Origin of the sequence: Hoyosella sp. YIM 151337 (assembly GCF_026041215.1) — a bacterium.
Lineage (GTDB): Bacteria > Actinomycetota > Actinomycetes > Mycobacteriales > Mycobacteriaceae > Hoyosella.
The window spans coordinates 169297-225529 of record NZ_JAPEIQ010000011.1; the positions used below are offsets into that span (position 1 = coordinate 169297).

Annotated in this window: 61 protein-coding genes and 1 riboswitch (2 of these 62 running past the window's edge); of the genes, 43 read left to right on the forward strand and 18 right to left on the reverse strand. The window is 63.2% G+C overall.

All coding sequences use genetic code 11. The annotated features are described in order from the left end of the window. Positions 1-284: the final stretch of a DUF6779 domain-containing protein gene (locus ONR57_RS05555; protein ID WP_265122020.1), read on the forward strand. Its footprint begins 376 nt before the window's first position; only the last 284 of its 660 coding nucleotides appear in the window; the start codon falls outside the window, past its left edge; its stop codon occupies positions 282-284. Here ONR57_RS05555 and ONR57_RS05560 read toward each other — a convergent pair. Next, positions 281-2278 carry a hypothetical protein gene (locus tag ONR57_RS05560; RefSeq protein ID WP_265122021.1) on the reverse strand — a complete coding sequence of 666 codons (1998 nt, stop codon included), beginning with the start codon at positions 2276-2278 and terminating at the stop codon, positions 281-283. The two genes, ONR57_RS05555 and ONR57_RS05560, sit on opposite strands and share 4 nt — an antisense overlap. A 22-nt stretch (positions 2279-2300) precedes the next feature. Then, a complete protein-coding gene (locus ONR57_RS05565; protein WP_265122022.1) occupies positions 2301-3524 on the reverse strand; it encodes an acetyl-CoA carboxylase biotin carboxylase subunit family protein in 1224 nt (407 codons plus the stop codon). 317 nt (positions 3525-3841) lie between these two features. On the opposite strand from ONR57_RS05565, the gene ONR57_RS05570 reads away from it, so the two are divergent. From ONR57_RS05570 to ONR57_RS05590, 5 genes are all read left to right on the forward strand, one after another. Beyond that, positions 3842-4741 carry a Rossmann-like and DUF2520 domain-containing protein gene (locus ONR57_RS05570; protein ID WP_265122171.1) on the forward strand — a complete coding sequence of 300 codons (900 nt, stop codon included), beginning with the start codon at positions 3842-3844 and terminating at the stop codon, positions 4739-4741. Beyond that, complete coding sequence (gene panC / locus ONR57_RS05575; protein WP_265122023.1) at positions 4741-5682, forward strand: pantoate--beta-alanine ligase; 942 nt, start codon at positions 4741-4743, stop codon at positions 5680-5682. The genes ONR57_RS05570 and panC overlap by 1 nt, the downstream gene beginning before the upstream one ends. Before the next feature lie 43 nt (positions 5683-5725). Beyond that, positions 5726-6163 (forward strand): aspartate 1-decarboxylase, encoded by a 438-nt coding sequence (gene panD / locus ONR57_RS05580; RefSeq protein WP_265122024.1) that lies wholly within the window; start codon positions 5726-5728, stop codon positions 6161-6163. Positions 6164-6167: 4 nt separating this feature from the next. Then, positions 6168-7031 carry a type III pantothenate kinase gene (locus ONR57_RS05585; RefSeq protein WP_265122026.1) on the forward strand — a complete coding sequence of 288 codons (864 nt, stop codon included), beginning with the start codon at positions 6168-6170 and terminating at the stop codon, positions 7029-7031. 352 nt (positions 7032-7383) lie between these two features. Then, positions 7384-8115 (forward strand): rhodanese-like domain-containing protein, encoded by a 732-nt coding sequence (locus ONR57_RS05590; protein ID WP_265122027.1) that lies wholly within the window; start codon positions 7384-7386, stop codon positions 8113-8115. Here ONR57_RS05590 and ONR57_RS05595 read toward each other — a convergent pair. From ONR57_RS05595 to aztB, 4 genes are all read right to left on the reverse strand, one after another. Continuing rightward, positions 8112-8633: a hypothetical protein gene (locus ONR57_RS05595; protein WP_265122028.1), complete on the reverse strand. Its 522-nt coding sequence runs from the start codon at positions 8631-8633 to the stop codon at positions 8112-8114. The two genes, ONR57_RS05590 and ONR57_RS05595, sit on opposite strands and share 4 nt — an antisense overlap. Next, the gene (locus ONR57_RS05600) at positions 8624-9235 is read right to left on the reverse strand and encodes an RNA polymerase sigma factor (protein WP_265122029.1); all 612 of its coding nucleotides are present in this window, start codon (positions 9233-9235) and stop codon (positions 8624-8626) included. Before ONR57_RS05600 ends, ONR57_RS05595 begins: the two co-directional genes overlap by 10 nt. Positions 9236-9375: 140 nt before the next feature. Beyond that, on the reverse strand, positions 9376-10212 hold the full coding sequence (locus ONR57_RS05605) for a siderophore-interacting protein (protein ID WP_265122031.1): 837 nt from the start codon (positions 10210-10212) through the stop codon (positions 9376-9378). 100 nt (positions 10213-10312) lie between these two features. After that, on the reverse strand, positions 10313-11179 hold the full coding sequence (gene aztB, locus ONR57_RS05610) for a zinc ABC transporter permease AztB (protein WP_265122033.1): 867 nt from the start codon (positions 11177-11179) through the stop codon (positions 10313-10315). Positions 11180-11234: 55 nt separating this feature from the next. Between aztB and aztA the strand changes: the two genes are divergently transcribed. The 14 genes from aztA to ONR57_RS05680 all read left to right on the forward strand — a co-directional run bounded on the left by aztA (position 11235) and on the right by ONR57_RS05680 (position 23648). Continuing rightward, a complete protein-coding gene (gene aztA / locus ONR57_RS05615; protein WP_265122034.1) occupies positions 11235-11945 on the forward strand; it encodes a zinc ABC transporter ATP-binding protein AztA in 711 nt (236 codons plus the stop codon). Further along, positions 11942-13222, forward strand: a complete 1281-nt coding sequence (locus tag ONR57_RS05620) for an ABC transporter (RefSeq protein ID WP_265122035.1) — start codon at positions 11942-11944, stop codon at positions 13220-13222. The genes aztA and ONR57_RS05620 overlap by 4 nt, the downstream gene beginning before the upstream one ends. Further along, positions 13219-14130 carry a zinc ABC transporter substrate-binding protein AztC gene (aztC, locus tag ONR57_RS05625; protein ID WP_265122036.1) on the forward strand — a complete coding sequence of 304 codons (912 nt, stop codon included), beginning with the start codon at positions 13219-13221 and terminating at the stop codon, positions 14128-14130. The genes ONR57_RS05620 and aztC overlap by 4 nt, the downstream gene beginning before the upstream one ends. A 20-nt stretch (positions 14131-14150) precedes the next feature. Next, positions 14151-15374, forward strand: coding sequence for a zinc metallochaperone AztD (gene aztD, locus ONR57_RS05630; protein ID WP_265122038.1), 1224 nt, complete (start codon positions 14151-14153; stop codon positions 15372-15374). Positions 15375-15580: 206 nt separating this feature from the next. Further along, entirely contained in the window at positions 15581-16066 is a 486-nt protein-coding gene (locus ONR57_RS05635) for an Asp23/Gls24 family envelope stress response protein (protein ID WP_265122040.1), read from the forward strand. Further along, positions 16063-16338, forward strand: coding sequence for an Asp23/Gls24 family envelope stress response protein (locus ONR57_RS05640; RefSeq protein WP_265122041.1), 276 nt, complete (start codon positions 16063-16065; stop codon positions 16336-16338). Before ONR57_RS05635 ends, ONR57_RS05640 begins: the two co-directional genes overlap by 4 nt. Positions 16339-16379: 41 nt before the next feature. After that, positions 16380-16559: a DUF2273 domain-containing protein gene (locus tag ONR57_RS05645; RefSeq protein ID WP_265122042.1), complete on the forward strand. Its 180-nt coding sequence runs from the start codon at positions 16380-16382 to the stop codon at positions 16557-16559. Beyond that, complete coding sequence (locus ONR57_RS05650) at positions 16552-16911, forward strand: Asp23/Gls24 family envelope stress response protein (protein ID WP_265122043.1); 360 nt, start codon at positions 16552-16554, stop codon at positions 16909-16911. The genes ONR57_RS05645 and ONR57_RS05650 overlap by 8 nt, the downstream gene beginning before the upstream one ends. Beyond that, positions 16904-17470 carry a DUF6286 domain-containing protein gene (locus ONR57_RS23275; protein ID WP_265122045.1) on the forward strand — a complete coding sequence of 189 codons (567 nt, stop codon included), beginning with the start codon at positions 16904-16906 and terminating at the stop codon, positions 17468-17470. Before ONR57_RS05650 ends, ONR57_RS23275 begins: the two co-directional genes overlap by 8 nt. Then, positions 17467-18033, forward strand: a complete 567-nt coding sequence (locus ONR57_RS05660) for a hypothetical protein (protein ID WP_265122046.1) — start codon at positions 17467-17469, stop codon at positions 18031-18033. The genes ONR57_RS23275 and ONR57_RS05660 overlap by 4 nt, the downstream gene beginning before the upstream one ends. Before the next feature lie 149 nt (positions 18034-18182). Continuing rightward, a complete protein-coding gene (locus ONR57_RS05665) occupies positions 18183-18380 on the forward strand; it encodes a CsbD family protein (protein WP_265122047.1) in 198 nt (65 codons plus the stop codon). Between the two features lie 311 nt (positions 18381-18691). Further along, the gene (gene lysS / locus ONR57_RS05670; protein WP_265122173.1) at positions 18692-20200 is read left to right on the forward strand and encodes a lysine--tRNA ligase; all 1509 of its coding nucleotides are present in this window, start codon (positions 18692-18694) and stop codon (positions 20198-20200) included. Positions 20201-20319: 119 nt separating this feature from the next. Next, entirely contained in the window at positions 20320-20664 is a 345-nt protein-coding gene (locus ONR57_RS05675; RefSeq protein ID WP_265122048.1) for an Lsr2 family protein, read from the forward strand. A 410-nt stretch (positions 20665-21074) separates the two neighbouring features. Continuing rightward, positions 21075-23648, forward strand: a complete 2574-nt coding sequence (locus ONR57_RS05680) for an ATP-dependent Clp protease ATP-binding subunit (RefSeq protein ID WP_265122050.1) — start codon at positions 21075-21077, stop codon at positions 23646-23648. Between the two features lie 82 nt (positions 23649-23730). Here the strand turns inward: ONR57_RS05680 and ONR57_RS05685 are convergent, their stop codons facing one another. Beyond that, positions 23731-24675, reverse strand: a complete 945-nt coding sequence (locus ONR57_RS05685; RefSeq protein ID WP_265122051.1) for a DUF5995 family protein — start codon at positions 24673-24675, stop codon at positions 23731-23733. Positions 24676-24847: 172 nt separating this feature from the next. Between ONR57_RS05685 and ONR57_RS05690 the strand changes: the two genes are divergently transcribed. After that, positions 24848-25285 (forward strand): OsmC family peroxiredoxin, encoded by a 438-nt coding sequence (locus tag ONR57_RS05690; protein ID WP_265122052.1) that lies wholly within the window; start codon positions 24848-24850, stop codon positions 25283-25285. Positions 25286-25350: 65 nt separating this feature from the next. Here ONR57_RS05690 and ONR57_RS05695 read toward each other — a convergent pair whose 3' ends face one another. From ONR57_RS05695 to ONR57_RS05710, 4 genes are all read right to left on the reverse strand, one after another. Further along, positions 25351-26163 (reverse strand): CbtA family protein, encoded by an 813-nt coding sequence (locus ONR57_RS05695; protein ID WP_308198652.1) that lies wholly within the window; start codon positions 26161-26163, stop codon positions 25351-25353. Further along, positions 26154-26348 carry a CbtB-domain containing protein gene (locus ONR57_RS05700; RefSeq protein ID WP_265122053.1) on the reverse strand — a complete coding sequence of 65 codons (195 nt, stop codon included), beginning with the start codon at positions 26346-26348 and terminating at the stop codon, positions 26154-26156. The genes ONR57_RS05695 and ONR57_RS05700 overlap by 10 nt, the downstream gene beginning before the upstream one ends. A 54-nt stretch (positions 26349-26402) precedes the next feature. Beyond that, a riboswitch (cobalamin riboswitch) is annotated at positions 26403-26467 on the reverse strand. 57 nt (positions 26468-26524) lie between these two features. Continuing rightward, positions 26525-27937 carry a serine hydrolase gene (locus ONR57_RS05705; protein WP_265122054.1) on the reverse strand — a complete coding sequence of 471 codons (1413 nt, stop codon included), beginning with the start codon at positions 27935-27937 and terminating at the stop codon, positions 26525-26527. A gap of 157 nt (positions 27938-28094) precedes the next feature. After that, complete coding sequence (locus ONR57_RS05710) at positions 28095-28424, reverse strand: antibiotic biosynthesis monooxygenase (RefSeq protein WP_265122055.1); 330 nt, start codon at positions 28422-28424, stop codon at positions 28095-28097. Positions 28425-28457: 33 nt separating this feature from the next. On the opposite strand from ONR57_RS05710, the gene ONR57_RS05715 reads away from it, so the two are divergent. Next, positions 28458-29249, forward strand: a complete 792-nt coding sequence (locus ONR57_RS05715; protein ID WP_265122056.1) for an alpha/beta fold hydrolase — start codon at positions 28458-28460, stop codon at positions 29247-29249. Positions 29250-29294: 45 nt separating this feature from the next. On the opposite strand, the gene ONR57_RS05720 is transcribed toward ONR57_RS05715, so the two are convergent. Beyond that, positions 29295-30167 carry an A/G-specific adenine glycosylase gene (locus ONR57_RS05720; RefSeq protein ID WP_265122057.1) on the reverse strand — a complete coding sequence of 291 codons (873 nt, stop codon included), beginning with the start codon at positions 30165-30167 and terminating at the stop codon, positions 29295-29297. A 146-nt stretch (positions 30168-30313) separates the two neighbouring features. Between ONR57_RS05720 and ONR57_RS05725 the strand changes: the two genes are divergently transcribed. Continuing rightward, positions 30314-30949: a carbonic anhydrase gene (locus ONR57_RS05725; RefSeq protein WP_265122059.1), complete on the forward strand. Its 636-nt coding sequence runs from the start codon at positions 30314-30316 to the stop codon at positions 30947-30949. Positions 30950-31038: 89 nt separating this feature from the next. Continuing rightward, positions 31039-31824 carry a DUF4232 domain-containing protein gene (locus ONR57_RS05730; RefSeq protein WP_265122060.1) on the forward strand — a complete coding sequence of 262 codons (786 nt, stop codon included), beginning with the start codon at positions 31039-31041 and terminating at the stop codon, positions 31822-31824. Position 31825: 1 nt separating this feature from the next. Here ONR57_RS05730 and disA read toward each other — a convergent pair whose 3' ends face one another. The 3 genes from disA to ONR57_RS05745 all read right to left on the reverse strand — a co-directional run bounded on the left by disA (position 31826) and on the right by ONR57_RS05745 (position 35145). Further along, complete coding sequence (disA, locus tag ONR57_RS05735) at positions 31826-32905, reverse strand: DNA integrity scanning diadenylate cyclase DisA (protein ID WP_265122062.1); 1080 nt, start codon at positions 32903-32905, stop codon at positions 31826-31828. A 90-nt stretch (positions 32906-32995) separates the two neighbouring features. Beyond that, entirely contained in the window at positions 32996-34447 is a 1452-nt protein-coding gene (gene radA / locus ONR57_RS05740) for a DNA repair protein RadA (RefSeq protein WP_265122063.1), read from the reverse strand. Between the two features lie 62 nt (positions 34448-34509). After that, the gene (locus tag ONR57_RS05745) at positions 34510-35145 is read right to left on the reverse strand and encodes a hypothetical protein (protein WP_265122064.1); all 636 of its coding nucleotides are present in this window, start codon (positions 35143-35145) and stop codon (positions 34510-34512) included. Between the two features lie 434 nt (positions 35146-35579). Here ONR57_RS05745 and ONR57_RS05750 point away from each other — a divergent pair, with 434 nt between their 5' ends. The 5 genes from ONR57_RS05750 to rlmB are packed head-to-tail and all read left to right on the forward strand — an operon-like array spanning position 35580 to position 39730. Then, positions 35580-36065 carry a CarD family transcriptional regulator gene (locus tag ONR57_RS05750; RefSeq protein ID WP_265122065.1) on the forward strand — a complete coding sequence of 162 codons (486 nt, stop codon included), beginning with the start codon at positions 35580-35582 and terminating at the stop codon, positions 36063-36065. A gap of 24 nt (positions 36066-36089) precedes the next feature. After that, a complete protein-coding gene (gene ispD / locus ONR57_RS05755) occupies positions 36090-36788 on the forward strand; it encodes a 2-C-methyl-D-erythritol 4-phosphate cytidylyltransferase (protein WP_265122066.1) in 699 nt (232 codons plus the stop codon). 37 nt (positions 36789-36825) lie between these two features. Beyond that, the gene (ispF, locus tag ONR57_RS05760; RefSeq protein WP_265122068.1) at positions 36826-37317 is read left to right on the forward strand and encodes a 2-C-methyl-D-erythritol 2,4-cyclodiphosphate synthase; all 492 of its coding nucleotides are present in this window, start codon (positions 36826-36828) and stop codon (positions 37315-37317) included. An 11-nt stretch (positions 37318-37328) separates the two neighbouring features. After that, positions 37329-38735: a cysteine--tRNA ligase gene (gene cysS, locus ONR57_RS05765; protein ID WP_265122070.1), complete on the forward strand. Its 1407-nt coding sequence runs from the start codon at positions 37329-37331 to the stop codon at positions 38733-38735. A gap of 23 nt (positions 38736-38758) precedes the next feature. Beyond that, positions 38759-39730, forward strand: coding sequence for a 23S rRNA (guanosine(2251)-2'-O)-methyltransferase RlmB (gene rlmB / locus ONR57_RS05770; RefSeq protein WP_265122071.1), 972 nt, complete (start codon positions 38759-38761; stop codon positions 39728-39730). A gap of 58 nt (positions 39731-39788) precedes the next feature. Here the strand turns inward: rlmB and ONR57_RS05775 are convergent, their stop codons facing one another. Further along, positions 39789-41717 (reverse strand): acyl-CoA dehydrogenase, encoded by a 1929-nt coding sequence (locus tag ONR57_RS05775; RefSeq protein WP_265122072.1) that lies wholly within the window; start codon positions 41715-41717, stop codon positions 39789-39791. 64 nt (positions 41718-41781) lie between these two features. On the opposite strand from ONR57_RS05775, the gene ONR57_RS05780 reads away from it, so the two are divergent. From ONR57_RS05780 to ONR57_RS05815, 8 genes are all read left to right on the forward strand, one after another. Next, a complete protein-coding gene (locus tag ONR57_RS05780) occupies positions 41782-42027 on the forward strand; it encodes a hypothetical protein (RefSeq protein WP_265122073.1) in 246 nt (81 codons plus the stop codon). 59 nt (positions 42028-42086) lie between these two features. Next, positions 42087-43421, forward strand: a complete 1335-nt coding sequence (gene hemL / locus ONR57_RS05785) for a glutamate-1-semialdehyde 2,1-aminomutase (protein ID WP_265122074.1) — start codon at positions 42087-42089, stop codon at positions 43419-43421. 42 nt (positions 43422-43463) lie between these two features. Beyond that, positions 43464-44135: a histidine phosphatase family protein gene (locus ONR57_RS05790; protein ID WP_265122075.1), complete on the forward strand. Its 672-nt coding sequence runs from the start codon at positions 43464-43466 to the stop codon at positions 44133-44135. A gap of 14 nt (positions 44136-44149) precedes the next feature. After that, entirely contained in the window at positions 44150-44737 is a 588-nt protein-coding gene (locus tag ONR57_RS05795) for a TlpA disulfide reductase family protein (RefSeq protein WP_265122177.1), read from the forward strand. A 2-nt stretch (positions 44738-44739) separates the two neighbouring features. Continuing rightward, entirely contained in the window at positions 44740-45594 is an 855-nt protein-coding gene (locus ONR57_RS05800; protein ID WP_265122076.1) for a cytochrome c biogenesis CcdA family protein, read from the forward strand. Then, on the forward strand, positions 45591-47228 hold the full coding sequence (locus ONR57_RS05805; RefSeq protein WP_265122077.1) for a cytochrome c biogenesis protein ResB: 1638 nt from the start codon (positions 45591-45593) through the stop codon (positions 47226-47228). The genes ONR57_RS05800 and ONR57_RS05805 overlap by 4 nt, the downstream gene beginning before the upstream one ends. 27 nt (positions 47229-47255) lie before the next feature. Then, positions 47256-48233 (forward strand): c-type cytochrome biogenesis protein CcsB, encoded by a 978-nt coding sequence (gene ccsB / locus ONR57_RS05810; protein WP_265122078.1) that lies wholly within the window; start codon positions 47256-47258, stop codon positions 48231-48233. A 675-nt stretch (positions 48234-48908) separates the two neighbouring features. Continuing rightward, positions 48909-50030, forward strand: a complete 1122-nt coding sequence (locus ONR57_RS05815) for a MinD/ParA family protein (RefSeq protein ID WP_265122079.1) — start codon at positions 48909-48911, stop codon at positions 50028-50030. Positions 50031-50157: 127 nt separating this feature from the next. On the opposite strand, the gene ONR57_RS05820 is transcribed toward ONR57_RS05815, so the two are convergent. Together ONR57_RS05820 and ONR57_RS05825 are read right to left on the reverse strand one after the other, a co-directional pair. Next, positions 50158-50373: a hypothetical protein gene (locus ONR57_RS05820; protein WP_265122080.1), complete on the reverse strand. Its 216-nt coding sequence runs from the start codon at positions 50371-50373 to the stop codon at positions 50158-50160. A 102-nt stretch (positions 50374-50475) separates the two neighbouring features. Next, the gene (locus ONR57_RS05825) at positions 50476-50682 is read right to left on the reverse strand and encodes a BldC family transcriptional regulator (RefSeq protein ID WP_265122081.1); all 207 of its coding nucleotides are present in this window, start codon (positions 50680-50682) and stop codon (positions 50476-50478) included. Between the two features lie 156 nt (positions 50683-50838). On the opposite strand from ONR57_RS05825, the gene ONR57_RS05830 reads away from it, so the two are divergent. The 6 genes from ONR57_RS05830 to ONR57_RS05855 form a co-directional block, all read left to right on the forward strand. Beyond that, positions 50839-51213: a DUF4229 domain-containing protein gene (locus tag ONR57_RS05830; RefSeq protein WP_265122082.1), complete on the forward strand. Its 375-nt coding sequence runs from the start codon at positions 50839-50841 to the stop codon at positions 51211-51213. Positions 51214-51289: 76 nt separating this feature from the next. Beyond that, entirely contained in the window at positions 51290-52372 is a 1083-nt protein-coding gene (locus ONR57_RS05835) for a PLP-dependent cysteine synthase family protein (RefSeq protein WP_265122179.1), read from the forward strand. Then, entirely contained in the window at positions 52365-53063 is a 699-nt protein-coding gene (locus ONR57_RS05840; RefSeq protein WP_265122083.1) for an ABC transporter ATP-binding protein, read from the forward strand. The genes ONR57_RS05835 and ONR57_RS05840 overlap by 8 nt, the downstream gene beginning before the upstream one ends. A gap of 2 nt (positions 53064-53065) precedes the next feature. After that, the gene (locus ONR57_RS05845; protein ID WP_265122084.1) at positions 53066-55591 is read left to right on the forward strand and encodes an FtsX-like permease family protein; all 2526 of its coding nucleotides are present in this window, start codon (positions 53066-53068) and stop codon (positions 55589-55591) included. 24 nt (positions 55592-55615) lie between these two features. Further along, the gene (locus tag ONR57_RS05850) at positions 55616-55996 is read left to right on the forward strand and encodes a phage holin family protein (protein ID WP_265122085.1); all 381 of its coding nucleotides are present in this window, start codon (positions 55616-55618) and stop codon (positions 55994-55996) included. Positions 55997-56166: 170 nt separating this feature from the next. After that, a protein-coding gene (locus ONR57_RS05855; protein ID WP_265122087.1) for a hypothetical protein crosses the window boundary here: on the forward strand, positions 56167-56233 show its beginning. The gene runs 713 nt beyond the window's last position; the window shows 67 of its 780 coding nt (coding positions 1-67); it begins with the start codon at positions 56167-56169; its stop codon lies off the right edge, out of view.

Below are 56233 nucleotides of genomic sequence, written 5' to 3' on the forward strand. Positions count from 1 at the left end.
AACGTGAGCTCACCTCGATCCGCGGCGCGCTCGAACACGCGTTCAGTAAAGAGATCCCGGTCAGTGCCCAGTCGGCACCCATGGCGATTGCCGCCGCTTCACAGCGTCCTCAGCAGTCTGACAACAAGCGCGAGCCCTCTGCAGCGGAACCAGCAAACGAGACGTCCGGCGACGATGTGGTCGATGTGGAGTTCGAAACCGAGTACGAGTCACCGGCTGCGCAGCAGCGCACCGTGGCGGAGATACTCGACGACCTCAGGGCCGCAACCGGTTCAGAACGTTAGCTCGCAGGCACACGCGCGCCAGCCCAGCTTTCGATCGCCATGTGACGGACGAGGTCGAGTTCCTCTATGGGGACAGACACTGTTCCCGTCGATTCGCCGGGCTCGTCATGAAAGATGTAGAGACGCGAAACCATCTGCGGAAAAGGCAGAGACGCCTCGCCGAACCTCTCACCATGGCCCTGCGTTGACACTTGGACGCCGTTGCCCCAGTTCTGGCCGCTGTCGTTGTTGGGGTTGTAGAAGTACACCCGCATCACGCCCTCCTGATCCAGTGCTGCCCGGATGAGTGTGATTGCGTGCCATCCAACGAATTCCGCGTTGCTGTCGGTGACGGCGAGCCCAGCGGGCTGGGGATGAATAATCGGCTGGTTTCCGTTGTAGAACGGGTGGTAGCTCGTATAGAACTGCCGCAAGAACTCGTCGTAGCTGGTGAGATTGCCGGTTGCCACATCGACGGCGATCATGAATTTGCTGCCGACCCACCAGCCGTGGAATTCCGGGTTGATCCAGCGATGTGGATCTTCGCCCCGGTCCGCGACCATCCGGCCCATCTCGGCGTAGATCTTGTCGAGGTGCGGTACTAGTACGGCGGAGACTGGATCGGTATCGAGTATCGCTGATTTCGCCAGCGCGGTGGGGAGCTCATCGGACCAGATTGGTGCGCCCTCAAAGTGCATCAGTACTTTGTCGTAACGGGCCGCCTGGTAGAGCAGGTGCAGCAGGTAGGCCGGGTCGCTGTAGGACCACATCGAGATCGCGCGGGCTGACTGGCAGGTCGGATTGTTGCCTTGCCCGATACCGAGAGGCTGTCCCAGAACCGAAATGGTCCCCGCGAGCAGGAAAACTCGCGGCGGCAGCCCGGTGCCGTATACCGCGCTGATCGCCGCGCTGGAATTCGGTGCGGGGGTCATCGCTATTTGGCGCCACAGCGCGGGTGCGATCGGGGGAGAATAAAGAATTCCGCGTTCGAGAAGGTTTGCAAGCCCGTAGAGTGCCTGCGCTGTCAGCGGGTGGATCGCCTCATTGACAAGGCGATGCACGAGATCTGTGTAGCACCGCAATGCATCTCGTCCGGTGTTACTCAGTCCGAGAGCATCCGCGAGCAACTCTGGGTAGCTGTTGTCGAGCAGCCACCGCACGAATACGGCGTGATAGTCGGACACTAGCCCGGTATCGAGCATGGCTCGTGCGAGTCCGTTGGCTTCTTGTTCGAGACCGGGCAGATCAGTCGAGTCCAGCCGGCTTCGGTATTGCTCGACGCCCGGATCGTCCCGGCAGGTTTGTGTGGGACCGAACAGGGCGCTTATCAGCCGGTCCGCCCCTAGCCGCGCTTCTCCCAAGCTTCCGGCGACGTCAGACAGCGTGACTGCGATTTGGGTGATCATCGCTTTCACGTGGCCGATCTGGATGGGTCGCTGAGAGAGTATCCGCCAGATCTCATCGATGAGATTCGCCAAGATATCGTCGAATCCGACATGGTCCAGCACAAACTGGAAGAGACGGCTGACAGCTCCGTCAAGGGCGCCCAGCCGCACGCGATCGGCCTCATTCGCTGTCGCGAAGAGGCGGTCGAGATTGAGCGCGAGCACCTGCGTCAGGAAGTGGCGTGCGCCATCGGGTGACACCCCGGGGTGGTGGGCTTGGCGAGTGGCGATCGCCAATAGCCGTAGTTCACTGAGGCATTCAAGAACGGTCGCGCGCTGGTCACCTGCCTGCAGAGTCAGCTGGACCAGCGACGGCAGCAGGCTTTCCGGGTGATCCCAGTCCGTACCTGCGAATGCCCCGGCGGAATCTAGGCGCGGGGCACGCTCGTTCAAGAACTCGATGCCGCCGTCACGGCCCAGCACCCTGCCCGCCAGCTCGATGACGTGCGATTGCAGGTTCGCTTTCGCGAAGGGGCGCGCCTGCTCGAGCTGAGCGAGTGCGTGGTCAAACTTCTCACCAAGCCCGCCGAGTTCAGGATGGACGCTGAGGGAGTCGATCCCGGTGTTCATCCTGTCAGCTTCCTCTCTCGCCTCAGACGTAGTAATCGAGATCTTCCTGCCGCTTCAGGAGTTCGCGCATCTCGTCGGGGTCGTCGCCGAAAAAGTAGGCAAGTCCCCAATGTGTGCCGAACGCGGTCCGCTTCGTCACTTTGTTCTCCAGCGGAGGCACAAGGTCGTGGTACTCAAAATACTCATGCTCGGCCGTCTCGGCAGGGATCTGTAGCTCGCTGACGACGCGCCGCCGCGGATACACGCCGAAGCAACCGGCGTAGCCCTTCGCGTCCTTGACGGGCACGGGGAAGAATTCCTCGATTTCCTCTTCGGTCGTATACGGATCGAACATCAGAACCAGCGCCTGATAGCCGTTGAACCCGTAAGCGCGTTCCAGAAGCTCGAAGACCTTGAAACCTGGCGGGCGATACGCTACTTCACCGAAGTACATTTGCCCGTCACTCGTGACGAAGTACTCCGGATGGATGAAGCCGGACTCGATATCAAAGGTATCGATCAATTTGTCGATCTCTTCGACAATGCGCGGCCGCCACTTCTCGAGTTCCGGGCTCGCTGGCACAAAAACGGAATGCCCCAGAGTCACGTACTCCGAGATGTTGAGGAAGCGAACCTGCTTCTTGTAGATCCACGCCTCTACCGCGAATTCCCAGCCGTTCAGGTGGCTTTCGAGCAGGGCAGGAAATTCGTCAGGGGAGATGGCTGCGACGTCCTCGACGGTGCTGATGACGCGGTGCCCGAGACAGCCGGCTTTGTCGAACGCTTTGAGATGAATGGGATCGTTCGGGTCGCCATCGAGCTTGAGAAGCGTCTGATTCACGCGTTTGAGGAAACGGACGACATCATCGGTGTCGTGGGCCTCTTCGAAGATACCGACCCGGATGCCGCCCAGCTGCGCACGGCGCTTCATCAGCGCTTTATCACGGAAAAGCAACGCTTGCCCGTGCAGGCGCGGATTGCCCTGAAGCACGGCGTTGACCGCGCCAGCCCATTCGACTGTCTCCTCGTAGAGCGGGATCGCCACGTCGACGCCCAGGTCTTTGAGAGTTTGGGCGATCTCCATAGACCGGTCATTCAAGCGCTCGAAGTTCCAGCTGATGAAGGGGATGTCATTGGCCGCGGCATATTCTTCGGCCCACTCTGGGGCGACGACAACATACCGGCGATCAAATCGGTCGACGGCGTCGATTGCGCTGAGGCTCCAGCCAAGCAACGCCACATAGCCCTTGCTGGGATCTTTTTCCATGCCTGCCTTTCTCGGGCCCTATTCCCGCCGGTCAGACTGATATTCCAGGACCGGAGTGTCCCAGGGCCCGTGCTGGGCTCGTCTCGTGGAACGCTCTCCACCCTGCCATGGCGTCGATCACACGCCAACTGTCCGTGCGCAGCTTTGGTGGTCACCAGGGAGCTCGGGGTGACATATTTCACTGCCAGTAGCCTTCAAACGCGCAGCGTGGCGGGCATATCCTGGGAACGAACGTCTGGTACCTGCAAGGCAGGACTGGAACGACTGAGAGGACGACAGTGAGCTCCGAATTTTCGGATGAGTTCACGCGCGGCCCCATGCCTGCGCGCTTGGCGGTCGGAGTTGTGTCAGCGGGCCGCGTGGGCACCGCACTTGGCCAGGCGCTGAGCCGCGCCGGTCATGTAGTCACCGCTTGTACGGCGGTTTCCGATGCGTCGATCGCGCGGGCAGCGCGACGCCTGCCGGACGCGCGTATCTTGCCTCCCCCAGATGTGGCGACAACATCTGATCTGCTTGTTCTCGCCGTACCCGATACCGAATTGCCGGGGCTCGTTCGGGGTCTCGCCGCCTGCGATTCGGTGCGGCCCGGCACGATTGTGCTGCACACCTCCGGCGCTCATGGCATTGCGATCCTAGAACCGCTTACCAGTGCGGGTGCACGACCACTCGCCGTGCACCCAGCGATGACTTTTATCGGAACTGACGAGGACACAGCGCGCCTGCCGAATGCGTGCTTCGGCATCACCGCGGCCGATCCACTGGGTTATGCCATCGGCCAGGGCCTTGTGCTCGAAGTCGGCGGTGAACCTGTTGCGGTGAGTGAAGAGGACAGGGCGCTGTACCACGCGGCATTGGCGCATGGCGCGAATCACCTAGTCACCCTCGTCGCCGACGCGGTCGCGGCGCTTCGTGACGCCCTCCGCGGCAACGAGCTGCTTGGTCAAGAAATTGTCGGAGATGATCCCCGCGGCCTCCCCGAGCGTGTCATCGCCCCGTTACTGTCCGCCGCACTAGATAACGTGCTGCGCCACGGCCGTGGCGCACTGACCGGGCCGGTGGCCCGAGACGATGCTGAGACTGTGGCGCGGCATCTCGCCGCCCTGGCGGAAACCGATCCGCGCATTGCGGAGAGTTACCGCACGCTGGCTCTGCGCACGGCACAGACCGCGGGTGCGGGCGCGGAAATGTTCGATGTTCTCGAGGGAGGCCGTTCCTGATGACAGCTGTGGGTAGCACCTTCAAAGGTGACAGGAACCTGTACTCGCCGGGAGAACTGCGTGTGCACAGTGATCCCGTGCAGATTGGCAGGATCTCGAACGCGCTGCGCGCGGTGGGCCGTCAGGTCGTGCTCGTTCCGACCATGGGTGCTCTGCATGAAGGCCACCTGGAACTTGTCCGCCACGCTAAGCGGACGCCCAATTCCGTGGTGATCGCCTCCATCTTCGTCAACCCGCTGCAGTTCGGGGCAGGCGAAGACCTCGACAAGTATCCGCGCACCCTAGATGCCGACCTTGACCTGCTGCGCGGCGAAGGTGTGGAACTCGTGTTCGCGCCGGCTGTGGCCGACATGTATCCCGACGGGCGCCGCACCATGGTGTGTGCGGGCCCGGCCGGCGATGAACTTGAAGGCGCGAGCCGGCCCGGCCACTTCGCGGGAATGCTCACCGTTGTCGCGAAGTTGTTACTGATTACCAGCCCACACTCGGCGTTTTTCGGGGAGAAGGACTATCAGCAACTGACCCTGATCCGGCAAATGGTTCGCGACCTCAACCTTGATACGCGCATCGTGGGCGTGCCGACCGTTCGCGAATCGGACGGGCTCGCGATGAGCTCACGTAATCGGTATCTCAATCAGCAGCAGCGGTCCGCAGCGACTGCGCTGTGTGCCGCTTTGGTCGCTGGCGCCCACGCGGGGCATGACGGACCGGATGCGGTGCTTGCCGCTGCGCGGGAAGTCCTCGCGGCGGAGCCGTCGCTCGAGGTCGATTACCTCGAAATCCGCAGCCCAGAGCTGGGGCCCGTACCGCCCGATGGAGGTGCGGCACGACTGCTTGTCGCGGCGCGCCTGGGCGCAACTCGTCTCATCGACAATGTCGGGCTGGTAGTGACACCAGCCGCCGCCAGCCGTTCCCGGAGCGTCACGTCGGCACACTCGTAAGCCATCGATCACCAAGGGCCCACTTAGAAGGAGGACCGCCCTGATGTTCCGCACCATGCTCAAGTCGAAGATCCACCGCGCCACAGTGACGCAGGCCGATCTGCACTACGTCGGTTCTGTCACGGTGGACACCGACCTGCTCGACGCCGCCGATCTCATCGAAGGCGAGAAAGTGACAATCGTCGACATCAACAACGGTGCGCGGCTCGAAACCTACGTGATCGCTGGCGAGCGCGGCAGCGGTGTCATTGGTATCAACGGTGCCGCGGCACATCTGGTACACCCCGGCGATCTCGTCATTCTGATCGCCTACGGTGTGATGGACGATGCGGAGGCGCGGGAGTACAAGCCCAGCATCGTTTTCGTCGACGACGACAACAAGCAGGTCGAACTCGGCACGGACCCCGCGCACGCGCCTGCCGGCTCCGGGCTGAAGTCACCGCGCCAGCCCGCCGAGCCGTTCGCCGCGAGCGTCGCGTAACACCGTGCTACTTACCGTCGACGCGGGTAACACCAACGTTGTCCTCGGACTTTTCGAGGGCGCCGGCCCACAGGCGCGCCTCGTAGCGGACTGGCGCGTCCGAACCGACCCGCATACGACCGCTGACGAGATGGCGCTCACGTTCCGCGGTCTGCTCGGGCCGCTTGCCGCTCAGGTCAGTGGAGTGTCCGCGCTGTCCACCGTTCCCGCGGTCCTGGGGCAACTGCGGATCATGATGGACCGCTACTGGCCGTCGGTGCCGCAAATCCTCGTCGAACCGGGGGTGAAGACCGGCGTGCCGCTGCTCGTGGACAATCCGAAGGAAGTGGGCGCAGACCGGGTGGTCAACGCACTCGCCGCGCACACGCTGCATCCGGGCGCGTGCATCGTCGTCGACTTTGGCACGTCGACAAGTGTGGACGTTGTGTCGCCCCGCGGTGAATTCCTGGGTGGGGCGATCGCTCCCGGGATCGATATCTCGGTCGATGCTCTCGCGCAGCGCGCGGCAGCCCTGCGCAAGGTCGAGGTGGTGCGCCCGAGATCGGTGATCGGTAAGAACACGGTCGAGTGTCTGCAATCCGGATTCGTGTTCGGCTTCGCTGGACAGGTCGACGGGCTGGTGCGCCGGATCATCCGAGAGTTGCCCGAGTTCCAGGAGTCGAGTGTCGCGGTGATCGCGACGGGCGGTCTGGCGCCTCTCGTTATCGACGAATGCGAGACAATCGGGTATCACGAGCCTGATCTCACAGTCACTGGTTTGCGGCTCGTCTTTGAACGCAACCTGTCGTCACCGCGTGGTTTCCGCAGGCCTGCAGGCCCCGCAAATCACCCGCGGCCGCGGCTTTCCGGCTCGCGTCCCGCCCGCTAAAAAGTATGGCGCTACCGCTAGGCCGACAAGTATGGCAAAATACATCCTCGTGACACACACATCCTTCGCTGCACGCCCACAAGGGGCTGCTTTCGTGTGTCCGGCCCAGAAGTGTTGTCTGCGCTGAATTCGCGCACATCAACTTCATTTCTACTTCTGGGAGAATTTCGTGGTTACCTCTACGCTGCACCGCACTCGTTTGTCACATTCGGCCGCACGCACTCGCCGTGCGTATCGCTCACGCACCACGCTGCACAGCAGGCGCGCCCGCACATCCGCTCCGTCGGCTCCGTTCGTCCCCGGTGCCACTAGTGCGCCGCTACTATCACTGGCTGATACCTACGCTGCCCGCGTGCTGGACGGAGAAATCGAGCCGGGCCCGCAAACGACAGCGCCGGAAGGTATACGGTGGAAGCTCGCCGACCTCAACCACGCCACTGTCTGGCTCGTCCAGTGGACAGCGGGGGTGACGCAGCGCAGGTCGGATGCTGAGGCGATTACGGTGCTTGCCGGTTCGCTTCGAGTGCAGCGCTGGGGAAACGCGGGGCATTCCGCGCGAACGGTGACCGCGGGAGGCCAGGCTGGCTTCATCGAAGGAGTCCAGCACGCGTTCACCCCAGCCGCGGACGGTTCTGCTTTCTTCGCTGTGCACGTCGTGCCAGCCCGGCAGGCTGCGCAACGTGTTCTCAGCAGCTATGAAGCGGACCGAGTGTTCGCTGATGAGGTGCAAAGCAGAGTCGCTCAGGGCGCGAAGGTAGTTGACATCCGTAATCAGGACGAACGCACCGTTCAGGGACCGCTGCTCGGCGCTATCGCGGTGAGTGCTGAGCTTCTCGAGCACCGGCTAGACCCGGCTGGTGCGCTCCGGCTTAGCGCCGCTGTCAACGCCAATGTCGAATGGATCGTCGTCTGCGCACAAGGTGACGACGCTCCTGCTGCCGTGGCTGCACTGCGCAGGCGGGGACTGCAGCGCGTGAAAGCGCTGGTCGGCGGCTTTCAGGCGCTGCGCGACGGCGGCAAACTCGACGCAGTACTAGGTGGTGTGCATAAGCACCGCGATGCCGCGGTGATGGCGGCGCACTAGTCGGTTCCGCCGATTGTCACGTCACCAAAATGCAGGGTGATCGCTGAACGCGGCGGGGCGTAGTCTCCCAGTATGTCGGTGAGGACGCTGTGGACGACATTCCGTACGCTGGCCGAAGCACGGCGCAAGTCGGTGCGATACACGGCGCTCAGTTCGATTTCCAGGCCTGTGCAGTAGGAATCATCGGCCTCAATAGTGACTCGAATCGGGTGGGTCCCGCTTACGTTTTCGAGCGCGTCGCGCAACCTGTGCTTGATGACGAGGTCGGTAATGTACAACGTGTCTGTGCCGAACTCCGCGCGCAGGGGCGTGCCATGACGCGTGGTCGCGCGCACTCGTGCGAGCACGCGATCGGTGATTTCGAGCCACTGCGCGTCGGAATCGGTGTCATCATCGCGTAACTCGCGAGCGGCTCGCGTCAGGACATCGTTCTCGGCGGCAAAGTCAGCGGTACCGGTCGTCTCCGTCGCCTCCCGGTCGTCGGGCCCTTCGCCATCGAGGTTTCGGTTTACCGCCATGACTGTAGCCTCCTTCCCAGCGTCGCGCGGGCTCTCGACAGATTTCCCCGCACAACGTCGTAGGGCATGTTCAGAGCCTCTCCGATCTCGCGGTACGACAATTCCTCCACTTCCCGGAGCAGCCACACAGATCGTTGTGTTGCCGGCAAGGCGTGCAGTGCAGCTTCGAGTGCACTGCGAAGGTCGTGGTAGCGGGCAGTCCCTTCCGGATCTGAATGCGGGCTGCGCTCAGCGTCGTCGAAGATCTCATCCACCGGAATAGGGCGCCTTTTCCGCAGCTTATCGGCTGCTTTGTGCGCGACTATGGAGAATAGCCACGTGCGCAGCGCTGAGCGTCCATGCCAATCGGGCAGCCCCTGCCACGCGGCGACGAAGGTGTCTTGGACGGCCTCCTCTGCATCACCAGTGTCGCGCAGCATGCGCCGGGCGAACCGGTAGAGCGCGGGGCCGTGCCGACGCACGATCTCGTCGAACTCAGGGCGAGAACCGAGCGCTGCGCGGCGCGCGAGCTCCTGGTCGGAGGGCTGCAACACTGCGCCGTCGCGACCGGCTAGCGTGCGGTGCTTGGCCCCGTCATCGTCTGGTAGTGCCGATCCTGTCATTCGCGAATCCCTGTTCAGCGCCGAACGTGGGGCAGGTAGTCACATGATCACATCACCCGTTGCGCACAGTCTAGAGATGTTCCGCTGGTTTGGCTTTCGCCGGATCCCAATCCAGCGCCAGTTGTTCCGGCGCACCGTGTTTACCCGTGTGATCTACCTGCGCGCCAGTAGCCGCAAAACGTGATGTTTGCCTTGGGGACGCCCGCCGCCACCCAATGCCGCCGTGCGCCCACGGGCAACGATTGCTCGCCGACGGCCCAGCAGTAGGTGTCACGTGCGGATACTGGCAAATGACGCACGGCCTCAAGCGCCGCCGCACCGGGCAGTCCGCCCTTGCCGTTGCGCGGAACCCACGTCACCTCGATGCCCGAAGGCGCGTCCAGTTTCTGTTGGTCCTCGTCAGTGGGCACTTCAATTACCGCCCGGCCGGTGCTGTGCTCGGGCAGTGCGCTCAAGATGCCCGCGACAGCGGGAAGTCCGCTTTCGTCGGCAACGAGCAGCACACTGTCGAGATGTGCCGGCTGGTTGAATGTCACCCCTTCATCGAGGATGGCGACTGGGTCGCCAGGCCTGCAGCTTTGCGCCCAGTTAGCGGCGGGACCGGCGGTGCCCTCCGCCGCGGACCCGTGGACCACAAAGTCAACATCGAACTCGGGGCCGTCGGGGCCGCCGGGCCGGTACGCGCGCACGGTGTAGTTGCGCAGAACCGGACGTTCGGTCTTCGCGATACGCAGGTACTTGATGTAGGCGAGGGTGTTCAGTCGATTGGGCAACCGGGAAAGCGAGTTCTCGGAAACCGGTATGAACAACCGGAACCATTGGTCATAGCCCATGCTGTGGAACTTCGTGATGTCGCCAGATCCCAGGGTGACGCGCGTGAAATGCGGCGATACGCTCTCACGTTTGTGAACGCGGAGCGTGAGTAGTTCCGACTCTGCCGGTTTGATTCGCGTCTTCTGAATGTTGGTTGTCGCCATGCCGCCCCCATGTGGACTAGAGAGGACCCACCCTGGGTCCACAGGCAAAGCTAACCTAACTCAGCCGTGAAGTGGGTGCTTGGTGCGAACGCTGTGGGCCTCACGCGGGTATGAGCTCGCGCTTCGCATGTCGTGATGCCCGCACCGTGTTCGCGGCTGTTCTCAGCAGTGTCGAGATTGCCGCCGAAAGCACCGCGACTAGCGCGATCGTGGCGCCGGCGGCAGTGGCTAAGTGCCAGGAGATGAGCAGTCCGAGCCACACGCTTACAGCACCAATGCACGAAGCAAGCATCATTGTCGTGGGTATGCGAGAGGTCCAGCGCCCGGCCGCGACCGCGGGCCCGAGCAGCATGCCCAGTACGAGCAGTGAGCCGACGGCCTGGTAGGCGGAAACCACGGCGAGCGCGACGAGGCCGACGAGTACGGCGTGCGCGGCACGCGGGTACAGGTGCAGCAATTGAGCTTGACGCGGATCGACAGCGAGCGCAACGAAAGCGCGGTGGAAAACGAAAGCGAGCAGCGCGGTGACAACCGCTGCGGCGGCCAGTCCCGCAAGTTGTGGCGCACGGATCGCCAGGATGTCACCGAAGAGGATGGCGGTGGCATCTGCCGCGAACGTCCGGGACGACGAAATGATGACCACGCCGAGGGAGAGGCTTGCCACGAAGAGCAGGCCAATGCTTGTGTCGGCTGAGAGTCGCCATCGCCGTTGCACCACACTTACTCCGAGTGACATAACGGCTGCGCTCGCAGCTGCCCCGAAAACGGGAGGGATGCCCGCGAGGATCGCGATCGCTACGCCGGGCAGCACGCCATGTGCCATCGCTTCACCGAGGAAGGCCATCCCGCGAGTGACTACCCAGGTTCCGACTATCGCGCACATCATCGCGACCAAAATGCCGCCGACGAGTGCACGCGTCATAAAGCTGGTAGTAAAGGGGTCTGTAAGCAGGTCGAGCGCAGCCACGACTAGATATATTAGCATTTAATAATAACGACTTTCATTTGCTACTGTCTGTCACGTGTTCTCAGCCGCCCGAGGGGCTCGCTCTGCCGCCGCTTCCCAAACGGCGGGTTTTTCACCAGCTCGTTCCGGCCCCATCGTTCGCGCGGTCGGCATCTGCGTCAGCTTTGACGGACATCGGGTGCTCGACGGTGTGGATCTCACCGCCGATGCGGGTGCCGTCACAGCCGTGGTGGGTCCCAATGGGTCAGGGAAATCCACGCTGCTTGCTGTGGTCGCCGGTTTGCTGGCTCCGCACGCCGGGCGCCTCGAGCGGACGGACAATGGGGACATTGCTCTCGTTCCGCAGCGCAGTTCCCTTCCTGATCAGCTGCCGATAACGGTTGAGGAACTCGCGTCGATGGGCCGCTGGCGCCGGGCGGGCTTGTGGCGCCCGCTCTCCAAAAGTGACCGCGCGATCGTCACGGAGGCACTTGATGCAGTCGGTCTCGCGGACTTGCGTAAACGGCCCGTCGGCTCGCTTTCCGGGGGCCAGCGCCAGCGCGCGCTCCTAGCTCAGGGCATCGCACAGCGTGCGAGACTGCTGCTACTCGACGAACCGATGACTGCTTTGGACGCCGCATCACGCGCGGCTGTGAACGCCGCGGTCGCGTTCGCGGCGGCCAATGGTGCCGCGGTAGTCATCGTCACTCACGATCTGAACGAAATCTCCAAGGTTGACAGCGTCGTCGAACTCACAACGCCCGCAAGGTTTGAAAGGACTGCATGATCCGCCGCTTCATTCCCATCTCGGCTGCTGTGCTTGCGGTGACGCTGGCCGCGTGCGCTCAGGGCCCGGATGGTGACGACCTCGATGCTGGGTCACCGCCCGACCATGAGGACACCACTGCGCTTGGTGACGGCCACGGCGCCATACCAGGCGCGCAAGAGGTCGCCGAACCGCAACTACATCTGCTGACCATCGATCAAGACGGCGCAGCCCGCCACCTTGACCTGCTTGACGAGAGCGTCGACACCCTCGGCACTATCGACGGCGCCACCGAACTAGCCACTGAAGGACGTTACGGATACGCGATCCGGCCTGACGCAGGTGCCGTCACGGTTGTCGACAGTGGTGTGTGGTCATGGAACCACGTCGATCACTTCCATTACTACCGCTCAGATCCGTCTGTGCTCGGTGACGTCCGCGCGAACGGGGACTTTGATGCGGCTGCCGGTGTGCACGCCACTGTTTCGGCGAATGACTTCGGCGCGGGCTTCTTCTTCCCTGAGACGGGCGAAGCCGTGATGATCGCCGCGGACAGGCTAGGCGCAGGCGAGCTGGACGAGGCATTTCGTGTCGCTGCTGAACCGCACGACGGTCTGGTCGTGCCAATTGGCAATCGGGCGCTGGTGACCGAGCCAGGCCCGGACGGCACGGCGGCACGCATCCAGGCGCTCAGCTCCGACGGCGAGTTGCTTGGCCACGCAGCCGACTGCGCTGATGCGCGCGGCACGATCACCACGGTCGTTGGTACGGTCATCGGCTGCAGCGATGGTGCGCTGCTCGCGACAACGTCGGATGGGGGCGTCGAGTTCGAATTCATTGCGTATCCCGATGCGGGAAGTGCGCCGCGCGCTGACGAGTTTCGCGCCCGGAAGGACCGCCCCACCGTTGCTGGCGTGGCCGGTGAATCTGGCATCTGGCTGCTCCACACCCGGAACCGTGAGTGGACGCTGATCGACGCGGGCGAGCCAATCGTGCAAGCCGCTGCTGTCGACAATGCGGAATCGCACGTCGTCGCCCTCACTGCAGACGGGAGTGTCCTCGTGCTCTCCGCCAAGACTGGAGAGCGGCTCGCGGCAACTGACCCGCTGGTGCCGGACTCCAGCGCCGACCCGCAGCGCCGGGCCGGGATCGCGTTGACCGTCGATCAGCATCGCGCTTATCTCAACGGTCCCGCTGAGAACAAGCTCTTCGAAATTGACTTCGCCGATAATGCTCGCGTCGCGAGGGTCTTCGATACCCCGACCGAGCCTCGCCTGATGGTGGAGACGGGGCGATGAAGGCACGGATCGCGATCGCCGCAATCGCGCTCGCGGGCGGGTTTGTCACGGCATGCAGTCCAGCTGCATCAGACCAGCCGCTCGTCATAGTGACCACCAACATCCTCGGTGACGTAGTCACCGAAATGGTCGGTGACGAGGCCGAAGTGCTGACGCTGATGCCGCCAGGTGCCGATCCGCACTCCTTTGGGATATCCGCGCAGACTGCCGCGCGAATGCGTGAGGCCGAGTTGATCGTCGCGAACGGTTTGGGCCTCGAGGAAGGCCTCGCGAGCCACGTGGCGGCTGCCGAGGCAGATGGTGTGCCAATTTTCTTCGCTGGTGATCACATTGACGTGCTCGACTACACCGACGGTGAGTCAGCCGGGCAACCCGACTCCCACTTCTGGACAGATCCAGCTCGCATGATCGACGTGGTCACCGTGCTTGGTGACACCCTGGCGGATATCAACGGCCTCGATCCGTCCGCCGTCGCGGACCACACCGCGAACTATGTAAGCGAGCTCGAAGCTCTGGATGCTGAAATGACCTCAGCATTCGAGGCTATTCCGGAGGCGCGCCGCGCTCTAGTCACCAATCACCACGTCTTTGGTTACCTCGCGGACCGGTTCGGCTTTCGCGTCATCGGTGCGGTGATTCCAAGCGGCACGACGCTTGCCGCGCCGAGTGCCAGTGATCTTCGCGGCCTCGTCAGCGCGATCGACGAAGCAGGCGTCACCACGATCTTCGCGGAATCGTCGCAGCCGGACCGGCTCATGCAGGTGCTCGCCTCGGAGACCAACCGTGACGTCACCGTGGTCGAACTGGTCACGGAGTCGCTCACCGCACCCGACGGTGACGCTCCGACATACCTCGCAATGATGCGCGTGAACACCGCGCGAATCGCAACGGGCCTCGACGGTTCGTGAGACCCACGATCAGGAAGGAAATGATGAAGTACCGCTCCGCTTCACGCGGCGTAATCGCCGCATCACTCACCGGCGCGCTCGCGCTCGCGGGCTGCGCCTCGGCCGACCCGGAACCTGAAGCCACCGGGGGCACCGGGGCCACAGGCGCCACTGGGGCTGCAGGAACCGCGAATGCCGTCCCGGACGGGCCCCGCGTCGCGCTGACGTACGAGGGTGGCGTCCTGGTGCTGGATGCCACCACCCTCGACGTGCTCGGTGACTTCGATTCGGAAGAGTTCACCCGTTTGAATGCCGCTGGCGATGGGCGCCACATTTTCCTCACGACATCTGAGGGTTTCCAGGTCATCGATGCCATGGAACCTGCGCTCACAGACGTAGTTGTGGAAGCCGATAAGGCAGCTCACGTGGTTCGCCATGCCGGCCGGACTGTCCTGTATGACGACGCCACTAGCGACACCTTCATTTTCAGCACAGCCGATCTGCTCAACATGGACGGTGAGCTGCCTGACGCGGAGATCGTCCCGGGCACCGACCCGCACCATGGCGTATCAGTCGTACTTGAGGATGACACCCTCATTACGAGTGTGGGCGACGCAGACGGCCGCACCGGCATCCGTGTCCTCGATACGAACCGCAATGAGGTCGCAGCGAGTGATGAATGCCCGGGCGTCCACGGCGAGGGGACGCTGAAGGATGAGGTCGTCGTCTTCGGTTGCGAGGATGGTGTCCTCGTCTACGAAAACGGCGAAATCTTCAAGCTGGACGCGCCCGACGAGTATGGCCGTACGGGTAACGCATACGTCAGCGAAACTAGTGCGATCATGGTCGGTGACTACAAAGATGACCCCGACGCAGAGGGTTACCTGCTGAACAAGATCGTTCTTGTCGACACAGAGGCGCGGACCCTAGAGGTTGTAGCACTGCCTGACGGCGTCGAATACACGTGGCGCGGTATCGCGCGCGGTCCTCAGGATGAAGCACTGATCATCGCCACCGATGGTTCGGTGCACGTGGTCGATCCGGAAACGGGTGACATCACCGATTCGTGGCAGATCATCGAGGCGTGGGATGGTCCAGAGCAGTGGCAGAATCCGCACCCAGCGATTGTCGTCAACGGTGACATTGCCTACGTGACTGAACCGGCCGCCAACACGGTCCATGCACTGGACCTGACTACCGGCACGGTCATCGCGTCGGCCGAACTCGACCAGACACCGAACGAGATTGCCATCGCAACCGGGTAAGCGCGCAGCGCCAGCCACGGCATCAGGCGGCGGGGCAGGGGATTTCATCGTCCTCGGTCCCGCCGCTTTTTCGGTTGCCGAAATGTCTGAATTGCCGCGTGGTGGTGATCACAAAACTTTTCGTGCAATGTGTGCGTGCCGTGACGACTCACCTTATGTAAGCGTTTCTCGCGGCAACAGAGAAAGGTCTCGACACGATGAGTGCAATGGAGCAATCGCTGCCGGAAAACCGGTCCGATGCAAAAACTGTCGCTCCGCGCGGTGAGGGCGCGTCCCAGGGGGGCGGGGTTCTCGAGTCCTCACATGGCCGGACCACGATCGCGGATACGGTTGTCGCGAAAATCGCTGGTATCGCTACTCGCGAGGTCAACGGCGTGCACGGTCTGGGTGGCTCGGCTTCGCGTGCGTTCGGTGTCATTCGGGAACGTATTCCCGGCGGTTCCACAAACCTCTCGCAAGGAATCTCCGTCGAGGTAGGTGAGCGTCAAGCGGCCGTCGACGTCGACATCGTCGCCGAGTATGGCGTTTCTATTCCAGAACTTGCTAAGGGCATTCGCCGAAACGTGATCGCGGCAATTGAGCAGATGACTGGTCTCGAAGTAATCGAGGTGAACGTCAGCGTGCACGATGTTCACATTCCTTCCGAGGACGACGACGCTGACACCGGCAATGGTGTGTCTCGCGTGCAATGACATCGACCGAGACGAGAGCACGCAATATCGCAGCGGCCGTTCTTGGTGTTGACGGTGTCGCGGAACTCCACGGTGGCCGCTTCGGAAGTTTCGGAACGTACCTCGCTGGAGACCGAATTACCGGAATCCGAATTGGCGATGACGACAGCATCGAAGTGCACGTGACGCTCCACAGCCATGCACCGATTCGCGGAACCGCCGGGCAAATCCGGGCAGCAGTCGCGCAGCTCGAACCTGGCGCGGTCAACATCACGATTGAAGACCTGGCTTGAAGGCTGCGTGACGAGCGTCAACTAGCGACTGGAGTGAGCACATGTCAAATGCCCAACTTGGCCTGCTAGCAGGTCTGCTACTCGCGCTTGCCGCGATCACCGGCGGACTGGGAGGGTTCCTCCTCGCGGCTGTACTCGGTACTGCTGCGGCCGCGCTCGGCGCCCACCGTGACGGAGCGATCGATCTCGGCGCACTCCTGCGAGGGCGCGTCAATGGTTAGTGCAGCACAGCAGCTGCGGGTGCCCGCGGACCGCGGAGATCTCACCCTCGCTGACAGCGTGATCGTGTCAATCGTGAAGCGAGTGGTGGTTTCAGTGCCGGGAGCGCTGCCAATATCCTCCGGTGTCACGCGACTGATCGGCCGCGATTATCCGCGTGTGGACGTCAATGTGGCGGGCAGGCACGTGCGCGTAGGAGTGGAAACGGCTGTCGCCTGGCCGGAACCTGCGGGGGAACTGTGTCGAAAGATTCATGACAGCGTCGTTCGGGAAATCGGGGAGCTCACTGGGCTTACCGTCGCTCGCCTCGACGTCACGGCGCGGTATGTGTCACACGGAGGCGTCAGTGAGTGAAACAGACACCCCGCTGCAAGACAGGCACGTCGCGACGCCGCGGCCGCTCGGCCCGCCCGCGAGCGTGCCGGGAGCGATGCTGGCAATCTTGCTAATGCTGAGTGCGGGCGCACTTGCCGTCTGGGACTTTCTTGCCGCTGTCGGGGTCGTTGCAGGACCCGTGTGGGTGCAAAGGGCTGTCCAGCACCTCCATGGTGCCGAAGCCGCCGCCTGGATGGTGCTGGCGGGCGCAGCGGCTGGTCTGGCGGGGCTCTGGCTGCTCTGGCGTGGTGTGAAGCCGCGTGGCGTGCGGGCAGTGCCAGCTGCCGGGGAGGCACTGTGGGTGAGCCCTGCAGTTGTTGCGGCACTCGCGGAATCAGTGGCAGCAGAGACGTCCGGCTTGACTCATGTCAAAGCGCGGGCTAAACGCCGCAACGTCAAGATCAGCGCCACAGCGTGGGGGCCCCCGGAACCGGGGCTTACAGAAACAATACGGACGGGAGTGGCGGCGCGGCTCGCCGCGCTTGAAACGCCGCCGACCATCACGGTGACGCTGCGTCAGGAAGGTCAATCGAAATGAGTCGCCGACTCGCCGTGTGTGATCGCCTCGCCGCGCTCTTGCTCGGGTTGCTCCTTCTCGCCGGAGGTGCCGCACTTATTGCGTGGCAGCAGGGATTCATCTTTCCGGATACCGCACTTGATACGTCAGAGCTTCGTGCAGCGGTCGCGACAGACTGGTATCGATGGGCATCCGCAGCCCTCGGAATCGCTCTCGTCCTGATCGCGCTGCGCTGGTTCATCGCGCATCTGCGGGTGCAAAAAATAAAAGAATTCTCCCTTGCAGGGAGCGGCGACTGTGGGAGACACGTGGTGCTCCCTAATTCCGCCGCCGATGCCGCGGCGGACGCGCTGACCCGGGTACCGGGGATCGCGTCCGTGAAAGGGAAAGCGATCATCGAGCGAGGCACCCCGCTCGTCGTATTGTCCGCGACGGTGACGCGATCGCTGTTGCTCGCCGATATCGCCAACGCGGCTGAAGAAACCCGCGCCCAGGTGCGCACAGCGCTGGACAGTCCTGAACTGCCGGTACGCATCGAACTCACCAGCACCGCGCGCGAGCGTGACCGTGCCCGGGTGAAATAAAAGCCCCCGAGGTCTGCCTCCACAAGCTCAGCGAAAGGAGGTTCTGCCAACCGGACCCGCGTGTACTCGCGATCACGCGAGAAACCGAACCATCGATGTAGTGCCAGAAGCTGCTCACAACCGAGCTGACGATACTGAAAGGATTTGGCATGGGTATTGGAGACAAGTTTCAAAACAAGGCACAAGAGGTATCCGGCAAGACTAAAGAAGCCGCCGGCAATGCCACCGGCAACGACGAGCTAAAAACGGAAGGTCAGGCCGACCAGGCTGAATCCTCTGTGAAGCAAGCCGCCGAGAAAATCAAAGACAAGGCCAACGAAGTCGTTGACAAGATTACTGGCAACTGACGGCCGCCGTGTTGCAGTAATCGCCGGGTGCCTGCTCCCTTAGTAACGACGCCGGTCGGAAGCGGAGCAGGCGAGCCCGCGTTCGCTGCGGGCTTGCGTGCTCAAGAGCGCGCGGAGACCGCCCCCTCCTCTGCTGGCCACCGCGGCCGCGGTGGCCAGACGCATCGCCGTGAGCGGAACCCCTGCGCGGGTGGAACGAAGCTCACGGCCATTATTCGCGATAGCGATTCCAGGTTCCGGCGCTATGCCAACTATCCTGGTCAGCTGTGAGTACCGCGCCTGAATCCGTAAGCCCTGCGAAGAACGAGCCCGTGGCAACCCGCGATGACGCTGCCGAAGAATTCGAGCAGTTGCGGATTCGCCGCGAAAAGCGTGACCGCATCATTGCAGAAGGCGGCGAGGCCTACCCAGTGACGGTGCCGCGCACCCACGCACTCTCGGAAATCCGCGCCAAGTACACCGAACTTGCGCCTGGTGATACCACCGGCGATATTGTCGGCGTTGCGGGGCGCGTCATGTTCATCCGGAACACGGGCAAACTCTGTTTCGCCGTATTACAGGAAGGCGACGGCACGCAGCTGCAGGCAATGCTGAGCCAGGCCGAGGTCGGCGCAGAATCGCTTGCCCGCTGGAAATCGGACGTCGACCTTGGAGACTTCGTCTTTGTGCGCGGTGAAGTGATCAGTTCCCGCCGCGGTGAACTCAGCGTGCTGGCAGGAGCCTGGGAAATGGCGGCGAAGGCGCTGCGGCCGCTGCCGGTGACGTATAAAGACCTCAACGAGGAATCACGCATCCGGCAGCGCTACATTGACCTCATTGTGCGGCCCGAAGCGCGGGATATGGCGCGCAAACGCGTCGCGGTAGTCCGTGAGCTGCGTAACTCTTTGGAGCGGCGGGGTTATCTCGAGGTCGAGACCCCGATGCTGCAAACACTTCACGGTGGCGCCGCGGCCCGGCCGTTTGTTACCCATTCCAATGCACTCGATATCGACCTCTACTTGAGGATTGCGCCGGAGTTGTTCTTGAAGCGGTGCGTTGTCGGCGGTATCGAGAAGGTCTTTGAGATTAACCGCAACTTCCGCAATGAAGGCGCTGATTCTACGCATTCCCCGGAGTTTGCGATGCTGGAGACCTATGAGGCATATGGCACATATGACGACTCAGCCACGATGATCCGGGAGGTAGTTCAGGAGGTGGCTGACGCGGCTTTTGGTTCGCGCGAGGTGCTGCTTGCTGACGGATCCACCTATGACTTCGACGGCGAGTGGCAGGTTCTGGAAATGTATCCGTCGCTCTCCGCTGCGCTCGGCGAAGACGTGACTCCCGACACAAATATTGAGCAACTGCGTACATTCGCGGAGCGTACCGGCCTCGAGATCCCGGAGGGCAAAGGATACGGCCACGGCAAACTTGTCGAAGAATTATGGGAGCATCTCGTCGGAAATGATCTTACGCGCCCGGCGTTCGTTCGCGACTTCCCGGTTGAGACATCCCCGCTGACCAGGCAGCACCGTACGAAACACGGCGTCACCGAAAAATGGGATCTCTATGTGCGCGGTTTCGAACTCGCGACCGGTTACTCGGAACTCGTCGACCCGGTAATTCAGCGCGAGAGGTTTGTTGACCAGGCACGTCTTGCGGCCGCTGGAGATGATGAGGCGATGGTCCTGGATGAGGATTTTCTCGCCGCCATGGAGCATGGAATGCCACCCACAACTGGTACGGGTATGGGAATCGACCGGTTGTTAATGGCACTCACTGGACTCGGAATCCGTGAAACCATCTTGTTCCCTATAGTGCGGCCACTTGGTAAACGCTAGTAAACAGTTCTATGATCGGCGTTGGCGGGAAATGCGGCACGGTTGCGATTCGTATTGGGATTGCGAAGCCCGCGGACTACTCAAGGGCGTGTAGCGGCACGTGAGAAAGGGATTACTTCATGGCGCAGAAGGTAACGGTAACACTGATCGACGATCTTGATCAGGAAGCTCCCGCCGACGAGACTGTGGAATTTGGTCTAGATGGCGTTACCTACGAGATTGATCTCTCCTCGGAGAATGCGGCGAAACTCCGTTCGGAGATGGAGGTGTGGGTTGCGCATGCCCGTCGTCTCGCGGGGCGGAAGATTCGTCGCGCAGCCGGCAGTGCTGCGCGTCCGCGTGCAACGCTCGACCGGGAACAGAGCGCCGCTATCCGGGAGTGGGCTCGTAAGAACGGCTACAAGGTCTCCGCGCGGGGCAGGATCTCCGCAGAGATCACCGAGGCGTACAACAAGGCGAACTAGGGCTAGCCTGCCTAGCCTGCACAGGCAAAACGGAACATCTGCGCACCGGCCTCCGGAATATTTCCGGAGGCCTGCGGTGTTTATAGGGGCGAGCTGGGGCGATCGTCCGGGTCCCGGCGGGGCTGCTTGGTTTGTCGTGTGGGCGTAGCCCAAATAGGTGTTCTCTGTGGGCGTAGCCCATTGTGAAACGAAATGCCGTCCGGCACCGTTACCTCAATACATGGTTAGCGGAGGATGGTTGCAGCCAGCTGACCATCTCCGTGATAGCGGAGGTACAGCGGCGGCGTTCACACTCGCCAACTAGAGTGGGGGGTGCGCGGCAGCACTCAACGAGCCCGGAGTGCCGGAGCGAGCGAGGCGGCAATCTTCGCACCCAGCGTCCGGACCGATAAGAAGTGTGAGGGAGAGCGATGTTCGAAAGGTTCACCGATCGCGCACGGCGCGTTGTTGTCCTGGCGCAAGAAGAAGCCAGGATGCTCAACCACAATTACATCGGCACGGAGCACATCCTGCTCGGCCTCATTCATGAGGGCGAGGGGGTGGCTGCTAAGTCCCTCGAGTCGCTGGGCATATCGCTTGAGGCGGTCCGCAATCAGGTCGAAGAGATCATCGGTCAGGGGCAGCAGGCGCCATCGGGGCACATCCCGTTTACGCCCCGTGCCAAGAAGGTTCTCGAGCTGAGCCTTCGCGAAGCACTGCAGCTTGGCCACAACTACATTGGTACAGAACACATCCTGCTCGGGCTCATCCGCGAGGGTGAAGGTGTCGCGGCGCAGGTCCTCGTCAAGCTGGGTGCCGATCTCACTCGCGTTCGTCAGCAGGTTATTCAGTTGCTGTCCGGCTACCAGGGCAAGGAGCCCGCGGAAGCGGGCGTTGGCCGGGGTGAGGCGGGCACGCCGTCTACGTCACTCGTGCTGGATCAATTTGGCCGCAACCTCACCCAGGCTGCGATGGAGGGCAAGCTTGACCCGGTCATCGGGCGCCAGAAGGAAATCGAACGGGTCATGCAGGTGCTGTCGCGCCGCACTAAGAACAATCCCGTTCTGATTGGTGAGCCTGGTGTCGGTAAGACCGCCGTGGTCGAAGGACTCGCGCAGTCCATCGTCAATGGTGAGGTGCCCGAAACCCTCAAGGACAAGCAGCTTTACACACTGGACCTCGGTTCGCTCGTGGCGGGCAGCCGCTACCGCGGTGATTTCGAAGAGCGCCTGAAGAAGGTGCTGAAAGAGATCAACACCCGTGGCGACATCATCCTTTTCATCGACGAGCTGCACACGCTTGTTGGTGCAGGCGCAGCTGAAGGCGCGATCGACGCGGCGTCGATTCTGAAGCCCAAGCTCGCGCGCGGTGAACTGCAGACCATCGGTGCGACAACGCTCGATGAGTACCGCAAGTACATCGAGAAGGACGCTGCGCTCGAGCGCCGTTTCCAGCCGGTGCAGGTAGGGGAGCCGTCAGTAGAGCACACGATCGAGATTCTCAAGGGCCTGCGGGACCGCTACGAGGCGCACCACCGCGTGTCCATCACTGATGGTGCACTGGTGGCCGCAGCGACTTTGGCCGATCGTTACATCAACGACCGCTTCTTGCCGGACAAGGCGATCGACCTGATCGACGAGGCGGGCGCGCGGATGCGGATCCGGCGTATGACCGCTCCACCAGATCTGCGTGAGTTCGATGAGCGGATCGCTGAGGCTCGCCGTGAGAAGGAATCAGCGATAGACGCGCAGGACTTCGAGAAAGCCGCGAAACTGCGGGACAAGGAAAAGCAGCTTGTCGCGCAGCGTGCGGAACGCGAGAAGCAGTGGCGTTCGGGTGACCTTGATGTCGTCGCGCAGGTAGATGACGAGCAGATCGCTGAGGTGCTGTCCAACTGGACTGGTATCCCGGTGTTCAAACTCACCGAAGAGGAAACAGCACGGCTGCTGCGCATGGAAGATGAGCTCCACAAGCGGATCATCGGCCAGGAAGACGCGGTCAGGGCTGTCGCGAAGGCAATTCGCCGGACTCGAGCGGGCCTGAAGGATCCGCGTCGCCCATCCGGCTCGTTCATCTTCGCGGGGCCGTCAGGTGTCGGTAAGACGGAGCTGTCGAAGGCGCTCGCGAACTTCCTGTTCGGCGATGACGATGCGCTCATTCAGATCGACATGGGTGAGTTCCACGACCGGTTCACCGCGTCACGGCTCTTTGGTGCTCCTCCGGGCTATGTCGGTTATGAAGAGGGCGGCCAGCTCACGGAAAAGGTGCGCCGCAAGCCGTTCTCCGTGGTGCTCTTCGACGAGATCGAGAAGGCGCATCAGGAGATCTACAACACCCTGCTGCAGGTTCTCGAAGATGGCCGCCTAACCGACGGTCAGGGCCGCACGGTCGACTTCAAGAACACCGTGCTGATCTTCACCTCGAACCTCGGCACCGCTGACATTTCGAAGGCGGTGGGGCTCGGCTTCAGTGCTGGATCCGGTGAGGCATCGAACTACGAGCGCATGAAGCTGAAGGTCAACGACGAACTGAAGAAGCACTTCCGGCCGGAGTTCCTTAACCGTATCGACGACGTGATCGTGTTCCACCAGCTCACGCAGGAACAGATCATTGAGATGGTCGATTTGATGACCAACCGCGTAGAGACGCAGCTCAAGCACAAGGACATGGCGCTCGAGCTCACGGAGCAGGCGAAGTCGCTTCTCGCGAAGCGTGGCTTCGACCCCGTGCTTGGTGCCCGGCCGCTGCGCCGCACTGTACAGCGCGAGATCGAGGACCAGTTGTCAGAGAAGATCCTGTTCGGCGAAATCGAGCCGGGCCAGATCATCGTTGTCGATGTCGAGAACTGGGACGGCACTGGAGCGGGCGAGAACGCCAAGTTCACGTTCCGCGGCACCAAGAAGCCGGTGCCGGTGCCTGATGCGCCGGAAGACGCCCTCGCGGGTGCTGGCGAAGCAGGTCAGGGCGGCAAGGGCGGAAAGGGCGCTGACACAGCGGCTGAGTAAGCGTTTCGCGAAGGAGGGGCCAGGTCGAAAGATCTGGCCCCTTTGCCGTGTGGCCTGGAGGTGCTGACCTGCGGGCGGGCCGCTACAAAGCGCGTACCCGCGCGAGGACATCAAGCGCGACGTCGGCAATCCGCCATAGTTCCGTGATGCGGCCCTCAGCATCGGCGCGCAGGGCGGCGTCTTGCAAGGCCATGCCATGCGCCAGGGTGAAGGTGTTGTACCCGACGTCGGCGGCACGCAGCATCAAACCGGTAGCCACCCCCTCGCCGGCCAGCGCGTCGAGGCCCTCGCCCACAAAATAGAACCGCCACAGTGGCCCGAGATCGGCGCCGTAAACGTCGCGTGTTCGGTCGATCAGTGCGTCGCCTTGCTGAGCGATCGTGTCAACGATGAGGTAGTAGTCGGGCACATGCCGGGCTTCGGTGCGGCTCCCCTCGACGGCGTAGGCAAGGTCGACAGTCAGGTGCGCGTTGTATCCGGCCATCGCCGCGTGTGCACCGGACCGTCGGCAATCGGTTGACAGCGCGAAGTAGTGCGCCCAATGCGGTTCCGCGTACCCGGCAGTCAAATAGGAATGCAGATTCGCAAGATAGCGCTCCAGAAGGTCGTAACTGATGTTGTGTGCCCACTCGCGGTCAGCAAAGGCCGCAGGGTCGCGCTGAAGGGGCATTACGGCCGCATGCTCGACCGCGTCGAGACCGACGGAGAACAGTCCTAACCGATGGTGTTCGGTCGCGAAGATGTCAGCGACTTCTGTGTGACGCCGCACCGCGTCCTCCAGGCGATCGAGGGAGCTCGCGCCGGTGATACTGGTGGTGTCGGTAAGCGTGATGAGCGCACCGCGTGCGGCGAGGGGGAGTTCCCCGCAGTTGAGCGACTCGTACGCGCCGCTTGTTGGTGCCGCTGGGTGTACCTCCGCGGCGGCAATTGCGGTCGGTGCGCCGATCGAAAGGCACAACAGGGCGGCGAAGGCGCCGAAGCGTTGTAGCACCAGAGACTTGTGAGACTTCTGTGAACCATGCGACACAGGGGAAGTGTATGAGACAAAGTCCGGTACTTTCGTGCAACCTGAGCGCACGCCTTGCCCTTCGCTGTGTTTGCCTCAAGGATGGTGACTAGCGACGTGATGTGCACCGCATGAGGTCGCTTGCGAGATTTGTTCGTATTTCGGGCATTACCGGCCAACGAAAGGGTTTTTCATGCCAACACGCTCCGCACGCACCGCCTGGAACGGAAGCCTGAACGAGGGCGGCGGGACCGTCGAGTTCACGAGTTCGGGAACAGGCACATTCGACGTTTCCTTCCCGAAGCGCGCAGCGGAAAACGCGGACGGAACCACGAGCCCCGAGGAACTCATCGCCGCTGCGCACTCGTCGTGCTACGCGATGGCGCTTTCGGCGCAAATCGGTGAAGCTGGCGGAACTCCACAGAACCTCGACGTGCGCGCAGACGTGACTCTCGGCCCGGACCCCGCCGGGGGCTTCCGCGTGACGACGAGCAAGATTACCGTTCGCGCCGAGGTGGACGGACTCGACGAAGACGCCTTCTTGAAGGCGGCAACGGCCGCGAAGGAAGGCTGCCCGATCAGCAAGGCACTCGCCAGCGTGGACATCAGCCTCGACGCCGCCCTATTGTGACCTGCTAGCACGGCGAAAAGCCCCGCCCTCAAAAGGAGGCGGGGCTTTGCGTTGGTGGCGCCAGATCAGGCGATGAACCGCTTCTCTTCCGCCGCTGCCGCCCGTTCCGATAATCCGGCGAAAATAATGCCGAGTGCGAGCCACATGACTGTTGTTGACGCGATCGCTGCGACCCGGAAGTCCCACAACAAGGTGGCCGGGAAGTCCGCGGGCACATCATCGAATGTCGGCAAAGCGAGGTATCCCAAGCCCACGATGACACCGAACGCTACGGCTGCGGCTGCCAAACGGACGCTCTGCCACGCGGTCGCGAGCTTTTTCGTCACTGCGACGGCAGCAGTCGCCGCGATAATGCCCACAACGACAGCAGCACCCCACGCGAAGGTGCGCTGGCTGATTGTGTCTGGGTCGCCAACAGCGGGCGGGTTAGCGGGGTAAATACCGAAGGGGATTACCGAGATCACCATCCAGCACAAAAACGCCAGCCACAGCGATAATGTCACCGCCGGTGCGGTGAAGTGTCGGCGAGCATGATGAGCCACAGTGGCGAAAATTGCGCCGAGCGCAAGCCCCGAGAGAGCCATTGCGAGGAAAAGCCCGGCCCGCTGGCCTGCCCGGCTGACGAGTTCCTCGTCCCCGTGACTGTGTGGGTGCACCCCATGATCGGCTAAGGCCGCAGCCTCTTCTATCGCTATCGCAGCGTCGATGTGCGGCTCGCCCACGAAATATGCGAAAGTGCCAGCAATCAATCCAGCTACAAGGCCAGCCAGAACGCCCCGGCCGAGCAGCGCGCCAAAAGTCCCGTGCAATTGCTTGCGTTCAAATGCGCCGGGCCGAGGCAAGTCTGGAGTGCTATTGGTGCGCGAACTCAGTGACACGGCACGCCCAAGAGGTGCCTGCCGTCATGCATCAGTTCGTGAAGAAACATGCCAGTGCCAGATAGTGCGCCCTGGTCAAACCCGACGAGGTAAAGGGCGAGCATTGCTGCGCCGACAACCGCGGCACTGACCAAATAAGCACCAATCGTGCTCTCGGAATGGGCAGGCACATGCGCTGTAACCATGAAATCCTCCTGGGAGTACCGCGTCCCGTTCGGTCTGAGCGGCATGAGGAGCGAGGTCTGGCTTCCAGGAGTTGCCTGGATACAGTGGCGCGACCGCCCCGGAATCGCACCGGGTACCCGCATCTCGTCGTCGTTTCGACCATCCTGTTGCCCACGCGCGTGTGGACAAAAGAACTTTAGTTGATCCGCAGCACTGCCGCGTCACTGCGGCCCATAATCTTTCCGGCAATTTCGAATGTGTAGAGGTTTTCCGCTAGCCCGATCGCCCCCGTGCTGGACTGCTGCACCCCGAAGTACCAGTCCTGACCGGTGTTGTCGGTGAGAATCCAGGAAGTCGCGAGCACGCCCGGCATCGTGCCGCCCTTGAATCCGGTGTATGACCAGTCCGTGCTGCTGAGCGTCAGGCCAGGATTCAGTGCAAGGATGTCGGTGACGTTGGTGTCTTTGGCTTTCAGGTGTGCGTAGGCTGCGCAGATATCATTCTGACTGCCGAACCAGTCGACACCGTCTGGATAAACGGGCCGGTAGATGATTGTTGTTTCGTCCACCTCGAGCGGCTCGCCTTGCACCGAGTCCAGTAGCGCGAGGCGGTCCGCATAATCCGCTTCACGCCAGGCCTCGCGCCGCTCTGGATCACCGAAGCCGATAAGGAACGCTTCGCGGGTCGTGGGGAACGGCGTGAGTGATTCTGGATCGTGGTGTCCCAGCGCCACTGCCTGAGCTTCGACGGCTTCTCTCCCCAGACGATGAATTAGCAGGTCGGTGGCGGTGTTGTCGCTAAGAGAAATCATCTTCTCAGTGGCCTCGCGAACAGTCACCGTTGATCCGTCTGCGCGATCTTGCAACTCGCCGGTCGGTAGGCTCTTCGTGTCTGTGGTGATCGTCAGGACCTCATCCCACCGCAGATCGCCCGCGCTGATCGCATCGGCGACTGCGCCGAGAACATACAATTTGGCGACGGAAGCCATCGGCATCGACCGCTCGGCGTGCGCCTCGAAGACCGGCACGCACGTCGTGTCCTCAATGTGAGCAGCAAGAACGGCATAATCAGTACCGAGGACGTCGAGTGCTGCGGTGAAATCGTCGAACGACTCTATGTCCGGCGTCTGTGGTCGTACCAGCAGGCCATTGACGGTATCAGCGTCCCCCGCCGTGCTCACGTAGATACGAAGTTCGAAAGGAAGTCCGGTACGGGTTTTCAGGGCTACAGTGGCGGCCGTGCTGGTGCCTGAGTAAGAGACGAATTCGTACGGGCCGGTTGTGCGGAGCTGCTCGAGCGGCGCAGCTAATCCGTCAGGCCCTAATGAGTTGAGCACGGCGGCGTCGGTCCATTCCCGGACGGCTGCAGGGTCGACGGTGACGTCACCGTTGATGAGATCGAGAATGTGCGCGGCCCGCATGCCCGCCGGAGTGTCAGAGGGGATCGCGGCGGGTGCGGTTGCGGCGGGCGGATTATCAGCCTGCGGCGGAGCTGCTGGTTGCGCGTGCGCGATGCTCCCTGCGGCAAGTGTCAGGGTCACTACCGCGGACGCTGCAGCCGTGACACGGCGAAGTTCCGCCCGGCCCTTCAGGCTCGCTAGGCCAACCACAACGCCCCCTCTTTTGGGACTTAGCGGTGCCGACAGGCGGTACCGCGCAGGATTCGTCCCTTTGAGCGTAGGTTGCGGGTGGGGCTATTGGTACAACCGTTACCACCTGGTGTCGCTGTAAATAACTAGTTGTTATGTGGCGGTGGTTCAGGCGCTATCAGTCGGCACTCGGCCGTGCTGCCGAGGGAGACACATCGAGTACGACATCGAACTCCAGCAACGAGGCCCCGGTCGCTACGGGCTTGCGCTCACCCTCGCCCGCATGCGCAGCGCGCGCTGGTCCATCTGCCCAGGCCCGGAACGCCTCCTCCGACTCCCACTGCGTGACGACGAAGTAGCGTGACTCGCCATTAACGGGACGCAGCAGCTGAAACCCGAGGAAACCGGGAGAATTCTCGACTGTGCCCGCGCGCGCGGCGAAGCGCTTCTCGAGTTCGGCCCCCGCACCTTCCGGGACGTCAATAGCGTTAATCTTTACGACTGCCATGGCCGTGATCGTACTCGCGTAGGCTAACCGGCTGTGCTTGAAGTCTCTGACCTCGATGACCGCGGTGGCAGGGGAGCGCCGATCGTGTTGCTGCACGGCCTGATGGGGCGTGGCACCACGTGGCAGCGGCACGTGCCCTGGCTGCGAGAGTATGGACGGGTTTACACATACGACGCGCGGTTTCACCGAGGGCGGGGCCGGGACGGTGGTGGCGCTGCGCGCGATGCGGATGTCCGCACCGAAGTGTTTGTGAATGATCTTGCCGTCGCGCTCGAAGCCCTGGACCGGCCTGCCGCGTTAATTGGACACTCGATGGGCAGCCTGCACGCGTGGTGTCTCGCGGCGCACCGTCCCGACCTGGTCAGCGCCGTCGTCGTGGAGGACATGGCGCCGGACTTCCGGGGCCGCACTACACAGCCCTGGGATAGCTGGTTCGAAGCCTGGCCTGTCGAGTTCACCGATTCCGCCGAAATCTGCGCGATGTTCGGTGACGTGGCGGGGCAGTACTTTCTTGATTCATTCGACCGGACTCCGATGGGGTGGCGGCTGCACGGCCACATTCCAGTGTGGCGGGCCATCGCCGCACACTGGGGTACCCGAGACTACTGGGCGCAGTGGCGGAACACTCGAGTGCCCGCGCTGCTCCTCGAGGGCGAACACACGCTCACTCCCGCGGGGCAGATGCGAACCATGGCCGCTGAGGAGCGCTCGGTGGCGTCGCATTACCTTCGCGTTCCGGGCACGGCACACCTGATTCATGATGAGGCGCCGGGCATCTACCGCGGTGCCGTAGAGGCATTTCTCGCGAGCCTGCCTGAGCAGTAGCTCTGGTGTGGGCGTGGGCGTGGGCGTGGGCTGGTGTCCGAACAGTCATTCGCCCTCGCCCGCGAGGGCGAATCTCCCTCGCGATGTCTGCTCGACCAAACCGTCCTCCAGTAGCGAGACCAGTGCGCGGTCACGCTGGACCGGATCACTGAGCCAGACAGCTTCGATCTGGTGGCGCTCGACTGGCCCATGTGCGCCGCGTAGGACGTCCAAAATCCGCCCACGAACCTGACGATCTGTGCCGGCGTACGGCTGGGCGCGCCGTTTGGGGCCCGTGGGGGCAGGCCGGCCAGCGGTGAGCCATGCGCAGCTCGTGATAGGACAGTCCGGGCACTTTGGTGCGCGCGCAGTGCAAATGACTGCGCCGAGTTCCATAAGCGCAGCCGAAAACACCGCACCGCCGCTGTGGGGGAGCAGCGCTGCGGCATCTTCGAGGTCACGTTTCGCTGCAGGGTTCCCAGACTCCGCCTGTCCGTGGACAGCTCGGGCGATGACTCTGCGGACGTTCGTGTCGACGACAGGAACGGACTGACCGTAAGCAAAACATGCGACCGCGCGCGCCGTGTAATCACCGATCCCAGGCAGTGTCAGCAGGGTTTCGACGTCGCGAGGGACCTCATCGCTATGGGCGGCAGCGAGGTGGACGGCGCATTCGTGCAGGCGCAGCGCGCGGCGCGGGTACCCAAGCTTCCCCCAGGCACGCACCACCGTTGCTGGGGCTTCCGCTGCGAGCAGCGAGGGCCGGGGCCATCGCTGGACCCATTCTTCCCAGACCGGCGACACCCGCACTACGGGTGTTTGCTGAAGCATGATTTCGCTCATCAGGATTTGCCAGGGTGTGACGCCCGGACGGCGCCAGGGCAGGTCACGGGCGTTGCGCTGGAACCACGTTACGACGTCCTCAGTGCTGGCAATCATGCACGAATAGCTATTCTTCACGAATTATTTACACCCCGCTCAAGCGGCCCATTTCTACTTGTCAATGCGGCTTTTTGAGACAGGTGCGACCCGGTCCGCGCGCTCCTGGTGCGCGTCCCGGTAATCCGGCAGTGCAGAATAGACGCATGCCGTCATCCAATCCGGTCTCAGCATGGAAAGCCCTTAAAGAGGGTAACGAGCGCTTCGTCAGCGGTGAGCCCCTGCACCCTAGTCAGGGCATCGATGACCGCGCGAAGCTAGTCAAAGCGCAGCACCCGACCGCGGTGATCTTCGGGTGTGCTGACTCGAGAGTGGCCGCCGAGATTATTTTCGATCAGGGCCTCGGTCAGATGTTCGTCGTCAGAACTGCGGGGCATGTTGTCGATAGCGCAGTGCTCGGTTCAATCGAGTATGGCGTCGGCGTGCTCAACGTTCCGCTGATCGTCGTGCTTGGGCACGATCGCTGCGGAGCGGTTGCGGCCGCGCTTTCCGCGCTTGACGGGGGTGACGTCCCGGAAGGTTTCGTTCGAGACGTCGTCGAACGCGTCACTCCGTCACTGCTGCGGGCACGGCAGGCGGGCCTCACGACTGTGGATCAACTCGAGGCGCAGCATGTGAAGGAAACGTCGCAGCTGCTCACGGGTCGTTCACGGGTGCTTGCCGAGCGGATCGAAGACGGCCGGTGTGCCATTGTGGGCGCCACCTACACGCTTTCGGACGGCAGGATCAAACTCCGCAGTGTGGTCGGCGATGTCGGCGAGGCCGATCCCGATCTGATCTAGCAACGTAAACCTGAGAGTTCGGCCTCACTCCAACGACACGCGAGGCCGGAAGCCGGTCGAGATTCGCTCGCGCGCTTACGGTTAATGACGTGCACGATCCTCGAAACAGTTCGGGCAGGCCCAGGCGCTTGCCGCACCCTCCCGGTGTGTACCGCCGGAGGAGGGTCGCAGCCGTCGTGATCCTGCTCGTCCTTATCGCGGGAGTTGTCGCCGGGGTCCTGTTCGGAGTTCGCGCGATCGCCGGTTCCGGCGGCGATGGTGTCGCTGGCGGCACTGATGCGCAGCCAGTGACCACCTCTGTGACTGCTACGCCCCGGGAGACCGCATCCGAACTGCCTGAACGCGATACGGACGACGATGACGGCAATGAGGACAGCGATCTCGACGATGACGATGAGGAAGTCAAGATCGCCGAGGGGCCGTGCACTGATTCTGGGCTCACCGTGCGCGCTACGATCGACCGCGCCGAATACCCGATTGGTGACCAGCCGCGCTTCGGTGTGGTCGTCACGAATATTGGCGATACGACGTGTGCCCGTGATCTCGGGGCCGCCGTGCAGCAAATCGCGGTGCGGACGGTAGACGGGGATCGGCGTGTGTGGGTGAACACGGACTGTTCACCGGCGACGGGGCGCGACGTGTGGACGCTTGCCCCAGGAGACCAAGCGGCTTTTGCCATTACCTGGTCAGGCACCGGGTCGGCACCGGGCTGCTTTGGTCCGCGTGAACCCGTTGGGCCGGGTGTGTACCGCTTAGTCGCCCAGGTCGGTGAAATTTCAGCTGAACCTGTCGAGTTTGCGATCTTCGATCCGCATGCTCCTGAGCCTGAACCGGAACCCACCCCTGAGCCGAGTCCAGCCCCTGAAGGGGAATGATTCAGAACTGGTTCTCGAGCGTTGAACCAGCAAGCCGGGAGAGCCCTTCCGAAATGTGCCGGGCACGGAACCCGCTGATTCCATCGACTGTCTGCAATTCGGTGGAGGTCGCGGCGAGCAGCTTCTGCAGGCTGCCGAAGTTACCGATCAGCCGTTCGATCTGAGTGAACGGCAACCGCGGCAATTGGCTGAGTAGCCGGTAGCCGCGAGGCTCGGCAGCAGTGTCCAGCGTCTCCACGGCGCGGGAATAGCCCACCGCGTGCGCGACTTCAGTGAGGTCGAGTAAAGCGCCGTCGGAGAGGGCTTCGAGGTTCGCGAGTGCCCGCTCGACTTGCTGATCACTCGGCTGACCGGTGCTGCGCAGGTAGTCAAGCAGGATGAGTCGCCGTGCTGTCTCGTTATCGCCGAGTAGCTCTTCGAGTTGCAGTGCGACTTGCCGCCCGCCGCTGCCGAGCTCGATGACAGCCCGGTCTATCTCACTTGAGATTCTGCGTACCATCTCGAGCCTCTGGATGACTGTCAGCGCATCGCGCAGGCTGACGAAGTCATCGATCTCGGCGACGCCGAGGGCGCGCGTCACCTGGTCGAGCCGCAGCTTATAGCGTTCGAGGGTGGCGATCGCCTGGTTCGCTCGGGAGAGGATCGTGGCTGAATCCTCAAGCACGTGCCGTTCGCCAGCGATGTAAACGCTGGCGATGCTCATCGATTGGCTCACCGAGATCACGGGGAATCCAGTCTGGATGGCGGTGCGCTCCGCGGTGCGGTGGCGGGTGCCCGATTCTTCCGTTGGAATAGTGTGGTCAGGGACGAGCTGCACGTTCGCGCGGACAATTCGGGAACCGTCGGAGGACAGCACAACCGCGCCGTCCATTTTCGCGAGCTCCCGCAGCCGGGTGGGTGCGAACTGGATGTCGAGCACGAAACCACCGTCACACAGGCGTTCAACAGCGTCATCGTAACCGAGAACGATCAGCGCACCGGTGCGGCCGCGCAGGATTCGTTCCAGGGCGTCACGAAGGCCGGTACCTGGAGCTAGCCGGGCGATCGTTTCGACGAGCAACGGTGAAGGCTCGAGTGTCACGGCACCTTCCTGGCCTGTGGCAGTGTGAAGCACTGTTTGACGGTTACGTAAGAACAGATGTACGCCAGATTACTGGAGCCCCGCACCCCGTCACGACCGGCCACCCACCGGAGTTAGGTGTGGCGGCTGCGCGCGCTGGGGTGGCTCAGGTGTGGTGAGTAACCGTAACGCGGCACCCACGGTGCCGACTTCGGCGGCGTTGATGCTGTTTGGCAGCCTTTCGGAGCCCGCTGGAACGATGGCATTGACGAAGCCGAGGCGGGCGGCCTCCTGCACGCGCCGAGCCACTCCAGGAACGGGCCGGATTTCGCCAGCGAGCCCGACCTCGCCCAGCACAACCGTGCCGGCCGGCAAGACCCTGTCACGCGCCCCTGATGCGACCGCAAGCGCGATTGCGAGATCTGCCGCGGGTTCAGTGACCCGCATGCCACCGACGGTTGCGGCGTAAACCTCAGAGCCCGCCAGAGAGAGCCCGCACCGCCGTTCGAGTACGGCCAGGATCATCGCGACTCGCGACGAATCAAGTCCGCTGACAGCACGACGTGGCGAGGGGATACCGCTGCCTGCAACGAGCGCCTGCACCTCACCGAGCAGCGGACGTTTTCCGTCCATTGCGACTGTGATGGATGTGCCGGGAACCGTGTCGTTGCGGTGGTGCAGGAACAAGCCGGAGGGGTCGCTTATTTCAACGATGCCGCTCTCGCGTAGTTCAAAACAACCGACTTCATCGGTGGCACCAAAGCGGTTCTTGATCCCGCGCACTAGCCGCAGCGTGGAGCTCTTGTCACCCTCGAACTGCAGCACGACGTCGACAAGGTGTTCGAGCGCACGCGGGCCTGCGATGGATCCGTCTTTGGTGACGTGGCCGATCAACAGCACCGCGATGCCAGCGGTTTTCGCCAGAGTGGTCAGCGCGCTGGTGACGGCACGGACCTGGGTGACACCGCCCGTGATGCCTTCGGCATCGGCAGCTCGCATGGTCTGAACCGAGTCGACAATCAGCAGGCTCGGCCGTACTTGCTCGACGTGCCCGAGGATCGTCGCGAGATCTGACTCTGCTGCGATCATCACCCGCTCATGCAGGGCGCCGGTGCGCTCAGCCCGGAGCCGGACCTGTCCTGCGGATTCTTCTCCGGTGACGTACAAAGCCACGTCACGCGCCGCCCATTGGCGGACAACTTCCAGCAACAGGGTAGATTTGCCGACCCCCGGTTCGCCGGCGAGCAAGATGACCGCGCCAGGTACGACACCCCCACCGAGAACACGGTCCAGCTCCGCGATCCCCGTCGGTTGAGCCTTCGCGGTGGTGCCTTCCACATCGACGATGCGGACCGCGGGAGTGGACGGCAGCAGCCCGCCGGTCGTCGCGGCGACCCGAGCTTCGGGCAGTGCCGAACGCTGTAGCGCGGAGCGCTGGAGCTGTGACAGCGCAGGTGCTTCCTCGACCGAGCCCCAGGCGCCGCATTCGGGGCAGCGGCCAGCCCACTTAACCAGGACGTGCTGACAAGCCGAGCACCGGAATGTTGTCTTTGGTCTCACCACAGCCACGAGCCTAGGCGAGCACCCTGACACAAAATGTCAGCCACGCAGGCCGCGGGCGGTACTCAGTGGTCGTCGCTAGGGACGTACGTCCGCTTCGCTGCCGCGCCGGGTTCGATCGTGACGTCGACCTGGACTTCGCCGGCTTCCTCGAAGATGAAAGTGAACGGTGTGCCGATACCGGGGCGGACATTCGGCCCCATGTCGGTCACGTTGACCGTGATTTCGGTGGCGGGAGTCCCGAACGTCGCTGCCGCATCCTCTTCAGGGGTGAGCTGCTTCACGGGAGTGCCCGCGCGCAGCACCCCGCCAGCTGGGATGGTCGTGTCGTCGCCGTCGATCGACACCTCTGCGTCTTCGGATTCAATGCTGACGAGCGTGTCGGCAACCTCGGGGTTGATATTGACGATCGTGAATACGAGCTGCCCTTCCGCCGCGGGGTCGATCGGGTACTGATCGGGATCGTCGTACGCGATGTGTGCGTTGCGGATGAGTAGCGAGCCGAAGTCGACGTTGGTGCCCGTGATCGTGGGTGTCGTGACGCCAGTTTGGGTCACTTGACCAGCACCGCAGCCGGTTAGCGCCAGGGCTGTCCCGGCGCCGAGCGCCGCGAACGCTGTTGCGAGCCGTGTGGCGCGAGTGCGGGAACGCGGGCGGGGCTCGCCGAATGCAGTGCCCAGCTGGTCGGTAGACGACGTCACGGTTCAGTCCTCCCGGGCTTCAGGTGTCGAGGAGAGCGGCGTCCGGCCTGCGGTGGACCCGCAGCGGACGCTACTTCACTAGGCAGCGTAGTAGGCGCGCCTGGCGGCAGCGCACAGAGGGTCCCGATTTGCCTGCCCGCACCTGTGTCGGGCACCGGGCAGCACGCCCAGGGGAGGCCGATACCTTACCCTCTGGGATCCCTGTTGCCGTGCAACGTAGCGGCTGGTTGCGGGGGTGCGCGCCGGTCGGGGCGTACCGGGCGTATGGGAGGCGCCGCGCACCCGCTGGATTCCCAAGATCGCGGTGTGATGTTTGCAGCTGCTTGCAGCAATGAGCGCAGGTCAGCGGCATGGAAGTCGCTGACCTGCAACGACGCCATCCGTAATGGGCCGGCGCGTGTTAGCATAGACACATCGAAAGGGGTACGGGACATATGAATTTCAGGGTCGGAGACACCGTTGTTTATCCCCATCACGGTGCAGCCACGATCGAAGCTATTGAAACCCGAACCATTCGGGGTGAGCAGAAGGAGTATCTCGTACTAAAGGTCGCGCAGGGCGATCTTACGGTGCGTGTTCCCGCCGCCAACGCAGAATATGTCGGCGTTCGTGACGTGGTTGGCCAGGAGGGGCTCGACAAGGTCTTCCAGGTCCTGCGTGCGCCGCATACCGAGGAGCCGACCAACTGGTCACGCCGCTACAAGGCGAATCTCGAGAAGCTCGCCTCTGGTGATGTCAACAAGGTCGCGGAAGTGGTCCGGGATCTGTGGCGCCGCGATCAGGATCGCGGTCTTTCCGCCGGTGAGAAGCGCATGCTAGCGAAGGCGCGCCAGATCCTCGTCGGTGAGCTCGCACTTGCTGAAGGCACTGATGACGTTAAGGCGGAGACCCTCCTCGATGAGGTACTCGTCGCCTCCTGACCGCTTTCTGAACTGACCAACTTCGTGTCCGAAACCTCAGCGGAGACTGTGGGGCTTGTTCCTGCAGCAGGGCTAGGTATACGGCTTGGTGGGGCGCTCCCCAAGGCATTTGTTTCCTTGGCGGGGCGCCCGCTTTTGTCGTGGGCGATCGATGGGCTTCGTGAGTCGGGAGCAGTCGGGAAGATCGTCGTGATCTGTGGCGCGGACCTGCTCACTCGTGCGCGAGAGATCGCTGGGCCCCACGTAACCGTGGTGGCTGGCGGCGCCGAGCGCTCGGACTCCGTGCGAGCCGGTCTCGCAGCTGCGGGCACGCCCCGCTTTGTGCTGGTTCACGACGCAGCGCGCTGCCTGACTCCGCCGAGCCTGATTCGCAGTGTTGCCGCCGCGGTCTGGAATGGTGCGCCAGCGGTCGTGCCCGCACTCCCGGTGGTCGACACGATCAAGACGGTTGACGACCATGGTGTGGTCACTGGCACCCCCGACAGGTCGGCACTTCGGGCGATTCAAACCCCGCAGGGATTCGATTTCCGGCTCCTTGCAGATGCTCATCGAGAGTCGGTCGACGAGGCACGTGCTGTCACTGACGACGCGATGCTGATGGAGCGCGCGGGCGTCCCTGTGGCCACTGTGCAGGGCGATCCGTATGCATTCAAGATCACCACACCGCTTGACCTGGCGCTCGCGGAAGCCATCGTCGCTAGCCGCGGGGCGAATGTTCGCTAACACCCGCGAGTGACTGTGCAAAGGAGGGCTCTGCCCCATGCGTGTTGGGATTGGCACCGACGTCCACCCCATTGAGCCGGGCCGTCCATGCTGGGTGGCGGGCCTGCTGTTCGAGGGTGAAGCTGGCTGTGCCGGCCATTCCGATGGTGACGTCGCCGCACACGCGTTGTGTGACGCGCTGCTGTCGGCTGCGGGGCTCGGGGATCTCGGCGCAGTCTTCGGGACCGGACGGCCTGAGTGGACCGGTGCGAGCGGAGCGCAACTCCTCACTGAAGTGCGCCGGCTTATCTCGGAGGCAGGGATGTCCATTGGCAACGCGGCTGTACAGGTGATCGGGAATCGGCCAAAGATCGGGCCCCGTCGCCTTGAAGCGCAGACCGTTCTTTCCGGACTGCTCGGCGCACCCGTTTCGGTCTCCGCAACTACCACGGACGGGTTGGGCCTCACCGGGCGCGGCGAGGGAATCGCCGCGGTCGCCACCGCACTCGTCCGCACTGGAGATTGCGAACCACAGCCCCCGACCAAGTAGGATTTCCCGCTGTGACTCCGCCGACCCTGAGGCTCTTCGATACTGAATCCCGAACCCTGCGCGATTTCGCGCCGCTCGTCCCGGGCGAGGTCTCGGTGTACCTGTGCGGTGCCACAGTGCAGGGCGAACCACACATCGGGCACGTGCGCAGCGGTGTTGCCTTCGACGTGCTTCGGCGCTGGCTAACGGCGCAGGGTTATGACGTGCGCTTCATCCGCAACGTCACCGACATCGACGACAAGATCTTGAACAAGGCCGCGGAAGCGGGCAGGCCCTGGTGGGAGTGGGCGGCGACCTACGAACGATCGTTCGAGCGCGCCTACGACAAGCTTGGGGTGCTGCCCCCGTCTGCGTCCCCCCGTGCGACAGGGCACATCACACAGATGGTCGAGATGATCGAGCGGCTGATAGCGCGTGGCCACGCCTACCCAGCTGGTGGGGACGTGTATTTCGACGTCCGCAGTTTTGCCGACTACGGGGCGCTTTCCGGGCACAAGCTCGATGACGTCCACCAGGGCGAAGGCGCCGGGCATTACAAACGCGATCCGCGTGATTTTACGTTGTGGAAGGCCGCTAAACCCGGTGAGCCGTCATGGCCGACACCGTGGGGCCCGGGCCGTCCCGGGTGGCATCTTGAGTGCTCCGCGATGGCGTCGGCGTATCTCGGTCCCCAATTCGACATTCACTGCGGCGGACTGGATCTCGTATTCCCGCATCACGAGAACGAGATCGCGCAGAGCCGGGCCGCCGGAGACGGCTTCGCCCAGTACTGGCTGCACAACGGGTGGGTTACCCTCGGCGGTGAAAAAATGTCGAAATCCCTCGGGAACACCCTGTCGATTCCGGCGGTACTGAAGCGGGTGCGGCCGCAAGAGCTCCGGTACTACCTGGGCAGCGCGCACTACCGCTCGATGCTTGAGTACTCAGAGAACGCACTGCAAGAGGCGGCCGCGGCGTACCGACGGATCGAGGCGTTCTTCGAACGAGTGCAGCGCCGCGCGGGCGATGTCGCCGAAGGGAGCTGGACGGACGCCTTCGCGGCTGCCCTCGCGGACGACCTTGGCGTCCCGGCTGCCCTCGCCGAAATCCACCACACGATCAGTGCAGCCAACACCGCACTCGAAAGCGGGGACGGCGAACGTGCTCGCGCACTGGCCGGCGACGTGCGCGCCATGCTGGGTATCCTCGGGGTCGACCCGCTTGATGAGCACTGGCGCGAAATCGGGCAGACCGAAGATGAGTCGGCCCGGTATGCGCTGGACGTGCTTGTTCGGGCCGAACTTGAGCGGCGCCAGCAGGCGCGCGCGAGCCGCGACTGGGCGGCAGCCGACGAGATCAGGGACCGGCTCGCGGCCGTGGGAATTGACATTACCGACACCCCAGCTGGCCCGGAGTGGTCGCTTAAGACTGATCGCTAGCCAGTCAGCGGAATGGAGAACGCATGGCGGGGAATTCGCAACGGCGCGGTGCGGTGCGCAAAGCCGGAACGAAGAAGGGCGCAACGAAGGGTTCAGGTGGCAAGCGCCGCAGGGGGTTAGAAGGAAGGGGTGCGACACCGCCCGCGGAAATGCGGGTCGGGCATCCCGCAGCACGCCGTGCCGCGGCAGCCGCGAAAGCGAAGCAGGCGAGGCTCCAATCGGATACCGCGCGCAAGCGCGGTGCTGAAGGTCCGGAGCTTGTGCTTGGCCGCAACCCTGTCGTTGAGTGCCTGCGTGCCGGAGTGCCGGCCACCGCGCTTTACCTGGCAGTCGGGGCTGAGCCGGACGAGCGCGTGACCGAAGCTGTGCACCACGCGGGTGAGCGCGGTATTTCAATACTCGAAGTGCCTCGCTCCGATCTCGACAAAATGACCACGAACGGTCTTCACCAGGGCATTGCGCTGCAAGTTCCGCCGTTCCAGTACGCACACCCCGACGATCTGATTGCGGCGGGCCGTGATGACGAACAGCCGGGTCTCGTTGTCGCGCTCGACAACATCACCGATCCGCGCAATCTCGGCGCGGTGATCCGCTCGACCGCTGCGTTTGGCGGCAACGGCGTCCTGATCCCAGAGCGCAGGTCCGCCAGTGTCACCGCAGTCGCGTGGCGTACCAGTGCGGGGGCTGCCGCGCGAGTCCCGGTCGCCAGGGCAACGAATCTGACGCGCACACTCAAGTCATTCGCCGAGAACGGTTACTTCATCGCTGGTCTCGACTCCGAGGGCGCGGTGTCACTCGATAACTTCACCACCACTGATGTTCCGCTGGTGATCGTGGTGGGTTCTGAAGGCAAGGGTTTGTCGCGGTTGGTGCACGAGAACTGCGACGTCATCGTGAACGTGCCGATGGCAGGAGACGTGGAGTCCCTCAACGCGTCTGTGGCCGCAGGCGTCGTCCTCGCGGAGATCGCGCGGCAGCGCCGAGTTGCCGGCTAAATCGGTATAAGCCCTGGGTGGGTCGAGCGGCGACCCACCCAGGTACGGAACTGGCGGGCTATTCCCGCGCGTAGACGCTCGCGTCGTCCAGCATCTCCGCGCGCAGCATCGCGTCGGGTACGCCGAATGCATCCACCAGGGTCTGGGCATGTGGACGTAGCTTTTCCACTAGTTCGTTCACGCCGCGGCGCACCGCTTTGCCGCGTTCCACCGAGAGAAACCGGTGCATGATGTACCAGTCACGATGCTCTTCCAGCGTGGTGAAAGCGAAAAGATCACACACGAGTTCAGCAATCGAGCGCGATTCCTCATCGTGGATGAGATCCAGCCCCTCGATGAACGATTCGAGGACTAGCCGATCGATGTGGGCGCTGCCCGCCTCGAGGATGTGATCCTGCGCGTTGTTGAACGCTTTGAACGGTGTGCCCAGTTCCTTGGTGCCGTTGCGCAGGCGCTGCGCGGCAGTCCGGACGAGGTAGTCCTCGCGGTCCGCGAGGAGTTGCAGCTGGACCGCGCGTTTTGACAGGTCGCCTTCCTCGACGGTCTCGTTGCTGCGGTCCATCAGGGTCTGGATCATCTGCCGCACCCCGGAGCGCTGGCGCACGACGTCACGAGCCATTGTTGCGGCGAAACGAACCCAATCGAGCGCGTCGTAGTCGCGCACTTCATCGGCGTACGCCGTGAGGAGTTCCTTTGCGACCAGCTGAGTGAGGACGACGTTGTCACCTTCGAATGTGGTGAACACGTCGGTGTCGGCTTTAAGTGTTACGAGGCGATTTTCCGAGAGGTAACCGGCACCGCCGCATGCCTCCCGGCACTCCTGAATGGTGCGGGTCGCGTGCCAGGTTTGCGCCGCTTTGAGGCCAGCCGCGCGCTTTTCTAGAGCGCGCTGCCCCTGCGGGTCCGTGTTCTGCCCGGTCTGGATAAGGTGCATCTTCCGGGTGAGGTCGTTCTGCGCGAACGCGTATGCGTAAGACTTCGCGATGAGGGGGAGCAGCCGGCGCTGGTGCATCCGGTAGTCGAGCAGCACCGTTTCGGGTTCACCCGGCGACGGGCGGAACTGCCGTCGTTTGAGTGCGTAACGGGTCGCGATCGTCAGCGCGAGCCGTGCTGCGGACGCCGCACCGCCGCCGACGCTTACCCGTCCGCGTACGAGGGTTCCCAAAGTCGTGAAGAAGCGGCGGCTGTCGTTTTCGATTTCTGAGCTGTAGGTGCCGTCCTCCTCGACATTTGCGTAGCGATTGAGAAGGTTCTCACGCGGGATGCGCACGTTGTCGAACACGATGCGGCCGTTGTCGACTCCGATGAGGCCACCTTTGTGTCCACAATCAGACGTCGTGACCCCGGGAAGGTCGCCACCGTTCTCGTCACGTATCGGCACCACAAAGCAGTGCACACCGTGGCTTTCATCTTGGGTGACGAGTTGAGCGAACACTGCGGCCACGGTCGCGTGCTCCGCAGCCCCGCCGATGTAGTCCTTGCGGGCAGACGGAGTGGGGGTATGGATGATGAACTCGCCCGTGTCCGCGTCATACGTTGCCGTGGTCTCAATGTGCTGGACGTCGCTGCCGTGCCCGGATTCGGTCATCGCGAAACACCCGAGGAGGTCCAGCTTCATCAGTGGCCGGATGTACTTGTCGTGATGCGGCTTGGTGCCGAGGTTCTCGATCGCACCGCCGAAGAGGCCCCATTGCACGCCTGCCTTCACGGTAAGCGACAAATCGGCTTGTGCCAGCATCTCGAACCCCGCGACGGCGGCACCAGCGTCACCGGTGCCACCGTTCTCCCTGCGGAATCCGTGGTCCGGATACCCGGTTTCGACGAGAGCGCGCATCTGATCGAGGGTTCGTGCCCGCGCGGCCTTCATATCAAGTCCCGGATCGGTGGCGAACTCATCGGACGCGAGATAATCCCGGCATTGGTTGCGCATGTCTTTCCATGGCCCGTCGAGTGCGTCACGAAGGTGTTCCGCGGTCGTCTTCGTCATGATTCCGACGATAGCCGCACCTGTTGATGTTGGCAGGCGCTTACTGCGGGGCCATCATGGAGGCATGATGACGATGCTGCTTGGCGTTGTGGCGGTGGCTGCGCTCGTCATGATCCTGGTGATCATTGCGCGCGTGCTGGAGGCGGCGCCGCCCCGCGAGGCACTGCCACCGCCACCCCCGCCGCCGCGGCGTGAACGCAGCCCGGCGGAGGAGGAACTGCGGCGCCGGTTCGCAGCAGGTGAGATCGACGAGATCGAATTCATCGAAAAGCAGGCCATCCTGCGCATGGACGAGGAAGACGACCGGTAAAAGGCGGTTACTACACCCCGTCGTCGACGGAACGCTGCCGGACTGGAACACTAGAGGCCGTGAAATCTCCCGCCGGGCATTCAGGTGTGCAGCAGTCAGCCAGGCTCTTCGAGAGAGCATCGGCCGTCATTCCAGGTGGCGTTAACTCGCCAGTGCGCGCGTTTGGCGCGGTCGGGGGAGTGCCCCGGTTCATCCGTGAAGCTCGTGGCTGCTGGCTTTTTGACGAAGACGGCAACCGTTACGTCGATTTGGTCTGCTCGTGGGGCCCCATGATTCTGGGGCATGCCCATCCGGCGGTCGTAGAGGCGGTCCGGGAAGCAGCTGTGAAAGGCCTGTCGTTCGGGGCTCCGACCGAATCTGAAGTTGAGCTGGCCGAAGAAATCGTCCGCCGTGTCGCTCCGGTGGAGCAGGTACGGCTTGTGAATTCCGGCACAGAAGCCACAATGAGCGCGGTCCGGCTGGCGCGCGGTTTCACCGGCCGTACCAAGATCATCAAATTCGCCGGCTGCTACCACGGCCACGTTGACGCGCTTCTCGCGGACGCGGGATCCGGCGTAGCCACGTTTGGCCTGCCCACGTCTCCGGGGGTCACCGGCGCGCAGGCAAGCGACACTTTGGTACTTCCGTACAACGATCTCGGTGCGGTGCAGCGCGCGTTCGCTGAACACCCGGGCGAGATCGCCGCTGTCATCACCGAGGCAGCCGCCGGCAACATGGGCGCGGTGGCGCCGCTGCCGGGCTTCAACGCCGGGTTGCAGCAGGTATGCCACGAAAACGGCGCCTTGCTCATCATGGACGAGGTCATGACAGGATTCCGTATCAGCGATGCGGGCTGGTACGGCGTCGAAGGCGTCGCTGGGGATCTGTACACGTTCGGGAAAGTTATGAGCGGTGGTCTCCCGGCTGCCGCGTTCGGCGGGCGCGCGGACGTCATGGGATATCTGGCGCCGGCGGGGCCCGTGTATCAGGCCGGTACCCTTTCGGGTAATCCGGTCGCCGTTGCTGCCGGACTCGCAACGCTGCAGCACGCGACCCCGGACGTGTACACGGCGCTGCGGAAGAATCACGCCGAGCTGCGGGACCTGCTTGCGGACAGTTTCCGCGGTGCCGGGATTTCACATCGCGTGCAATCAGCAGGCACGATGGTGAGCGTGTTCTTCACTGGCGAGCCCGTGCAAAACTATGCACAGGCCAAGGCCTGCGAGACATGGCGGTACTCAGCGTTCTTCCACGCTCTGCTCGAGCGAGGGGTGTACGCGCCACCGAGCGCGTTCGAGGCGTGGTTCGTCTCGGCAGCTCTTGACGACGAGGCGTTCGCGGTAATCGCGGACGCGGTGCCGGCGGCTGTGCGTGCAGCGGCAGAGGCATCACCACCCGAACCAGCCAGGGCATGAGCCTGCGCAGCTGAAAGAACATCCTTACGAGGAGTGTGAGACGTGACGGACCTCTACGAGCAGTCGGGCCAGCAGCGCCCGGGCACGACCCGCACGATCGTGCACCTGCTGCGACATGGTGAGGTGCACAACCCCACCGGCATCCTGTACGGCAGACTGCCCGGCTTCAAACTGTCGGACACGGGCCAAGCCCAGGCGCGGACGGTCGCGCTCGCATTGTCGGAGCACGACATCACCCATGTGGTGGCGTCACCGCTGCTGCGCGCTCAGCAGACCGCTGCTCCGATCGCCTCGGCTCATGGCCTCGAAGTTCACACCGACGAAGATCTCGTCGAGGCGGAGAACGAATTCGAGGGCTTACGGGTTTCCGTCGGCGACGGTGCGCTGCGGCGCCCACGCCACTGGTGGAAGCTGCGTGATCCGTTCACGCCGTCGTGGGGTGAGCCCTACTTGCAGATCGCGCACCGAATGCTTGCGGCGGTCAATACCGCGCGAGCCGCCGCGGCGGGACATGAGGCGGTATGTGTCAGCCATCAGTTGCCAGTGTGGTCACTTCGCCGATTCCTGCACGGGCAGCGCTTGTGGCACGACCCGCGTAAACGGCAATGCTCGCTCGCGTCGCTCACCTCGCTTGTGTACGAGGGCGATGAGTTGATCGACATCGTGTACTCCGAGCCGGCTGGCAAGTCGGATCCAACGGTGACTGGGGCATGACGTTTCGTTCGAAAATGCGGACCGCGGCTGTCGCGATCATGTCGGCCGCGGCCCTCACCGTCACCTCCTGCGCAACAGCTGGCACCGATGCTGTCGTACAGGGCGGGACATTCAACTTCGTTTCGCCCGGGGGGCAGACGGAGATCTTTTACGACCCGCCAGAATCGCGGGGAAAGATTGGCGCCCTCTCCGGCCCATCGCTGATGGACCCCGACGAGACCATCGAACTTGCTGACTTCGCTGGCCAGGTTGTGGTCATCAACGTGTGGGGCCAGTGGTGCGCGCCGTGCCGCACGGAAATGCCGGAATTACAGCAGGTATACGATGACACCGAGCAGCTTGGGGTGCAGTTGCTGGGCATCAACGTGCGCGACCCGCACATCCAGAAGGCCCAGGACTTTGTCGTCGACTTCGGTTTGACGTTCCCGTCCGTGTACGACCCCTCCATGCGCACGCTGATCGCGATGCAAGGTGTGCCCACCAGTGTGGTGCCTATGACGTTTGTGCTAGACCGCGAACAGCGCGTCGCCGCAGTGTTCCTGCGCGACTTGCTCGTTGAGGACCTGCAGCCAGTCGTAGAGCGGGTAGCGCAGGAACAGTGACAATGATGCTGCACGCCTCCGCTGATTCCGTCGCTTACCTGGCGTCGTCCGTCGGTGCGACATTCCAGAGCACGGCGGTCGACGGACCGTTGCTGCTCGCGCTGGCTGTGTGCATGCTTGCCGGTCTCGTGTCGTTCGCGTCACCGTGCGTGGTGCCGCTGGTGCCCGGCTATATCTCGTACCTTGCGGGCCTGGTCGGAGTGGACCCCCCTGATGCGGCGCAGGGAACAGCCTCGCACACCGCGACGATGACGAAGCTCAAGGACCGTACCCGATGGCGGGTTGCCGGTGCGGCGGCGCTGTTTGTTGGTGGGTTCACCGTTGTCTTTGTGCTGGCTACAGCATCAGTTTTCGGCATGATCAGCGCACTGAGCCTCAACCGCGAACTGCTACAGCGGGTCGGCGGCGTCGTGACAATCGTGATGGGGCTCGTGTTCATCGGCTTCATTCCGTTGCTGCAGCGCGATACCCGCTTCGCGCCGCGCCGGTTCACCTCGCTGGCAGGCGCACCGGTGCTCGGCGGTGTCTTCGGGCTGGGATGGACGCCCTGTCTGGGCCCCACGCTGGCTGGCGTAATTTCCCTGGCAGCTGGCACCGAAGGAACCACCGCGGCGCGCGGGGTGGTGCTGATCATCGCGTACTGCCTCGGGCTCGGGCTGCCGTTCATTCTGCTCGCATTCGGCTCCGCTTCCGCGCTGCGCGGGGTGGGATGGTTGCGCCGCAATGGGCGCGCGGTGAAGATCTTCGGCGGAGTCATGCTGATTCTGGTGGGAATTGCGCTGGTAACCGGTGCATGGGAATTGTTCGTGAGCTGGATGAGAGAGGCGTTTATCAGCGACGTGGTGCTGCCGATATGACCGGTACTCGTGACCTCACCGAACAGGTGACGCCGCAGCAGCCTGCGCCACGTGGCGCCCCTTCAAAGGCGATCGCGCTGGTGCGTAAGGGCTGGCGAAACCTGACCAGTATGGGGACGGCCCTCGCATTGCTGTTTCTGCTGGCGCTGGGCGCAATCCCGGGGGCGCTGCTGCCGCAGAACAGTCTCAACGCACAGGCGGTCCGTGAGTACATCGCCGACCGGCCCACGCTCGGCCCCATCCTCGACCGGCTGGGCATGTTTGACGTGTTCAGCAGCTTCTGGTTCACCGCGATCTATGCGCTGCTTTTTATCTCGCTCGTTGGCTGCATCGTCCCGCGGGCGGCCGAACACTGGCGGCAGATGCGGGCACCGGTCGTGCGCGTGCCCCGTAACCTTGGGCGCTTGCCGCATCATGAACGTTTCTCTCTTCCGGGTGCGCCGCGCGATGCGGAAGCGACAGTGCTGCCCGTCTTCTCGCGCTGGCGGCACACGGTGCGCCGCGACGGTGATGTCATCGAGGTCTCCGCCGAGAAGGGGCATCTGCGTGAAGCTGGAAACCTCGTCTTTCACGTCGCGTTAGTCGGTATCCTGGCTGCGGTCGCGATCGGGCGGGTATTCGGGTATGAAGGCTCGGTCATCGTCGTCGCGAACGGCGGCCCTGGCTTCTGTACCGGCAGTCCAGCCGTGTACGACTCGTTTAGAGCCGGTCACAGTGTCGACGGCACCGATCTGACCCCATTCTGCGTTCGGGTAAACGATTTCCGGGCGGACTACTTGTCCACCGGCCAGGCCGAGATGTTCACGTCGAACATCGATTACCAGGCCGGCGAGGACTTGCTGACCAACGAGTGGCGTCCGTACACGCTGCGCGTGAATGACCCGCTGCGCGTTGAAGGTGACAGGCTTTACCTGATCGGGCACGGTTTCGCGCCGACATTCACCGTCACTTTCCCCAATGGGGAAACACGCACCGAGACGTTGCAGTTTGCGCCTGAGGATGCCACCACATTCCTGAGCAGCGGCGCGATGCGGTTCGATCCGCCCGGTGGCCTTTACTCGACTCAAGAGGAGCGGCGGCAAAATCAGATCGCAATTGAGGGATTATTCGCTCCAACGGCCTTCTTCGAAGGCGAATTGCTGACCTCGGTGTTCCCCGATATGCAGAACCCGGCGGTCGCAATTGACGTCTACAAAGGTGATGTTGGGCTGGATGCCGGCAGGCCGCAGAACATTTTCACTCTCGACCAGTCCATGATCGAGCAAGATCGTCTCGTTCAGCAGGCACGGGTGAATCTGTTCCCGGGCGAGAGCACGACACTGGACGACGGAACTGAAGTACGCTTCGACGGTGCGGAGAAGTGGGCGTCGCTGCAGGTGTCCCATGATCCTGCGCAAGGCTGGGTGCTGGTCTCTGCGATCGCGATGACGTTAGGATTGCTCGTCTCGCTGCTGGTGAAACGGCGCCGCGTCTGGGTGCGCATCGCGCCGGACCTGGGTACCGATGCAGGCGACAAACGACGTACTGTAGTAGAGATTGGCGGTTTGGCACGCACGGACCAAGCCGGCTGGGGCAGCGAGTTCGATCGAATATGCCGGCGCATATCGCCCGATCATCGTGCCCCGGACATGTAGGAAAGGCAGTTCAGACTCATGGACCCAATGGCCATCGACCCAGTGCTCGCGCGGTACAGCGACCTGACCTTCCAGACTGCATTCGCTGTGTACGTGCTCGCCATGGTGATGTTCGCTGGCCAGTACGCATCCGCGCGGGTGAAGCGAAGCCAGGAGCGCGAACTGGTGCGCGCGGGCGCGTCAGCCAGCCCAGCCGGAGTGCCGCGAGTGGGGCCCGCGCCGGGCCAGGTTGTGGAGCGGTCCTGGCACGAGAAGTTCGGCGGAATGGGCTACGCGCTCATCGTCGTTGCAGCGGTCAGCCAACTCGCATCGCTCGTGCTGCGCGGGCTAGCGACCGACCGGTTCCCGCTCGGCAACATGTACGAGTTCACCTCGGCGATGGTGCTCGTCGCGGTCGTGGGCGGTCTGGTGTTTATCCGGAAACCCGAGCACCGGCCGCTGTGGATCTTCGTGCTCGTGCCTGTCGTGCTGCTGGTGTTCCTCTGCGGCACCGTCCTTTACGCTGACGCCGCACCGGTGGTGCCCGCGCTGCAGTCGTTCTGGCTGCCTATTCACGTTTCGCTCGCGGTGATCGGCAGCGGCCTCTTCCTGGTGGGCGGCGTAGCGAGCCTGATGTTCCTGCTGCGGATCCGCTACCCAGCGGGAGCCGAAGGCTCCGGTCTGATCGCCCGCATCGCCGAGCATCTGCCTGGTGCCGAGTCACTGGACCGGCTGGCGTACCGCGTCACGATCATCGCATTCCCCATTTTCGGCCTCGGTGTCATCCTCGGCGGCGTATGGGCTGAAGCTGCGTGGGGCCGATTCTGGGGCTGGGATCCCAAGGAGACGATGTCCTTCGTCACCTGGGTTGTTTACGCCGCTTACCTGCACGCGCGGGCAACCGCGGGCTGGCGGGATGTCAAAGCCGCGTGGATCAATGTCACTGGATTCGCGATGGTGGTGTTCAACCTCTTCTTCATCAACATGGTGGTGTCTGGGCTGCACTCATACGCCGGGCTGAACTAAGCGGAATCGGGAAGCCGCAGAAATTTACTCAAGAAACCCGCGATTGCCTCAGTTAATTTCCTAAGGCAATCGCGGGTTTCTTGCGGAGATTGCGGGTTTTCGAGGAAAGTTGGGGTCTCGGTAGCCTAGAGGCCCGGAGTCTGCGGCGTGCGGGATCTTGAACACCACCGTCGACTGGGAGCGTTACGCCTATTTGCCGGAAGCCATCCACAGCACGGCATTCCTAATGTCTCGCGCCTCAGCCCACGGTATTGGCAGGGCATGCATCGCTTTTGTTGCGGCATCCGTTTTGCAGCACCGCCACCCGGTACATCGATTCACCGCCGGTCAGCCGTTGGTTCCCGCCCGCGCCAACTGGGGTCGCGTGTGAGAAGCCACGGCGGATCGCCGTCACCGTGTGTTGCTGCGAGTTGGCATTGATCTCGCAGGAGATTGTGTGTCGAGGCGTCAGTCTGTCTCCGAAGCCGCAGAGATTTCCTCAAGAAACCCGCGATTGCCTCAGTTAGTTTCCTAAGGCAATCGCGGGCTTCTTGCGGAGATCGCGGGTTTTCGAGGAGATATGGGGCCTCGGTGGCCTAGAGGCCGGCGGTCTCGTTCCACATTTTGAGACATCGAGGACGCCGGTTTGTGTCGATCTGCGGTAATCGTCCTAGTCTGCATGTGGCTAATCGGGGGATGGCCGACGTATCACTGACCGCGCAGCGCCGCTGCGCGAAGCGCTGCAAGGGGGGAGTGGCGATGGCTTTGCCTGCCCAGAATCAGGATATTTTCAGCCCGGACACTGTAAGCCGCGATGTTCTCGGGCCGACGCTCGGAGTGGACGAGGACACCAAGCCCGCACTGCCTCGGGTGCATCGCCCGGAGCACGCCGGTGCGCCTTCGTCGTGGGACCTCTCAAGCTCCGTGCTGCTGAAGCCGGTGAAAGCCGCGCCGCGCCGCGGCTGGCGAAGGGCTCTGTACTCGTGCACGGGCGGCGCCGTAAATCTCGGCGACGGCAAGAAGGAGGCGCACCTGGCCGCCCTTACCGGGCAGATCAACGCATCGCTGTACGGTTGCCACAAAATCGCGGTGCTTTCGCTCAAAGGCGGGGTTGGGAAGACCACTGTGACCGCGGCGCTCGGCTCGACGTTCGCCTCATTGCGCGGTGACCGGGTGATAGCGGTCGACGCTAACCCGGACCGCGGCACGCTGAGCAACAAATTGCCGCTGGACACCGATTCGACGGTGCGTGACTTGTTGCAGCGCGGTGCTGGGGTGCAGCGGTACAGCGATGTGCGGGCGTTCACCTCGCAAGCCCGCAGCCGCCTTGAAGTGCTCGCTTCAGATGCTGACCCAGCGGTCTCGGAAGCGTTCAGCGCCGCCGATTACAGAAGTGTGCTTGACGTGCTCGAGCGCTTCTACAACCTTGTCCTCACCGACTGCGGTACGGGGCTCATGCACTCCGCCATGTCGGGGGTGCTGACGAGCGCTGACGCGCTTGTCATCGTCAGCTCAGGGTCGGTCGATGGGGCACGCAGTGCCTCTGCGACGATGGACTGGCTAGAGGCGCACGGGTACAGCGATCTTGTGGCGAAGTCGGTCACCGTCGTCAACGCCGCGCGGCCGAGGGCAGGCAAAGTGGACTTGGATCGCGTTATCGAGCATTTCGCGCGGCGTAGCCGCGCGGTGCAGCTGATTCCGTTTGACGCGCACCTCGAGGAAGGGGCAGAGATTGATATGGAGCGGCTGCGCCCTGCAACACAACTCGCGCTGATGGAGCTAGCCGCTACGATGGCTGACGGTTTCGGCGCCCAATAGTCGCTGCAGGCTTCGTTCAACCCCGAATACGCGTGTGAGCACCGCTCCGCTAGACCGCTGCGCGGTTGCGGGAGCAGGTGCTCACACGCGTTACGTTCTGCCCAGTCGGCTCGGCATCCGCCAGATGCTACCGCTCCGGGCTTTGGTTTTCGTTCCCTTCACCGGGCGTTTCGGGACGCTGACGGCGTACGTCGCGCCCCAGCCGCCACAAGAAATCGGGATCATCGTCCGGGCCCAGGGACCTCGGAACGTTGTCGGTACGCCCTAGAAGAGAGGGGCCGAAAGCCCGCCACATCAAAATTGCGAGCGTAATCAGTCCGATCAACGCCAAAATGTAAATCACGACGCACCTCCTCATTACGAGGGTAGCTGCCATGATGTGCTCCATGCCAGGAGCCCACCGGTGGCCTGCCTCAGAGGAAGTGCCGCGCGCACACCGTCAGTTTTAGTGGTGCGCCTCGGACGTCAGGCGTGCGTGAAGCTCACGGACCTCTGATTCGCGGAATCGGCGGTGCCCGCCAGGTGTGCGAAGCGAGCCGAGGCGGCCCGCGAGAGCCCAGCGGGAGACCGTTTTCGGGTCGACGCTGAAGAGTGAAGCTACCTGGCCCGGGGTGAGAAGGCGTTCATTGTTATCGAATCCAATGGCTGTCATTTAGTGCTCCTTCGGTTTGTGACCGCGTGGACAAAGCCATATTGACACCAAAACCCCCAGGTGTTCGAACGGTGTGACGTTGGTAAAGGGGAGGTAAGCGACTAAGCGGGCATATCTCCCGCTCGCTGGTGCAGCACGACTAGGTAGCCTGGTGGGGTGAGTGAATCGACGCAGGGCCGTTCCCCGTCTCCCGAATCAGCCGATATGCCGGAAAAAGCAGCAGAGACCACCCAGTACACCCGCAAAGGGCTGGTGCGTGACGTTCTTCTGTTCACCCTCGCGCGGATCGTTCTCGCGGGCGCGCTGACCGCGGTGATCATCGGGATCGGGCTGCTGTTCGGTATTGAGGTTTACTTCCTCGTTGCTCTCCTGTTCGCGGTGATCATCGCGATGCCGCTGTCGATCGTGCTGTTCCGTCCGCTGAGATTCCGTATCACCAGCGGGATCGCCGCGATCGATGAACAGCGCCGGCGTGATCGTGCGGAACTCGAAGCGAAGCTTCGCTCCGGGCGATCCCGTGGCGAGCGCTGAATCAGATCTTCCGCCGAGACCGGCTGCCCGTGCGGCGCGGGAATCGGCGGAACCGCTCGTAGTTGCGGATCGATCGCTGGCACGGAACTGGGCCGACGATGCGGTGCGGCTCATTGAGGCCGACGCTCAGCGCAGCGCAGATACGCATCTCTTGCGCTACCCACTGCCGGAGTCGTGGCCCGGTTCACGCTCCCGCATTCAGGTGTACCTCAAAGACGAGTCAACGCATATCACGGGCAGCCTGAAGCATCGGCTGGCTCGGTCGTTGTTCCTTTACGGCCTCTGTAATGGCTGGATCGGCGAGAACACGACCGTCATCGAGGCGTCCTCAGGTTCGACGGCGGTATCGGAGGCGTACTTCGCGAGGCTGCTTGGTCTTGAGTTCGTTGCGGTCATGCCCGCGAGCACAAGTCCCGCGAAGATCGCGCTGATCGAAGCCCACGGTGGGCGCTGCCACCTCGTGGCGGACTCCTCGGCGATCTACACCGAAGCGCAGCGGCTTGCGGATGAAACCGGCGGACATTACCTGGACCAGTTCACCAACGCTGAGCGGGCGACTGACTGGCGGGGCAATAACAACATCGCCGAATCGATCTTTACGCAGCTCAAACATGAAGAGCATCCGATTCCAGTCTGGGTCGTCGCAGGTGCGGGCACGGGCGGGACCAGCGCAACAATCGGCCGGTACATCCGCTACCGCCGTCACCACACCCGGCTGTGCGTCGTCGACCCCGAGAACTCTGTGTTTTTCGATGCCTGGCGCAGCAGCGACGCATCACTCGTCGCGACGGGCGGGTCACGCATTGAAGGTATCGGCCGACCGCGGGTAGAGCCGTCGTTCATAGCGGATGTTGTCGACCGGATGGTTAAAGTGCCTGACGCCGCGTCGATTGCGGCGGCGCGACACGCAAGTCGTCAGCTTGGCCGTCGCGTTGGCGGTTCGACGGGGACTAATCTGTGGGGCGTGTTCAGCGTTGTCGCCGAAATGGTGGCGCAAGGACGCAGCGGCAGTGTGGTGACGTTGCTGTGTGACGCCGGTGATAGGTATTCCGGCACATACTTCGATGACGCGTGGGTGGCCCGCGAAGGGCTGGATCTGACGGGACCCGCGCAGGTGCTCGCCGAGTTCACGGAGACGGGACGGTTCCCGCATGGGTGACGCGGTCAGCTTCGCCGGCGTTGTGCGCGAATATCGGGTCGGCGGGCAGATGGTCCGGGCGCTCGACGGTGTCGACCTCACTCTCGCTGGTGGGCAATTCGTATCCGTTGTCGGGCCATCGGGTGCGGGCAAGAGCACGCTGCTGCACCTCATGGGCGGGTTAGATCAGCCGACATCCGGGACGGTGAACGTTGGAGGGGCTGATATCGGCGCGCTATCCGACGAAAAGCTCGCGGAATTCCGCCGCCATCGCATCGGGTTTATCTTTCAGTTTTTCAACCTGCTGCCGACGCTGTCCGCCTGGGAAAACGTCGCGGTGCCGCGTCTGCTCGACGGGCGGACACTCGCCTCTGCCCGGGCTGACGCCACAGCCCTGCTCGAACGGGTGGGCCTCGGGGAGCGTGTCAATCACAAACCGGCGGAGCTGTCTGGTGGACAGATGCAGCGGGTCGCCATTGCTCGCGCACTGATAAACGACCCGCCACTGATTCTCGCCGACGAGCCGACTGGAAATCTTGATTCGAAAACCGGCAAAGGCGTACTTACCCTCCTTGCTGAGATCGCGCACAGCAGTAGTGACCGTCTTGTTGTGATGGTCACCCACGACCGCAGCGCCGCCGCCATCACGGACCGGGTCATCACGATCCGTGACGGTCGGCTTGACGGCGATTCGCGCAACGGAACCCTTTAACCGTGGGGCGCGCGACGAGCAGGGCGGTGCTCGGCCGGTGGTGGCTGCTGCATCTGCGGGAGCTCCTGGCCCGCCCGGTACGTTCGGCGATCTCGATCGGCGTGATCGCGGTGTCGTCTGCATTGCTGGTCGCGGTGCTCTCTGTTTACGGCTCGCTGACTGGGTCCGTCGAGCGGCTGTCCCAAGCTGTGGCGGGTGACGCGGCTCTCGAAGTGACCGCTATTGCTGACACTGGTTTCGACGAACGGGTCTATCCGAGTGTGCGGCGGGTGCCCGGGGTGGAGGCGGCAGCACCACTGCTGTGGACGCAGGTCGCGCGCGGCGAGGGCCAGACCTTGGTGTTCGGTGCCGATCGGGCCTCGAGTGAGCTTGGCAGCGATCTTTCCGGGTCGATCGGCGCGGATCTCACGCAACTGTCGCAACAGCTGCTCTCTGGCGGGGTGATCGCGGGGCCAGGCGCGAATCTGCAAGCTGGCGACATTCTGGAGCTGCCGGGCGGGGCTGCGGAGGTGGTCCACGTTGCCGAGGCGCCGTCCGCACGTGCCATCAACGGCGGCAACTTCGTGGTCACCGCCTTGCCGGTAGCGCAGCGTCTGACCGAACGCCAGGGCACCCTCGACTCGATTTTCGTCATACCTGGCAGTGGGGTGGACATCGCCGAACTCCAGCAGCGCATCGCAGCGGCGGTCGACGGGCGGGCGCTGGTCGCTGCTCCCGAGTTCCGGGCGGCGCAGGCGGGCAGTTCGATCGCTTTGACCCGCGATTCGACACTATTGGTCGCAATGATCGGTCTCGTGGTCGCGGGCTTTCTGGTGTTCAATTCGATGAACATGACGGTCGCGCAGCGCCGTCCCGCTATCGCCACGCTCCGCGCGCTCGGTGCCCGCCGTGCCGTGATTGTGCGTGGCTTGGTGGGGGAAGCGGCGGTAATCGGTGCGATCGGTGGTGTTGCGGGAATTCCGCTGGGTGCTGTGATGGGCGAGCTCGCGGTCGGGCGGGTGCCGCCAGTGCTTGTGCAGTCGTTCACCGGCGAGGTCGCCTTCGCGGTCCAGTGGTACGCGCCAGTCGTCGCGTTGTTGCTGTGCGTCGGTGCGAGCGTCGTTGCATCCGCTGTCGCGGCTCGTCAGGTGTTCTCCGTGGCGCCGGTGGAAGCGTTGCAGCCTGCGGACGTGGTGACAGCCGAAATCCACTCGGACTCGCTCGCCCTCCCCGCGCTGGCCGCAGGAGCAGCGACGATGGCGCTGTCAGTGTGGATGGCCTTCAGTTTCGACGATCGGCGTGCGCTGATCGCGGGCGGTCTGTTCGCCGTCGGCATCCTGGGTGTGTGCTACGGCTTGGTGCGCGCAATCAGTACCGCGACGTCGCATGTGGCCGGAGCATGTGGCCCTGCGGGGCGCCTCGGAGCGGAGTCGGCTGCCCGGGCGCCAAGGCGAGTATGGGCCACCGCAATGACAGTGATGATCGCAGTGGCAGTCGCGGTTTCGACCACCGGATCGATGCGAAACCTCGTCGACTCCGCGGGGGATCTGGTGGCGTCGCTTGCCGAGGCCGACTTCTATGTGACGACGGCGCCGGTCGATAACGTTCCGGCCGGGCCTGTCGTTCCACCGAGTGTCACAGCAGACCTTGGGCAGCTTCCAGGGCTGGCTCGCGTGACACCAGGACAGTGGGCGTACGCGAACCTGGAGGCACCGGGAGGGGCGCCGCTGAAAGTGATGGTCCTCGGCGCGAGCGAAGGTTCGACAGCACCCGCGCTTGCTGCGATGACGCCTGAGCTCAGAGAGCGTGTCCTGAGCGGCGAGGGGGTGGCACTGTCGCGACAGCTCGCTCGTGCGCTTGAGCTGGAGGTAGGGGACGTGATTGACGTCGCGACCCCCAGCGGACTCCAGCGCCCCGAAGTCGTGGGTGTCGTTGACTATCTCGCTGTGGGTGCTGGGATGTTCGCAATGGATCTTCCCCGCATGCAACAGTGGTACAAGCGTGACGGGGCGACGTTTCTCGAAGTCGCAATCGCTGCTGATGCGGACGTTGCAGCGGTAACTGACGCTGCGCAAGCCGTGCTGCCAGTGGGCGTGCATCTACAGTCAGGCGAGGAATCGTTTCGATCGGCGCGACAGGCGACTGAGCAGGCTGGGGCTCTTGCCGTGGGAGTGCAGTGGATCGTTGCCTTGGTCGCCGCGGTCGCTCTGCTAAATACGCTGATGCTCTCCGTGCTCGACCGGCGGCGCGAACTGGGCGTGCTGCGCGCGATGGGGGCGAGCCGCACGTTCATGTCGCGCACCGTGCTGTACGAGGCGTTGGGTGTGGGTGTCGTTGGGGGCGTGATGGGCCTTATCGCGGGCACCGCGCTGCACTACATTGCCACAGTTGCGCTCTCAGCGACCACAGCTGTACATATTTCCTTCGCGATCGTGCCCTCGACAGGGTTGTATGCGGGTGCTGCGCTGCTCCTTGCCCTGGCGGGCGCCCTGGTGCCGGCGTGGCGGGCGGGTCGCATGGACATCATCAGCGCGGTGAGCGCGGATTAGCGCACACCGTGTCACGATAGACACATGCTTTTCATCGCAAGTTTGGTGATCAACTCATTCGCCATCTGGCTCGCAGCAGAGTGGATCACTGGAATCTCGCTGCGCCTCCCCGGGGACTCAGTCGGCGCGGACGCGCTTGTCATCGTGCTGATCGGTCTCGTTTTCACACTGGTCAACCTCATCGTCAAGCCTGTCGTGAAGCTGCTGTCTCTGCCGTTGGTGATCATCACCCTCGGCCTGTTCTTACTGGTAATCAACGCCCTGATGCTGCTGCTTACCGAATGGCTCACGAGTTACTTCGACTACGGCATCGATATAGCAGGCTTCTGGGCAGCGTTCTGGGGTGGTCTGCTGATTGCCATTGTGAACTTCGTGCTCGGAATGATCGTGCCGGGGAAGCGTTAGCTGTAACCCCCGTGCTTCCGGACGGTGCTTCGCGTGCTATGTCCTAATTGGCTGCGCGCGATATGCTTCGTTCGTGCGGTAATAATCCCGGGCCTGCTGGGAGTCCCTCCGACCCGTGATCGTGCTCTCTTATCGGCTGCGCAAGCGAGTGGATCATCAGAGGAGGAGCGGTGGCTAACAAGCGCTGGACAACTGCGGTGGTGGCGATATTCGGAATCGCAGTGGCAAGCTGTGGTA

Coding starts and splice junctions, on each gene's coding strand:
- ONR57_RS05605 (WP_265122031.1), bottom strand. CDS start 10,212: ATGGCGACAACCAACATTCAGAAGACGCGAATCAAACCGGCAGAGTCG.
- ONR57_RS05640 (WP_265122041.1), top strand. CDS start 16,063: ATGACATCGACCGAGACGAGAGCACGCAATATCGCAGCGGCCGTTCTT.
- ONR57_RS05675 (WP_265122048.1), top strand. CDS start 20,320: ATGGCGCAGAAGGTAACGGTAACACTGATCGACGATCTTGATCAGGAA.
- ONR57_RS05795 (WP_265122177.1), top strand. CDS start 44,150: ATGCGGACCGCGGCTGTCGCGATCATGTCGGCCGCGGCCCTCACCGTC.
- ONR57_RS05565 (WP_265122022.1), bottom strand. CDS start 3,524: ATGGAAAAAGATCCCAGCAAGGGCTATGTGGCGTTGCTTGGCTGGAGC.
- ONR57_RS05620 (WP_265122035.1), top strand. CDS start 11,942: ATGATCCGCCGCTTCATTCCCATCTCGGCTGCTGTGCTTGCGGTGACG.
- ONR57_RS05600 (WP_265122029.1), bottom strand. CDS start 9,235: ATGACAGGATCGGCACTACCAGACGATGACGGGGCCAAGCACCGCACG.
- ONR57_RS05710 (WP_265122055.1), bottom strand. CDS start 28,424: ATGGCAGTCGTAAAGATTAACGCTATTGACGTCCCGGAAGGTGCGGGG.
- rlmB (WP_265122071.1), top strand. CDS start 38,759: ATGGCGGGGAATTCGCAACGGCGCGGTGCGGTGCGCAAAGCCGGAACG.
- ONR57_RS05560 (WP_265122021.1), bottom strand. CDS start 2,278: ATGAACACCGGGATCGACTCCCTCAGCGTCCATCCTGAACTCGGCGGG.
- ONR57_RS05775 (WP_265122072.1), bottom strand. CDS start 41,717: ATGACGAAGACGACCGCGGAACACCTTCGTGACGCACTCGACGGGCCA.
- ccsB (WP_265122078.1), top strand. CDS start 47,256: ATGGCCATCGACCCAGTGCTCGCGCGGTACAGCGACCTGACCTTCCAG.
- panD (WP_265122024.1), top strand. CDS start 5,726: ATGTTCCGCACCATGCTCAAGTCGAAGATCCACCGCGCCACAGTGACG.
- ONR57_RS05750 (WP_265122065.1), top strand. CDS start 35,580: ATGAATTTCAGGGTCGGAGACACCGTTGTTTATCCCCATCACGGTGCA.
- ONR57_RS05570 (WP_265122171.1), top strand. CDS start 3,842: ATGCCTGCGCGCTTGGCGGTCGGAGTTGTGTCAGCGGGCCGCGTGGGC.
- ONR57_RS05815 (WP_265122079.1), top strand. CDS start 48,909: ATGGCCGACGTATCACTGACCGCGCAGCGCCGCTGCGCGAAGCGCTGC.
- ONR57_RS05635 (WP_265122040.1), top strand. CDS start 15,581: ATGGAGCAATCGCTGCCGGAAAACCGGTCCGATGCAAAAACTGTCGCT.
- ONR57_RS05645 (WP_265122042.1), top strand. CDS start 16,380: ATGTCAAATGCCCAACTTGGCCTGCTAGCAGGTCTGCTACTCGCGCTT.
- ONR57_RS05825 (WP_265122081.1), bottom strand. CDS start 50,682: ATGACAGCCATTGGATTCGATAACAATGAACGCCTTCTCACCCCGGGC.
- ONR57_RS05780 (WP_265122073.1), top strand. CDS start 41,782: ATGATGACGATGCTGCTTGGCGTTGTGGCGGTGGCTGCGCTCGTCATG.
- ONR57_RS05720 (WP_265122057.1), bottom strand. CDS start 30,167: ATGATTGCCAGCACTGAGGACGTCGTAACGTGGTTCCAGCGCAACGCC.
- aztD (WP_265122038.1), top strand. CDS start 14,151: ATGATGAAGTACCGCTCCGCTTCACGCGGCGTAATCGCCGCATCACTC.
- ONR57_RS05680 (WP_265122050.1), top strand. CDS start 21,075: ATGTTCGAAAGGTTCACCGATCGCGCACGGCGCGTTGTTGTCCTGGCG.
- ONR57_RS05850 (WP_265122085.1), top strand. CDS start 55,616: ATGCTTTTCATCGCAAGTTTGGTGATCAACTCATTCGCCATCTGGCTC.
- ispF (WP_265122068.1), top strand. CDS start 36,826: ATGCGTGTTGGGATTGGCACCGACGTCCACCCCATTGAGCCGGGCCGT.
- ONR57_RS05665 (WP_265122047.1), top strand. CDS start 18,183: ATGGGTATTGGAGACAAGTTTCAAAACAAGGCACAAGAGGTATCCGGC.
- ONR57_RS05840 (WP_265122083.1), top strand. CDS start 52,365: ATGGGTGACGCGGTCAGCTTCGCCGGCGTTGTGCGCGAATATCGGGTC.
- aztC (WP_265122036.1), top strand. CDS start 13,219: ATGAAGGCACGGATCGCGATCGCCGCAATCGCGCTCGCGGGCGGGTTT.
- ONR57_RS05700 (WP_265122053.1), bottom strand. CDS start 26,348: ATGGTTACAGCGCATGTGCCTGCCCATTCCGAGAGCACGATTGGTGCT.
- ONR57_RS05690 (WP_265122052.1), top strand. CDS start 24,848: ATGCCAACACGCTCCGCACGCACCGCCTGGAACGGAAGCCTGAACGAG.
- ONR57_RS05805 (WP_265122077.1), top strand. CDS start 45,591: ATGACCGGTACTCGTGACCTCACCGAACAGGTGACGCCGCAGCAGCCT.
- ONR57_RS05725 (WP_265122059.1), top strand. CDS start 30,314: ATGCCGTCATCCAATCCGGTCTCAGCATGGAAAGCCCTTAAAGAGGGT.
- ONR57_RS05595 (WP_265122028.1), bottom strand. CDS start 8,633: ATGGCGGTAAACCGAAACCTCGATGGCGAAGGGCCCGACGACCGGGAG.
- ONR57_RS05650 (WP_265122043.1), top strand. CDS start 16,552: ATGGTTAGTGCAGCACAGCAGCTGCGGGTGCCCGCGGACCGCGGAGAT.
- ONR57_RS05660 (WP_265122046.1), top strand. CDS start 17,467: ATGAGTCGCCGACTCGCCGTGTGTGATCGCCTCGCCGCGCTCTTGCTC.
- panC (WP_265122023.1), top strand. CDS start 4,741: ATGACAGCTGTGGGTAGCACCTTCAAAGGTGACAGGAACCTGTACTCG.
- ONR57_RS05800 (WP_265122076.1), top strand. CDS start 44,740: ATGATGCTGCACGCCTCCGCTGATTCCGTCGCTTACCTGGCGTCGTCC.